The sequence below is a fragment of the Couchioplanes caeruleus genome, from assembly GCF_003751945.1.
GTDB classification, from domain to species: domain Bacteria; phylum Actinomycetota; class Actinomycetes; order Mycobacteriales; family Micromonosporaceae; genus Actinoplanes; species Actinoplanes caeruleus.
The window spans coordinates 389,560-444,852 of record NZ_RJKL01000001.1 but is presented as its reverse complement, the minus strand read 5'-3'; the positions used below and the strand labels follow the sequence as shown (position 1 = coordinate 444,852).

General features: G+C 71.4%; 57 protein-coding genes and 6 pseudogenes (2 of these 63 cut by a window edge). 24 read left to right on the top strand and 39 right to left on the bottom strand.

Going from position 1 to position 55,293, the window contains the following annotated elements:
* From EDD30_RS02235 to EDD30_RS02220, 5 genes are all read right to left on the bottom strand, one after another.
* Positions 1 to 569 carry the start of a methyl-accepting chemotaxis protein gene (locus tag EDD30_RS02235; RefSeq protein WP_071806209.1) on the bottom strand. It extends 1,039 nt beyond the left edge of the window, so 569 of the gene's 1,608 nt are visible here — the first part of the coding sequence; it begins with the start codon at positions 567 to 569; its stop codon lies beyond the left edge, outside the window.
* 64 nt (positions 570 to 633) lie between these two features.
* On the bottom strand, positions 634 to 1,095 hold the full coding sequence (locus tag EDD30_RS38685; protein WP_170047329.1) for a MarR family winged helix-turn-helix transcriptional regulator: 462 nt from the start codon (positions 1,093 to 1,095) through the stop codon (positions 634 to 636).
* A 152-nt stretch (positions 1,096 to 1,247) separates the two neighbouring features.
* Entirely contained in the window at positions 1,248 to 1,808 is a 561-nt protein-coding gene (locus EDD30_RS02230) for a hypothetical protein (RefSeq protein WP_071806207.1), read from the bottom strand.
* A complete protein-coding gene (locus tag EDD30_RS02225; protein WP_071806206.1) occupies positions 1,805 to 3,169 on the bottom strand; it encodes a WXG100 family type VII secretion target in 1,365 nt (454 codons plus the stop codon). Before EDD30_RS02225 ends, EDD30_RS02230 begins: the two co-directional genes overlap by 4 nt.
* Complete coding sequence (locus tag EDD30_RS02220; protein ID WP_071806205.1) at positions 3,166 to 3,555, bottom strand: type VII secretion target; 390 nt, start codon at positions 3,553 to 3,555, stop codon at positions 3,166 to 3,168. Before EDD30_RS02220 ends, EDD30_RS02225 begins: the two co-directional genes overlap by 4 nt.
* A gap of 244 nt (positions 3,556 to 3,799) precedes the next feature.
* On the opposite strand from EDD30_RS02220, the gene EDD30_RS02215 reads away from it, so the two are divergent.
* Positions 3,800 to 4,609: a polysaccharide deacetylase family protein gene (locus tag EDD30_RS02215; RefSeq protein ID WP_071806204.1), complete on the top strand. Its 810-nt coding sequence runs from the start codon at positions 3,800 to 3,802 to the stop codon at positions 4,607 to 4,609.
* Here EDD30_RS02215 and EDD30_RS02210 read toward each other — a convergent pair.
* From EDD30_RS02210 to EDD30_RS02190, 5 genes and pseudogenes are all read right to left on the bottom strand, one after another.
* Positions 4,560 to 5,282 (bottom strand): hypothetical protein, encoded by a 723-nt coding sequence (locus EDD30_RS02210; protein ID WP_071806203.1) that lies wholly within the window; start codon positions 5,280 to 5,282, stop codon positions 4,560 to 4,562. The genes EDD30_RS02215 and EDD30_RS02210 overlap by 50 nt on opposite strands.
* Before the next feature lie 68 nt (positions 5,283 to 5,350).
* Positions 5,351 to 6,016 (bottom strand): hypothetical protein, encoded by a 666-nt coding sequence (locus EDD30_RS02205; RefSeq protein WP_071806202.1) that lies wholly within the window; start codon positions 6,014 to 6,016, stop codon positions 5,351 to 5,353.
* Positions 5,923 to 6,327: pseudogene (locus EDD30_RS41910) on the bottom strand (SRPBCC family protein); the annotation flags it as partial. The gene EDD30_RS02205 and the pseudogene EDD30_RS41910, both read right to left, overlap by 94 nt.
* An 89-nt stretch (positions 6,328 to 6,416) precedes the next feature.
* Positions 6,417 to 6,680 (bottom strand): hypothetical protein, encoded by a 264-nt coding sequence (locus EDD30_RS02195; RefSeq protein WP_071806201.1) that lies wholly within the window; start codon positions 6,678 to 6,680, stop codon positions 6,417 to 6,419.
* An 80-nt stretch (positions 6,681 to 6,760) separates the two neighbouring features.
* On the bottom strand, positions 6,761 to 8,326 hold the full coding sequence (locus tag EDD30_RS02190; RefSeq protein WP_211277823.1) for a M4 family metallopeptidase: 1,566 nt from the start codon (positions 8,324 to 8,326) through the stop codon (positions 6,761 to 6,763).
* Positions 8,327 to 8,508: 182 nt separating this feature from the next.
* Between EDD30_RS02190 and EDD30_RS02185 the strand changes: the two genes are divergently transcribed.
* The gene (locus EDD30_RS02185) at positions 8,509 to 9,510 is read left to right on the top strand and encodes a 3-oxoacyl-ACP synthase III family protein (RefSeq protein ID WP_071806199.1); all 1,002 of its coding nucleotides are present in this window, start codon (positions 8,509 to 8,511) and stop codon (positions 9,508 to 9,510) included.
* 87 nt (positions 9,511 to 9,597) lie between these two features.
* Here EDD30_RS02185 and EDD30_RS02180 read toward each other — a convergent pair whose 3' ends face one another.
* The 14 genes from EDD30_RS02180 to EDD30_RS02115 all read right to left on the bottom strand — a co-directional run bounded on the left by EDD30_RS02180 (position 9,598) and on the right by EDD30_RS02115 (position 21,957).
* Positions 9,598 to 10,839 (bottom strand): EAL and HDOD domain-containing protein, encoded by a 1,242-nt coding sequence (locus EDD30_RS02180; protein WP_244945073.1) that lies wholly within the window; start codon positions 10,837 to 10,839, stop codon positions 9,598 to 9,600.
* Positions 10,836 to 11,714, bottom strand: a complete 879-nt coding sequence (locus EDD30_RS02175; RefSeq protein WP_071806198.1) for a class I SAM-dependent methyltransferase — start codon at positions 11,712 to 11,714, stop codon at positions 10,836 to 10,838. The genes EDD30_RS02180 and EDD30_RS02175 overlap by 4 nt, the downstream gene beginning before the upstream one ends.
* The gene (locus tag EDD30_RS02170) at positions 11,711 to 12,145 is read right to left on the bottom strand and encodes a YybH family protein (protein ID WP_244945072.1); all 435 of its coding nucleotides are present in this window, start codon (positions 12,143 to 12,145) and stop codon (positions 11,711 to 11,713) included. Before EDD30_RS02170 ends, EDD30_RS02175 begins: the two co-directional genes overlap by 4 nt.
* Before the next feature lie 5 nt (positions 12,146 to 12,150).
* Positions 12,151 to 12,837 (bottom strand): formylglycine-generating enzyme family protein, encoded by a 687-nt coding sequence (locus EDD30_RS02165; protein WP_071806197.1) that lies wholly within the window; start codon positions 12,835 to 12,837, stop codon positions 12,151 to 12,153.
* Between the two features lie 461 nt (positions 12,838 to 13,298).
* Positions 13,299 to 15,143: a DNA helicase RecQ gene (gene recQ, locus EDD30_RS02160; RefSeq protein WP_071806196.1), complete on the bottom strand. Its 1,845-nt coding sequence runs from the start codon at positions 15,141 to 15,143 to the stop codon at positions 13,299 to 13,301.
* Between the two features lie 55 nt (positions 15,144 to 15,198).
* Positions 15,199 to 15,798, bottom strand: a complete 600-nt coding sequence (locus EDD30_RS02155) for a mycothiol-dependent nitroreductase Rv2466c family protein (protein ID WP_071806195.1) — start codon at positions 15,796 to 15,798, stop codon at positions 15,199 to 15,201.
* Positions 15,799 to 15,844: 46 nt separating this feature from the next.
* Entirely contained in the window at positions 15,845 to 16,258 is a 414-nt protein-coding gene (locus EDD30_RS41715; protein ID WP_123678028.1) for an STAS domain-containing protein, read from the bottom strand.
* A complete protein-coding gene (locus tag EDD30_RS02145; protein WP_071806193.1) occupies positions 16,203 to 16,850 on the bottom strand; it encodes a GTP cyclohydrolase II in 648 nt (215 codons plus the stop codon). Before EDD30_RS02145 ends, EDD30_RS41715 begins: the two co-directional genes overlap by 56 nt.
* 52 nt (positions 16,851 to 16,902) lie before the next feature.
* Positions 16,903 to 17,592 carry a RibD family protein gene (locus EDD30_RS02140; RefSeq protein ID WP_071806192.1) on the bottom strand — a complete coding sequence of 230 codons (690 nt, stop codon included), beginning with the start codon at positions 17,590 to 17,592 and terminating at the stop codon, positions 16,903 to 16,905.
* A 37-nt stretch (positions 17,593 to 17,629) separates the two neighbouring features.
* Positions 17,630 to 18,685 (bottom strand): lysylphosphatidylglycerol synthase transmembrane domain-containing protein, encoded by a 1,056-nt coding sequence (locus EDD30_RS02135; RefSeq protein WP_071806191.1) that lies wholly within the window; start codon positions 18,683 to 18,685, stop codon positions 17,630 to 17,632.
* A gap of 61 nt (positions 18,686 to 18,746) precedes the next feature.
* Entirely contained in the window at positions 18,747 to 19,544 is a 798-nt protein-coding gene (locus EDD30_RS02130) for a class I SAM-dependent methyltransferase (protein ID WP_123678027.1), read from the bottom strand.
* Positions 19,541 to 20,578: a glycosyltransferase family 4 protein gene (locus EDD30_RS02125; RefSeq protein ID WP_071807974.1), complete on the bottom strand. Its 1,038-nt coding sequence runs from the start codon at positions 20,576 to 20,578 to the stop codon at positions 19,541 to 19,543. Before EDD30_RS02125 ends, EDD30_RS02130 begins: the two co-directional genes overlap by 4 nt.
* Entirely contained in the window at positions 20,575 to 20,973 is a 399-nt protein-coding gene (locus tag EDD30_RS02120; protein ID WP_071807975.1) for a 6-pyruvoyl trahydropterin synthase family protein, read from the bottom strand. The genes EDD30_RS02125 and EDD30_RS02120 overlap by 4 nt, the downstream gene beginning before the upstream one ends.
* Positions 20,974 to 21,957 (bottom strand): zinc-dependent alcohol dehydrogenase, encoded by a 984-nt coding sequence (locus tag EDD30_RS02115; protein WP_071807976.1) that lies wholly within the window; start codon positions 21,955 to 21,957, stop codon positions 20,974 to 20,976.
* Positions 21,958 to 22,070: 113 nt separating this feature from the next.
* Here EDD30_RS02115 and EDD30_RS02110 point away from each other — a divergent pair, with 113 nt between their 5' ends.
* On the top strand, positions 22,071 to 22,862 hold the full coding sequence (locus tag EDD30_RS02110; RefSeq protein WP_071807977.1) for a CDP-alcohol phosphatidyltransferase family protein: 792 nt from the start codon (positions 22,071 to 22,073) through the stop codon (positions 22,860 to 22,862).
* Between the two features lie 3 nt (positions 22,863 to 22,865).
* On the opposite strand, the gene EDD30_RS02105 is transcribed toward EDD30_RS02110, so the two are convergent.
* Complete coding sequence (locus EDD30_RS02105; RefSeq protein ID WP_071807978.1) at positions 22,866 to 23,750, bottom strand: ABC transporter substrate-binding protein; 885 nt, start codon at positions 23,748 to 23,750, stop codon at positions 22,866 to 22,868.
* Between the two features lie 93 nt (positions 23,751 to 23,843).
* Here EDD30_RS02105 and EDD30_RS02100 point away from each other — a divergent pair, with 93 nt between their 5' ends.
* The gene (locus tag EDD30_RS02100; RefSeq protein ID WP_143162882.1) at positions 23,844 to 24,218 is read left to right on the top strand and encodes a hypothetical protein; all 375 of its coding nucleotides are present in this window, start codon (positions 23,844 to 23,846) and stop codon (positions 24,216 to 24,218) included.
* Here EDD30_RS02100 and EDD30_RS38680 read toward each other — a convergent pair.
* Positions 24,184 to 24,552 (bottom strand): hypothetical protein, encoded by a 369-nt coding sequence (locus tag EDD30_RS38680; protein WP_071807980.1) that lies wholly within the window; start codon positions 24,550 to 24,552, stop codon positions 24,184 to 24,186. The genes EDD30_RS02100 and EDD30_RS38680 overlap by 35 nt on opposite strands.
* 273 nt (positions 24,553 to 24,825) lie before the next feature.
* On the bottom strand, positions 24,826 to 25,095 hold the full coding sequence (locus EDD30_RS02090) for a hypothetical protein (RefSeq protein ID WP_071807981.1): 270 nt from the start codon (positions 25,093 to 25,095) through the stop codon (positions 24,826 to 24,828).
* A 186-nt stretch (positions 25,096 to 25,281) separates the two neighbouring features.
* Between EDD30_RS02090 and EDD30_RS02085 the strand changes: the two genes are divergently transcribed.
* The 4 genes from EDD30_RS02085 (at position 25,282) to EDD30_RS02070 (ending at position 29,481) form a co-directional block, all read left to right on the top strand.
* Positions 25,282 to 26,025, top strand: a complete 744-nt coding sequence (locus EDD30_RS02085; RefSeq protein WP_148088109.1) for a hypothetical protein — start codon at positions 25,282 to 25,284, stop codon at positions 26,023 to 26,025.
* Between the two features lie 58 nt (positions 26,026 to 26,083).
* Entirely contained in the window at positions 26,084 to 27,928 is a 1,845-nt protein-coding gene (gene htpG / locus EDD30_RS02080) for a molecular chaperone HtpG (RefSeq protein WP_084556312.1), read from the top strand.
* A 65-nt stretch (positions 27,929 to 27,993) separates the two neighbouring features.
* Positions 27,994 to 29,004, top strand: a complete 1,011-nt coding sequence (locus EDD30_RS02075; protein WP_394328238.1) for an NADP-dependent oxidoreductase — start codon at positions 27,994 to 27,996, stop codon at positions 29,002 to 29,004.
* An 81-nt stretch (positions 29,005 to 29,085) separates the two neighbouring features.
* The gene (locus EDD30_RS02070; protein ID WP_071804921.1) at positions 29,086 to 29,481 is read left to right on the top strand and encodes an HIT family protein; all 396 of its coding nucleotides are present in this window, start codon (positions 29,086 to 29,088) and stop codon (positions 29,479 to 29,481) included.
* On the opposite strand, the gene thrS is transcribed toward EDD30_RS02070, so the two are convergent.
* The 6 genes from thrS to EDD30_RS02045 all read right to left on the bottom strand — a co-directional run bounded on the left by thrS (position 29,478) and on the right by EDD30_RS02045 (position 33,814).
* Complete coding sequence (gene thrS, locus EDD30_RS02065; protein WP_071804919.1) at positions 29,478 to 30,689, bottom strand: threonine--tRNA ligase; 1,212 nt, start codon at positions 30,687 to 30,689, stop codon at positions 29,478 to 29,480. The two genes, EDD30_RS02070 and thrS, sit on opposite strands and share 4 nt — an antisense overlap.
* A 316-nt stretch (positions 30,690 to 31,005) precedes the next feature.
* Complete coding sequence (locus EDD30_RS02060; RefSeq protein WP_071804917.1) at positions 31,006 to 31,845, bottom strand: PfkB family carbohydrate kinase; 840 nt, start codon at positions 31,843 to 31,845, stop codon at positions 31,006 to 31,008.
* Positions 31,846 to 31,850: 5 nt separating this feature from the next.
* A complete protein-coding gene (locus tag EDD30_RS38675; RefSeq protein ID WP_170047228.1) occupies positions 31,851 to 32,006 on the bottom strand; it encodes a hypothetical protein in 156 nt (51 codons plus the stop codon).
* Positions 32,007 to 32,102: 96 nt separating this feature from the next.
* Positions 32,103 to 32,963, bottom strand: coding sequence for an amidohydrolase family protein (locus tag EDD30_RS02055; protein ID WP_071804915.1), 861 nt, complete (start codon positions 32,961 to 32,963; stop codon positions 32,103 to 32,105).
* Positions 32,960 to 33,199, bottom strand: coding sequence for a hypothetical protein (locus EDD30_RS40250; protein ID WP_071804914.1), 240 nt, complete (start codon positions 33,197 to 33,199; stop codon positions 32,960 to 32,962). Before EDD30_RS40250 ends, EDD30_RS02055 begins: the two co-directional genes overlap by 4 nt.
* Before the next feature lie 9 nt (positions 33,200 to 33,208).
* Positions 33,209 to 33,814: a GNAT family N-acetyltransferase gene (locus EDD30_RS02045; protein WP_071804911.1), complete on the bottom strand. Its 606-nt coding sequence runs from the start codon at positions 33,812 to 33,814 to the stop codon at positions 33,209 to 33,211.
* Between the two features lie 143 nt (positions 33,815 to 33,957).
* Between EDD30_RS02045 and EDD30_RS02040 the strand changes: the two are divergent.
* A pseudogene (locus EDD30_RS02040) lies at positions 33,958 to 34,341 on the top strand (GntT/GntP/DsdX family permease); the annotation flags it as partial.
* A 59-nt stretch (positions 34,342 to 34,400) separates the two neighbouring features.
* Here EDD30_RS02040 and EDD30_RS02035 read toward each other — a convergent pair.
* On the bottom strand, positions 34,401 to 35,183 hold the full coding sequence (locus EDD30_RS02035) for an LLM class F420-dependent oxidoreductase (protein WP_071804932.1): 783 nt from the start codon (positions 35,181 to 35,183) through the stop codon (positions 34,401 to 34,403).
* Positions 35,184 to 35,307: 124 nt separating this feature from the next.
* Between EDD30_RS02035 and EDD30_RS02030 the strand changes: the two genes are divergently transcribed.
* The 8 genes and pseudogenes from EDD30_RS02030 to EDD30_RS01995 all read left to right on the top strand — a co-directional run bounded on the left by EDD30_RS02030 (position 35,308) and on the right by EDD30_RS01995 (position 45,284).
* Positions 35,308 to 36,330 (top strand): alpha/beta hydrolase family protein, encoded by a 1,023-nt coding sequence (locus tag EDD30_RS02030; RefSeq protein WP_084556311.1) that lies wholly within the window; start codon positions 35,308 to 35,310, stop codon positions 36,328 to 36,330.
* A 31-nt stretch (positions 36,331 to 36,361) separates the two neighbouring features.
* Complete coding sequence (gene bluB, locus EDD30_RS02025) at positions 36,362 to 37,018, top strand: 5,6-dimethylbenzimidazole synthase (protein WP_071804910.1); 657 nt, start codon at positions 36,362 to 36,364, stop codon at positions 37,016 to 37,018.
* A 10-nt stretch (positions 37,019 to 37,028) separates the two neighbouring features.
* Positions 37,029 to 39,173: a transglycosylase domain-containing protein gene (locus tag EDD30_RS02020; protein WP_071804928.1), complete on the top strand. Its 2,145-nt coding sequence runs from the start codon at positions 37,029 to 37,031 to the stop codon at positions 39,171 to 39,173.
* Between the two features lie 86 nt (positions 39,174 to 39,259).
* The gene (locus tag EDD30_RS02015) at positions 39,260 to 40,300 is read left to right on the top strand and encodes a hypothetical protein (RefSeq protein WP_071804908.1); all 1,041 of its coding nucleotides are present in this window, start codon (positions 39,260 to 39,262) and stop codon (positions 40,298 to 40,300) included.
* Positions 40,301 to 40,320: 20 nt separating this feature from the next.
* On the top strand, positions 40,321 to 42,330 hold the full coding sequence (locus EDD30_RS02010; protein WP_071804905.1) for a neutral/alkaline ceramidase: 2,010 nt from the start codon (positions 40,321 to 40,323) through the stop codon (positions 42,328 to 42,330).
* A gap of 91 nt (positions 42,331 to 42,421) precedes the next feature.
* A complete protein-coding gene (locus EDD30_RS02005; protein WP_071804903.1) occupies positions 42,422 to 44,248 on the top strand; it encodes a LamG domain-containing protein in 1,827 nt (608 codons plus the stop codon).
* A gap of 84 nt (positions 44,249 to 44,332) precedes the next feature.
* Positions 44,333 to 44,467 (top strand): annotated as a pseudogene (locus EDD30_RS02000) (helix-turn-helix domain-containing protein); the annotation flags it as partial.
* Positions 44,468 to 44,882: 415 nt separating this feature from the next.
* Positions 44,883 to 45,284, top strand: a complete 402-nt coding sequence (locus EDD30_RS01995; protein ID WP_143162638.1) for a hypothetical protein — start codon at positions 44,883 to 44,885, stop codon at positions 45,282 to 45,284.
* A 355-nt stretch (positions 45,285 to 45,639) separates the two neighbouring features.
* Here the strand turns inward: EDD30_RS01995 and EDD30_RS01985 are convergent, their stop codons facing one another.
* The gene (locus tag EDD30_RS01985) at positions 45,640 to 46,281 is read right to left on the bottom strand and encodes an MBL fold metallo-hydrolase (protein ID WP_123678024.1); all 642 of its coding nucleotides are present in this window, start codon (positions 46,279 to 46,281) and stop codon (positions 45,640 to 45,642) included.
* Between the two features lie 403 nt (positions 46,282 to 46,684).
* Between EDD30_RS01985 and EDD30_RS01980 the strand changes: the two genes are divergently transcribed.
* From EDD30_RS01980 to EDD30_RS01950, 7 genes and pseudogenes are all read left to right on the top strand, one after another.
* Entirely contained in the window at positions 46,685 to 47,146 is a 462-nt protein-coding gene (locus EDD30_RS01980; RefSeq protein ID WP_123678023.1) for a GNAT family N-acetyltransferase, read from the top strand.
* Between the two features lie 16 nt (positions 47,147 to 47,162).
* Positions 47,163 to 47,975 (top strand): annotated as a pseudogene (locus EDD30_RS41905) (transposase).
* Between the two features lie 29 nt (positions 47,976 to 48,004).
* A complete protein-coding gene (locus EDD30_RS41900; RefSeq protein WP_244945070.1) occupies positions 48,005 to 48,232 on the top strand; it encodes a hypothetical protein in 228 nt (75 codons plus the stop codon).
* A gap of 339 nt (positions 48,233 to 48,571) precedes the next feature.
* Positions 48,572 to 50,128, top strand: coding sequence for a transposase (locus EDD30_RS01965; RefSeq protein WP_123678022.1), 1,557 nt, complete (start codon positions 48,572 to 48,574; stop codon positions 50,126 to 50,128).
* Positions 50,129 to 50,266: 138 nt separating this feature from the next.
* Positions 50,267 to 50,875, top strand: coding sequence for a class I SAM-dependent methyltransferase (locus tag EDD30_RS01960; protein WP_084556345.1), 609 nt, complete (start codon positions 50,267 to 50,269; stop codon positions 50,873 to 50,875).
* Between the two features lie 341 nt (positions 50,876 to 51,216).
* A pseudogene (locus tag EDD30_RS41895) lies at positions 51,217 to 51,567 on the top strand (ATP-dependent DNA ligase); the annotation flags it as partial.
* 344 nt (positions 51,568 to 51,911) lie between these two features.
* Positions 51,912 to 52,349: a chemotaxis protein CheW gene (locus EDD30_RS01950; RefSeq protein ID WP_071805085.1), complete on the top strand. Its 438-nt coding sequence runs from the start codon at positions 51,912 to 51,914 to the stop codon at positions 52,347 to 52,349.
* Here EDD30_RS01950 and EDD30_RS40225 read toward each other — a convergent pair.
* From EDD30_RS40225 to EDD30_RS01930, 4 genes and pseudogenes are all read right to left on the bottom strand, one after another.
* A pseudogene (locus tag EDD30_RS40225) lies at positions 52,346 to 52,531 on the bottom strand (hypothetical protein); the annotation flags it as partial. The gene EDD30_RS01950 and the pseudogene EDD30_RS40225 sit on opposite strands and share 4 nt — an antisense overlap.
* Positions 52,462 to 52,896, bottom strand: a complete 435-nt coding sequence (locus EDD30_RS01940; RefSeq protein WP_280526209.1) for an AMP-binding protein — start codon at positions 52,894 to 52,896, stop codon at positions 52,462 to 52,464. The pseudogene EDD30_RS40225 and the gene EDD30_RS01940, both read right to left, overlap by 70 nt.
* 206 nt (positions 52,897 to 53,102) lie before the next feature.
* The gene (locus tag EDD30_RS01935) at positions 53,103 to 54,026 is read right to left on the bottom strand and encodes an NADP-dependent oxidoreductase (RefSeq protein ID WP_071809713.1); all 924 of its coding nucleotides are present in this window, start codon (positions 54,024 to 54,026) and stop codon (positions 53,103 to 53,105) included.
* Between the two features lie 85 nt (positions 54,027 to 54,111).
* Positions 54,112 to 55,293 carry the 3' portion of an MFS transporter gene (locus EDD30_RS01930; protein WP_244945069.1) on the bottom strand. Its footprint extends 363 nt past the window's final position, so the window shows 1,182 of its 1,545 coding nt (coding positions 364-1,545); the start codon falls outside the window, past its right edge; the stop codon is at positions 54,112 to 54,114.

Here is a 55,293-nt window from a genome sequence, read left to right as displayed (position 1 = left end):
TCGATGTCGTCGACCCAGAGGCCCGACCCGACCACCCAGCCCCAGTGGGGCACGCCCTGGACGTAGGCGATCTTCGGCTGCGGGCTGTCGCTGCCCGGCTTGGCCCACTCGTACTCGACGAAGCCGGCCCGCTGGCTCTTCACGACGTTCACCATCTCGACGAAGAGATGCTTGCCGTTCGGGTCCGCGTCGTCCGTCAGGTCGGTGCCGTCGAGCTCGGGCTTGACGGGGTGCATGACCATCTTCGGGGCCATGTCGTTGACCCAGAAGTAGTTGTCGGAGTCGTAGCGCAGCACCTTCAGCGCGGCCGCGGCCTGCTTCTGCGCCTGCTCACGAGTCAGCTCGCCCGTCGCCTCCCGCGCGATGTAGCCGTCCACCACGCCGATGGCCGTCTCGACCAACTGCTGGGTCTGGCGCTCGCGCTCGGCGTACAGATTCTCCCGGGTCGTGATCATCGACGCGGCCAGCATGACGACGACGCTGATCGCGGCGATCATCGTCAGCGTCGCGAGCCGTGCGGTGACGCCCGGCTTGGTGACGTGCCGCAGCCGGTCGGTAATCGCGTGCATGAAGAAGCTCCTTGTGATGCCGGCGCGCCGGCCGATTCGGGGAAGGGGGGATGGCAAGGGTGCGTCAGACGGTGTCGGCGTCGCTGGAAACGACCCGGGCGAGCAGCGCGGCGAGCTCGCGGCGCTCCTCGGCGGTGAAGAGCGCGTGAACGTCGGCGGTCGCGGCATCCAGGTCGTCGCGGACCTGCGCGACCAGTTGCCGGCCGGCATCGGTGATCTCCGCGAGGACGACCCGCCGGTTGTCGCTATCCCGCCGGCAACGCACGAGCTCCCGCCGACTCAGCAGATCCGCCGCGACCGTCACCGACGACGCCGGCAGCCCACCGCGCCGAGCCCACCGCCCCAGCGGCAGCACCGTGCCGATCCCCGCGTCGCTGAGCTCGGTCAGCACCCACCACGCGTTGGGGGTCAACCCGCGCTCTCGCAGCACCCGGGTCAACGGCGCTTCCATGCGCCGCCCACTCAACGTCAACAGCCGGCCCAGCACCGCGGGGCGGATGTCCGGGCTCGTCGCTTCGGTTCTCACCCCATGCCAGTCGGCCGCGAAACTTCCGCGCTGAACGGTTCCGTCCTGACGACCATGAGAGCCGCAGCACAACCCGCGCACCCCGACAACCCAACGGCAACCATCAGTACGCGAGCCGCACCCGGCCGGTGTCGATCTCCGGTGATCAGGGTCTAGTCATCAGGCCCGACGACATACCCGAACTGCGCGATCGAACCGGCGCGATCGATAGCGTCAAGGTCCTCGGAGGCGAAGCTCGGCATCGGCGGCCGGTCCGCGAGCTTGCGCCACAGACCTACGCGCACGGACAGGTTTTCGAGCTCGATGAAGCCCTTCTCGAAGTGGAACCCGCCATCGCGCTCGAAGAGGAGGATCAGCGGCTCGAAGGGATCGTCCAGATCCGGGGGTAGATCGGCTCCGTGCCTGCCGCGCAACGCCGCCCAGTGAAGGATGAATGGCACCACCTCGGTGATGGCGTTCACTGGCCCGCGGCCCACCGTCCGGAGAACGCTCTCCACGACCTCCGGGTCGGCACGGATCCCTGGGTCGATGCATTGGGCGAGGTCGAAGAACGGATTGCGGGTATCACATCCGTAGGCGTCGACCCACTGTGCAATCCGGCGAAAGTACTCCTTGAGCAGCGCCGCCTTCGACCATGACCGGTGCCCATGGCGCGCGTAGTCGATGGCACTCAGGCGATCGGCCATGGCGAGGACGGATTCGTCGGCTGTCATCGCCCCAATCCTCGCAGAGTGGCGTCGACGATCTCATCCAGGTTCGAGAGGTCGTCGGACATCCGGAGCGCCGAGCCGTCCAGGCCGAACTTCCTCCAATGCTGGAACGGAGCCTCGGGCCGCCAGCGGTTGGGAGCCAGATCGTGCGCTCCGGGATGGTCGCGGCTGAGGATGTTAACGCCATCGGCGTCGAACGCGTCGGGATGTGCCGACCGGTAGGGCAGTCCCGCCTCCATCAGCTTGTTCTCCACATACTCATGGGCGGCGAGATCCCGGAAGCGGCTGATGTCTTCCGCGTCGAGGGTGCCGCGGGTTGCGCCTTCCCAGAGGTCGGCGATGTCGTCGTGCGGGGTGAAGTAGCCACGCTCCACCTGATCGGGGCCCAGCGCGACGTCGTGTTGCTGGACGAAGAGGTTCTGGCGCATGCCCTCGACGATCCGGGGGTCGATGCCGGTGTTGGCCGCGACGGCAGGGGTGTCGGCCGGGCTCTCGCGGATGCGGCGGTAGGCGTCGGCGGCCCGCTCGCTGAAACCTTCGCCGTCGTCGATGAAGTCGCTGCCGTGGGGGAAGTCGGGGCGGAACTCGTGGGGTGGAGAGGTGTTGGCGGTGGGGCGGCGGCGGAGTTTGGTGAGGATCTCGGCGAGGTTGTCGAGCATGGGGTGGAGGCGGCGGAGGCTGTTGAGCAGGGCGCGGATGAAGTGCTGGATCTTGTCGACCCATCTGGTGACGAGGGTGGCGACCTGGGAAATGACCAGCGGGGTGGCGAGGCCGAGGGTCAGGCCCGCTTCGGCGAGCCATTGCGGCAGCCGGGCCGCGAGCGTGCCGATGAATTCCGCGATCAGGTCGCGGACGATGCCTCGGACCAGGGCGACCAGCAGGCCGGCGCCCTCCACCGCGTACGAGATGCCGCGTGCCGCGGTGGCGATGCCCTCCAGCGTGTTCAGGTGCATGGTGGCGTGTTCGCGGTAGGCGTCGCCGGATGCGCCGAACCAGCCGGAGACCTCGGCGCGCAGCCGGTCGGCGTAGTCCTGGCGGGCCTGGTCGGTGAAGGCGGCGACGTTGGTCCAGGTGGTGGCGTGGGCGGCGACCTCGTCGGCGTTGCCGGCGAGCCAGTCGAGGGCGTCCTTGAGGGGTTGGACGTGTTCCATCAGCCAGGCGACGCCCCAGGAGGCGAGGGTGCCGAGGGGGTCGATGGCCAGGGAGAGCATGTCGAGGGAGGCGCCGACGCCGCCGAGGCTGGCGTCGACCCAGCTGTTGCCGCGGATGCCGGCGGTGATGTCGGCGGCGTCGCCGACCAGGCCGAGGCCTGTGGACCAGGTGGTGGAGTCGTGGCTCTGCGCCACGAGCGGGTTGGTGCTCACAACGGCAGGTCGGGCGGCGGGTCGAGCGACGATGGGACGTGCGGCGGCCGGTCGGAGGGTGGCAGGTCGAGGAGTGGCCCGCCCGCCGTGCGCACCCGCCGGCTTGTCGCGTTGTCCGTGGCCGTGTGGTCCGCGGCGGCGGCGCGGAGGTTGTCGGCGGTGTCGCGCAGCGTATCGCCGGCGTCGTCGAGGGCGTCGAGGGCGAGGGCGAAGACAGGGCTCAGCAGATTCGGCAGGAACTGGCAGAGCTGGCCGTACGCCTGCGTGTCCATGGTGACCTCGTGCACGGCCGATCGGGCCCGGCCGACCGCCTCGGCGATGCCGTCCACGCCGGCGGCGTGGTGCTCGACCGCCGCGGCCGGGAACCGGACGTCGTCAGCCGGCATGCCGGTCGTCCGGGGCGGGCGGCCGCGACGGCGGGAACCGCTCGGCGCCGGCTGCCGAGGACTCCAGCCACTCCGGGGCCGCTGCTATGTCCCTCATGGAAGTCCTTCCCCGATTTGCCGCACTCTATGGCGGCCGGCGAGCGGGCAGCAACCCCGTCGATGGAGTGGTGACCGTGCGTCGTGCTCCGAGCGCGGGGAGGCACTTCACCGGGACCTGACACGGTGAGGGCCACCATGTCGGGTCATGTCGATCATGCGTGCGCTCACCGCGGTGACGGCGGCCCTGGTCCTCGCGGGTTGTTCCGCCGGTCATACGCCGGAGGCCAGGGCCGGTGCCGGGCCGTCACCCGCCGCCGCGCCCTCCGCGTCCGGTCCCTCCGCCACGGCCCGTCCCGACCGCCAGCACGACGGCTGGCGGGACTCGGACATTCCCGTGTTCGGGCCCGCTCCCGCGCCCGAGAAGATCACCCTGCCGCCGGGTGGGAGCGCGCCTTATCTGCTGCGGATTCCGACGAAGAACAAGGTGGCGTTCCTGACGATCGACGACGGCTTCCTCAAGCACCCCGAGGCGCCGAAGCTGATCGCCGCGGCGGGCGTACCCGTGACGTTGTTCCTCACCACGGATGCGATCAAGGACGACCCGGACTACTTCCGGCCGATGATCAAGGCTGGGGCCGTCGTCGAGTCCCACACGATCACCCACACCAATCTGCGCGGCCAGTCGTACGCGTTCCAGAAGCGCGAGCTCTGCGGCGCGGCCGACAAGCTCGGCGAGTGGTACGGGCGCCGCCCGACCCTGTTCCGCCCGCCCTTCGGCAACCAGGACGCGACGACCCTGAAGGCGGCGCACGACTGCGGCATGAAGGCGGGCTTCATGTGGAAGCAGACCGTCCACGAGGGCAAGGTCCGCTTCCAGGAGGGGCGCCGGGTCCGGCCGGGCGACATCATCCTCATGCACTTCCGCAAGGCGTTCGTGAAGGACTTCCTGTCCGCGCTGCGGGCCATCAAGAAGGCGGGACTGACGCCGGCCCTCCTCGAGGACTACGTCCCCTGAGCCGCTCGGCCGTCCCGGCCGCCAGTCCGCTGAGCAGCACCAGCCAGCCGACCATGAGGACGACACCGGCGGCCCAGTCCTTCGGGGACATGTGCGGCCCGCCGCCCGCGCCGGCGGGGGCCGCCCGGACCAGGCCGAGACGGTCTTCGACCATCGGTACCGGCTCGTCGTCGGTGGCGAAGCCGGCGACCCGCTGGCGCCCGCCGACCAGCGGGGGACCGGCCACCGGGGTGCCGTCGGGGCGTTCCAAGTACAGGTATTTCGCGCACGTTGCGTCGCGGTCGCCGGCCGGCCCGGTCCCGCTCGCGCCGCATGCCACCTCGCTGTCGACCACCCTGGCGGCGACCGGACGCCCCAGCAGGTGCAGGTAGCCGCTGCGGGTGGCCTCCGATCCGGCGCAGAACGCCGTCGGTCCGACGATCAGTTGCCCGACGAGCACGACCTTCAACCAGCGGACGGGTAGGTCGAGGAACAGCAGGAGGACCGGAGCGGCGAGAATGCCTGCGAAGCCGGTCACGAACACGACCGTGGTGAGGAAACCCCGGCCCTCGCTGCCGCCGGCGAGCGCCAGCGGTGCGAGGAGATCGGTGCAGGCGGCGGTGAACAGCCCCGCCAGTCGCAGCCACCGTAGGGACCACGGCTCCGGCGCACCATCTCCCCTGTCCGATGTCATGACCACGAACCTAGGCACCCCATGTCAGCGAAGTCGCGGGTGCGATGTGAGAGTTCGGTAAGGATCCGCTACCGCCACTTGAAGAAGCGGCGCCGCGGTCGTGGCGCGTCGAGCCGCAGGCTGCGGGCGACCACGTCGACGACGCGGCGGACGCCGGTCTCGTTGCCCGCGGGTGCCTGCCCGGTGACCACCAGCAGGTCGCCCGGCGCGAGCACGGCGTACTGGTGTCGCTGCCACCAGGTCTCGCCGTCGCGGACATAGCCCAGCTCCAACCACATCTCCTCCGCGGACATGTCCGAGGAGAGCAGCTCCTGCCCGGGCCCGATCAGGTGGTCGGGTGGCGGAACGGACCCGCCGCCGGCGCAGCGGGGACCGCGCAGCATGACGAGAGCCCCGTTGTCGCCGTGCAGTTCCGTGCTCCAGACGCCCGCGCCGGGATCCGCGGTGACGACCCGCACCCCCTCCGGCCAGCGGCAGACCATGCCCGCCTGGGAAAGACTCCAGTACGGCTGGTCGTCGGCGGCCGGCTCGGCCACCGCGCGCAGCCCGCCCGCACCCGGCGCCTGCGCGAGCCCGGCACGGCCGCCGTCCACCGTCACGACATTGTTGCTGAGCTGTCCGTCCGCCGTCGATGCCGAGATCAGCGCGTCCGGGTGCGTGCCCTCGCCGCCGACCCTGCCGATCTGTATCGCACCCGTGGCCGTGAGCCGGGTGCCGTAGCCGATGATCTCCATGGCCGCAGGAGAATAGCGGCGTTCCTGCGGGATCGGTCAGTGGGTCGGCTGGTGCGGCAGCGTGGCCGGTGGGAGGCGAGGCCGTCGGCCATCCGCCGCATGACCCGGGGCATGACGCGCTTCATCGGCCAGCCGAGCCCCCAGCGGGCGTGGTACCTGCCGTGCCAGTGGATCGTGGTGCCGCCGTCGGACGTGGAGGCGAGGTCGACGACCGCCCGGTAGTTCCGGATGGTCGGGTTGAAGGCGTCCTCGTAGGACAGCCGCTTCTGCTCGACGAGTCCGGTCAGCCGTTCTCCGGTCACCGTCCGCCCGGTGCGGAACGCGCGGACGGCGCCGACGGGGTCCCGGCCGTCGGGATCGAGGCCGCTGGACCGCCGAGTCGAACACCGCGGCCGCCGTACTAGGAGAGCGGGCGGCGCATGGAGTACGTGACGCCGTGCAGGCGGTGCGGCTCATTGATCACGTGGATCGCGGCGCGGTCGTACGCCTGCCAGCCGGCCGCCCCCGCCCGGTTCAGGTGGCGCAGGTCGTCGAAGCGCTCGTCGGTGCCCCAGCGCAGCACCCCGCCCGGATGGTAGAACGTGGCCGTCCAGTCCATGAACCGGTCGGCGCCGAACGTCCCGGCCGCGCGGTATTCGAGGCGTGCGTACTCCCAGTTGGTCACAGTCAAGATTATCTCTGTGCGGCGCGGGGCCGCGCGTCGTGACGCGCGGCCCCGCGGTGATGCTGTGCTGCTGCGGCGGTTCAGGCCACGCTGACCGCGGACCATGCGGCGGCGGTGGCGTTGTACTCGGTGCTGCCGGCGCCGTAGAGGTCGCGGGCGGCGTTGAGGGTGGCCGTACGGGCCCCGGCGTAGTTGGTGCCCGAGGTCATGTACGTGGTCAGCGCCTTGTAGAAGATCGCGCCGGCCTTGTCGTTGCCGATGCCGGTCACCGTGCTGTTGTTGCAGGTCGGGCTGTTGTACTGGACCCCGTTGATGGTGTGGGCCCCGCTGCCGACCGCGAGCAGGAAGAAGGCGTGGTTGCCGACGCCGGAGGAGTAGTGCACGTTGAGGTTGCCGACGGTGCTGCTCCAGCAGCTCGCGGAGTCGCCGTCCTTGGACGGGTCGTCCATGTAGCGCAGCGGCGTGTGGTCGAGCGCGATCTCCTCGCCGATGAGGTAGTCGGCCACGTCCTCGCTGTTGTTCGAGTGGAACTCGACGAGCGTGCCGAAGACGTCGCTCATCGACTCGTTGATGCCGCCGGACTCGCCACTGTAGACGAGGCCCGCCGTACGGGAGGTGACGCCGTGGGTCATCTCGTGGCCGCCGACGTCGAGCGACGCGAACGGGCCGTAGTTCGTGCCGTCGCCGTCACCGTAGATCATGCAGAAGCAGGTGTCGGACCAGCCGGCGTTGTTGTACCGGTTGCCGTAGTGCACCTTGTTGAAGCTGCCCTTGCCGTCGCCCGCGATGCCCTGGCGGCCGAACTTCTCGAGGTAGTAGTCCCACGTCTCGGCGACACTGTACTGGGCGTCCACGGCGACCGTCTGCCGGTTGTTGAGCTGGCCGGTGCCCCAGACGTTGTCGGCGTCGGTGAACAGGGTGCCCGGGCCGAAGCGGCGGTTGTTCATGTCGACGGTGTAGTTGTTGCCGCGCTCGGGGTCCTTGAGCTGGTACGTCGAGCCGGACTTCGTCGTGTCCAGTTCCACGGCACCGACGTTGTGGCCGGTTCCGGTGCCCTCGACCGTCTGCACCTCGGCCCACTTGTCGACGACCTTGCCGCTGTGCGCGTCGACGAGGACGTGGGTCACGCCGTCGCCACCCTCGGGGTCCGGCACCGTGACGAGCGTGCGCCACACGAGCACCGGCGTCGCGGGAAGCGCGTCGACGGCCAGGGTGGTGGGCGCGCCGGCGATGGCCTTGCCGCCGAGCGCCCTCGCCGCGGCCTTGACCGCCTTGGCGGCGGTGAGCGTCGGGGAGGTGGTCATGGTGATGGGTGCGAGCTGCGTCTTGGTCACGGCGCTCAGCGCGCCGGAGCCGCTCATATGGGCGATCACGTCGCCGCCGATGACCGGCAGCCCCTGGTATGTGCGGTTGAGGTGGACGTGGCTCGCGCCGTTCTTCTCGACCAGCACGCCGCGCTGGGCGAACGTGTCCGAGGCGCCGGCCGCGAAGGCGGCGGCGTTGCTGCCGATGGCGCTTGTGGCGCGGCTGGCGGCGAGGGCGGGGGTGACCGGCTGCGGCTCGGCGGCGGCCTGCGCCGCGACGGGTGCGGCGAGTGCGGCCGAAGCGGCCAGCGTGGTGGCGGTGACGATGGCTCTGGTGCGCACCGATTCTCCTCTCGTGGCCGGCCGGATGCGGCCGACTGGCATAGATCTTTGTGAATACCTCGCGAAATGGGAAGGGCTTTTGGTGACAAACTTGTGACTCAGAGGTGCATATATGGACGTCGCTGACACAATTTCGCCGGTGATGTCTCAACCACGACGCCGCGGGGCCGATGAGGGCGGTCATGCAGTCGACACCGCGCGCCGGCATCCTCGGCACGGGCTCGTACGTGCCCGAGCACGAGATCACCAACGAGGACCTGGAGCGGCGGGTGCCCGGCGCCACCGCGGAGTGGATCTCTCGCAAGACGCTGATCGAGGCGCGCCGCTTCGCCGCGCCGGACGAGGCCACCTCCGACCTGGCCATCCGGGCGGCGGGCGCGGCCCTGCAGGACGCCGGCATCGCCGCGGACCGGGTCGACTACCTCATCGTGTCGACCTCGACCGGTGACTCGCCGCAGCCGCCGACCGCGTCGCTGGTGCAGCATGCACTCGGCGCGCACCGGGCCGCCGCCTTCGACATCAACGTCGTCTGCGCCGGCTTCGTCTTCGGTCTCGCCCTGGCCGAGAGCCTCGTCGCGGTGCGGCCCGATGCGGTCGTCCTGGTCGTCGCCGCCGACGTGTACTCGCGCATCCTCGACTTCGACGACCGCCGCACCGCGATCCTCTTCGGCGACGGCGCGGGCGCGGCTGTCGTCGGCGCGGTGCCGGCGTCGTACGGAATGGTCGACGTGGAGCTGGTGACCCGCGGGGACGCGCACGAGCTGATCCACGTCAAGGCCGGCGGTAGCCGCCTGCCCGCCTCCGCCGAGACGCTCGCCGAGGGTGGCCACTTCTTCCGGATGAACGGCCGCGGCGTCCGCGACTTCGTCATGGCCGGCGTGCCGCCGGTCCTGCACGATCTGCTCAAGCGCGCGGGTGTCACTGCCGAGGAGGTCGACCACTTCGTGCCGCACCAGGCGAACGGCGTGATGCTCCAGGAGCTCGTGGAGGCGGCGGGACTCACGCGGGCGCGTACCCATCTGGTGCTGGACCGCTATGGCAACACCGGGAGCGCCTCGGCGGCGATCGCGCTGGACGCGGCCGCGCGCAGTGGCGCGCTGCGCGACCGGGACCTGGTGCTGATCGCCGGGTTCGGCGGCGGCATGTCGGTGGGGGCGGCCCTGCTGCGCTGGTACGCCGCCTGACCGTCCGTCGGCGGTATCACGAACGGAAAGCCCGTTCCACCTGCCAGGTGGAACGGGCTTCGTGTTCTCCGATGGATGGATGTGCGGTCAGGCGGCGTTCTGGGTGGCCGCGACCGCCATGGTCGACCAGCGCATCGCCGCCATGACCGTGCCGGAGAGGTCGTCGCCGGAGTAGGCGGCGGCCACGGCGCTCAGGTCGCCGCGCTCGTACGCGTCGACCACCCGCAGCACCTGGCCCAGCGAGCCGGTCCCGCGCTCCAGGGCCTTGGTGATGTCCGTGCTCAGTGGAAGCTGGTGCGCGATCGCCGCCGGCGTCATCCCGATCATCTGGGCGACCGCGGTGATCAGCCCGGCCATGAACGCGGCGTCGGGGTCGGCGCCGAACGCCGGGGCCACGTGCTCGCAGAGCCGGGCCCGGGTCAGCGCGTCCGCCATCTGCACCTCGGTCGCCTCGGCGACATCGTCGACGACCATGAGCATCGCCCACTGGCGGATGTGCGCAAGGCCGAGCATGACGACGGCCTGGCGTACGGACGACACCCGGCTGGTGGCGCCGGCGGCGACCGAGTTGCTGGCCCGCAGCACCCGGAGCGTCAGGGCGGGGTCGCGCGCGATGATGGACAGCACCTGCTCGAGATCGGCGTCCGAGGCGGACAGCGCCCCGATCAGCTCCAGGCGGCGCAGCTTCGACGGGGTCAGGCTCGCCGCGGTCAGCACCTGCGGGCGGCTGAGCACGTAGCCCTGGCGCAGCTCGAAGCCGTACCTGTTGCTGAGCGCCAACTGCTCGCCCGTCTCCAGGCCCTCGGCGACGATCTTGATCTTGGGGTACTCGCGGCAGGCCGCGACGATCGCGTCGAGGTGATCCGGCTCGGCCGCCAGCAGGTCCAGCTTGACGAAGTCGGCCAGCGGCAGCAGCCGCTCGTGACCCGAACCCCAGACGAAGTCGTCCAGCGCGATCCGGTAGCCCTTCGCGGCGAGGGCGGTGACCCCGTCGACGACCTCGTCGTCCACGTCGACCGTCTCCAGCACCTCCAGCACCACGTGTTCGGGGCCGAACGGCAGGGTCAGCTCCCCGGTGAGGAACTCCCGGGTCATGTTGATGAAGCAGGTACGGTCGCCGACGACCTCGTCGATCCCGAACTCGGTGAACGTGTTGACGATGACCTGGCTGGTCGCGTACGTGTCGCGGCGCCCGGCCTCGACCGCGTCCATGCTGCCGCGGAACAGCAGCTCATAGGCGACGACGTCGCCGGTCACGTCGAAGATCGGCTGCCGGCCGACGTGCACGAGCTGTGTGCCCGGCAACGGGTACGGCACCAAGGGGTTCACGTCGTCTGTGATCGGCCGGCGTCGTCCCGGCTTGAGGTTTCTGCGAGCAGGGCGTAGAACAGGGGCACTTTCGGTGCGGACTCCGGAAGGCGCCACCAGCCGCGGGGCGTACGGTCCATGTGCGGCCAGCGCGGCCACGGCAGCTCGTCGCTCTCCCGCAGCGACCGGATCCGCAGCCCGGCGCCGCTCAGCGCGGTGACGACCTCGCCCAGCCCGTGCGCCCACTCGTAACTGGTCGTCGCCCGGGTCAGCGCCGGTCCGTCGGTGTAGGTGCGGGTGGCGTCGAGCTCGGCGGCGCCGCGCCCGCCGATCATGTCGCGGCGCAGCTCCAGCCCGGTCTCCCGCGGGTCCGCGGGGACCAGGCCGAGCGAGACCAGGGCGGGATGGAACTCGACGACGTACGCCCGGCCGCCGGGCCGCAGCAGCCCGGCGAGCACCCGGGCCCATTCGTCCAGGTCAGGCAGGTAGCAGAGCGCGCCCTTGCCGGTGTAGACGACATCGAACCGGCGGCCGCCGAGCAGCTCGGCGGCGTCGTAGACGTTGCCGTGCACGTACTCGACCGCGAGGCCGTGGCCGGCGGCGATCCGCCGGGCCTCGGCGACCGCGGCGCCGGACAGGTCCAGCCCGGTGACGCTGCGCGCGCCGCGCCGGGCGAACGCGACGGTCTCGGTGCCGAGGTGGCACTGCAGGTGCAGCACGTCGAGGCCGGAGAGGTCGCCCAGGTCCGCCCACTCGTAGGCGGCGAACCAGTCCTGCGGGTCGCGCCCGGCGACGTCGTAGAACCGGCTCGCCACGTGGATCGGGGTGCGCTCGTCCCAGTTCGCCTCGATGCTCGCCATCCGGGCCCGGGTCGCTTCGTCGAAGAGATCGGTCATGCCCTCGAGCTAAGCGTGTTCTGGTCGTGCACGAGAAGCCAGGTCCCGCCGACGCGCGCGAAGACCAAGGTCAACACATAGCTCATCGCGTACGGCCGGCCGCCCGCGTCCAGGTCGTCGTAGGTGACGGCGTACGTGGCGAGACCGGTGTCACCCGTCTCGACGCGGCGCAACGGCTCCAGCGTCCACGTCCAGTCGGGATCGGCGAACCAGTCCCGGTGGAAGGCGGCCACCTCCTCGCGGCCCGCCAGCATCCGCCCGTTCGGCGCGATGATAGCCACGTCGTCGTGCACGGTGGCGAGAAACGCCTCCAGGTCACGGGCGGCGATGGTGGCCAGGTGATGCTCGACGGCCTCGGCGAACTGCATTCGGTGGTCCCTTCCGCTGATGATGTGCCGGCGCAGCATGCCACCGGCGGAACGCCCCGGCACCACATTTACCTCGGCGGTGCGACGTGACCGTCGAGGGAACGCGCAAGGCGGAACCCCAGGTCGTCGATCCGAAGGCTGGGATGGGTGCGCCGGCGTACCGAGACCCGGCAGCTCCAGGGCTCGTCGAACCACCCGCCGCCGCGCAGGACCCGGTAACCGCCGTAGACCTCGGGGTCGTAGAGGTCCCAGCACCACTCCCAGACGTTGCCCAGCATGTCGTGCAGGCCCCACGGGTTCGGCCGTTTGCCGCCGACCGGGCGGGGTTGTTCGTCCGAGTTGCCGCGGTACCACGCGATCTCGTCGAGGGCCCCGTACCGCGGGCCGGTCGTCCCGGCCCGGCACGCGTGCTCCCACTCGGCCTCGGTCGGTAGCCGGTACCCGTCGGCGGTCGCGTCGCACTCGACGCTCTCGCCGCGGATCCGATACGCCGGGCGCAGACCTTCGTGGTGGGACAGGGTGTTGCAGAAGCGGACCGCGTCCAGCCACGACACGCCCACCACAGGCAGTTGGTCGCCGACTGCCGTGCCCGGCCGGTGACCGGTGCTGCGGGCGTACAGCCGCCGGGTCACCGGGACCGCGGCGAGCCGGTACGGCGTGAGCTCGACCGACCAGCGGGACTGCGTCCTGCGGTCCGACAGGGTCACCCGGCCGGCCGGGATGGTGATCATCTCGATGCGGGGATCGGCGTCCATCGACGAGTGAGTCTACCCACGGCCGGGCACTGCCCCGGGCGAGACGCCGGCCACCCCGCACCCGACCGGGCGTGAGCTCGCGGTGGTCAAATGGAGCGGCGTCGCCGGGCCACGAGGGTCAATGCCAGAAGCGTTCGTCGACCTGGCGGGCCAGGAGCACCGGGCTGTCCCGCCGGACGGACAGACTCACCGCGTCGTACATACCGGCCCCGATGCCCGGCGCGGCGTCCAAGGTTACGAAATCTCCGCTCGGCGGTCTGCGGCAGGATCAGCCGCCACGCGTGGTCGCCGGCCGATGGGTAGGCCGCGGGCCATATCCGCATGACCACGCCGCCGGCAGCCACGACGGCACGTTTCTCCACGGTGTACAGGTTCGTGTAACCCATCGGGACGGCGATGTCGCCGTCCCTGCGAACCTCGACACCGAGCACCGTGCAGGTGAAGCCGTCGAGGGTGGCGGGCTACTCGGGCGCGGCGAGGGCGTCGAGGACCTGCTGGCCGAACTTGGCCAGTTTGGTCTCGCCGACGCCGCCGACCGTGGAGAGCTCGGCGAGCGAGCCCGGACGCAGCGTGGCGATCTGGCGCAGGGTGGCGTCGTGGAAGATGACGTAGGCCGGGACGCCGGCCTCGCGGGCGGCCGCGGCGCGCCAGGCCCGCAGCCGCTCGAAGACGGCGGCGGCGGCCGGGTCGAGGTCGGCCGCCGGGGTGGCCTGCGGCGACGAGGAGCGGCGGGCACGGGGGGCGCGGGTGCGTTCCGGCTCCCGGCGCATCATCACCTGGTGCTCGCCGCGCAGGACGGCGCTGCTGGCGTCGGTGAGGGTCAGGGTGCCGTAGTCGCCCTCGACCGCGAGCAGGCCCTGGGCCAGGAGCTGCCGGACCACCCCGCGCCACTCCTGCTCGCGCAGATCCGTGCCGATGCCGAAGACCGACAGCTCCTGGTGGCGGAACTGGGTGACCTTCTCGGTGGTCTTGCCGAGCAAGATGTCGATCGATTGGCCCGCGCCGAACTTCTGGCCGCGCTCGCGCTGCAGCCGCAGCACCGTCGACAGCAGCTTCTGGGCCGGCACCGTGCCGTCCCAGGACTCCGGCGGGGTGAGGCACGTGTCGCAGTTGCCGCAGGCGGGGTCGGCCGTCTGACCGAAGTAGGCCAGGAGCTGCGCGCGCCGGCACTGGACCGTCTCGCACAGGGCCAGCATCGCGTCGAGGTGGGTGCCGAGGTTGCGGCGGTGCGCGAGGTCGCCGTCCGAGGTCTCGATCATCTTGCGCTGCTGGACGACGTCCTGGAGCCCGTAGGCGAGCCATGCCGTCGAGGGCAACCCGTCGCGCCCGGCCCGGCCGGTCTCCTGGTAGTAGCCCTCGACCGACTTGGGCAGGTCGAGGTGGGCCACGAACCGCACGTCGGGCTTGTCGATGCCCATCCCGAACGCGATGGTGGCGACCATGACCAGGCCGTCCTCGCGCAGGAACCGGCTCTGGTTGGCGGCGCGGGTGCGCGCGTCCAGCCCCGCGTGGTACGGCAGCGCGGCGATGCCGTTCTGGGTGAGGAACTCCGCGGTCTTCTCCACCGAGGCCCGGGAGAGGCAGTAGACGATGCCTGCGTCGCCGGGATGCTCGGTGCGCAGCAGGTCGAGAAGTTGGCGGCGCGGCTCGTTCTTGGCGACGATGCGGTACTGGATGTTGGGGCGGTCGAAGCTGGCCGTGAAGTGCCGGGCGCCGGTGAGGTCGAGCCGGGTCGCGATCTCCTCGCGGGTGGCGCTGGTGGCCGTGGCGGTCAGCGCGATGCGGGGCACCTCGGGCCAGCGCTCGTGCAGCATCGACAGGTTGAGGTAGTCGGGCCGGAAGTCGTGGCCCCACTGGGAGACGCAGTGCGCCTCGTCGATCGCGAAGAGCGAGATCCGCCCCCGGTCGAGCAGGCGCTGGGTGGCCGCGACGCCGAGGCCCTCGGGCGCGACGTAGAGCAGGTCGAGCTCGCCGGCGAGGAAGAGCTGCTCGGTCAGCCGGCGCTCGTCGGGAGCCTGGGTCGAGTTGAGGAAGCCGGCGCGCACGCCGAGGGTGCGCAGCGCGTCGACCTGGTCCTGCATCAGCGCGATCAGCGGGGAGATCACCACCCCGGTGCCGTCGCGCACCAGCGCCGGGATCTGGTAGCACAGCGACTTGCCACCGCCGGTGGGCATCAGCACCAGGGCGTCGCCCCCGCCGATGACGTGCTCGATGATCTCGCGCTGCCCGCCGCGGAACCCGGCGTAGCCGAAGATCCGGTTGAGCACGTCGAGGGCGGGGCCGGCGAGCGGGGGAGCGGAAGTCACCCCGCGAGTTTAGTGACCCCGCCGCGGGCGGGGTCGCACCCTGTGGACGACGGGTTCAGTCGAAGTTCAGCCCGCCCGTACGCGTGCGCTTGAGCTCGAAGAAGTCGGGATAGCCCGCCATCGCCACGGCACCGTCGAAGATGCGGAGCGCCTGCTCGCCGCGCGGAATGCTGCTCAGCACGGGACCGAAGAACGCGACGCCGTCGATGTGGATGGTGGGCGTGCCGACGTCCTCGCCGACCGGGTCCATGCCCTCGTGGTGGCTACGGCGCAGCTCGGCGTCGTACTCGTCGGTCTTGGCCGCCGCCGCGAGCTCCGCGGGCAGACCGACCTCGGCGAGGGACTCCGTGACCACTAGCTCCGGGTCCTTCTCGCCCCGGTTGTGGATCCGGGTGCCGAGCGCCGTGTACAGCGGGCCGAGGATCTCGTCGCCGTGTTTCTGGGCGGCGGCGGTGACGACCCGGACGACGCCCAGCGACTGGTTGATCAGCTCGCGGTATCCCGGCGGGACGTCCCGGTTCTCGTTGAGTACGTAGAGGCTCATCACGTGCCAGCGCAGGTCGATCTCGCGCTGCTTCTCGACCTCGAGGATCCAGCGCGAGGTGATCCAGGCGAACGGGCAGGCGGGATCGAAGTAGAAGTCGACTCTCGTCATGGTCCGACCATAGCCTCGCCCACCGCTCCCGCCGGGCGAACCGCCATCAGCGTGGCGGCGTCCGCCCCGCCGCGTCGGTGCGGTGCGGCAGCGCGACCAGGTCGAGCACGAGCTGCGCCGCGCTGCCCGCCGCCGCATGCAGGTCGAGGCCGCTGCCCTGCTGCCGGTGCTGTTCGGCCACCGTGTGCAGGGCGGACACGCCGGCGCTGGCCAGATGCGACACCCCGGTCAGGTCCACGGCCCGCGGGAGGTTGCCGCCGCGGGTCAGGCGCATCGGCTCCTGGCGCAGCTCGGCGGCGCTGGCGGCGTCGACCGTGCCTGTGACGCGGATCTCGGTCTCGCCGGTCTCCTCACGCCCTCGCGCCCGGGGTTCACCCGGGCCGGGGTGCGGCGGCCGTGGGCCGTCAGAGTCCGGGGATGTCGAGGGTGTGCGCGGTGTGCGTCGCCTTCGTCGCGAGATAGCGCAGGTTGGCCGGAGACAGGTGCACGCCGGTCGGGATCCGCTCCTTGATCTCGATCCCGTAGGCCTGGAGCTGGTCGGCCTTGTCCGGGTTGTTGCTGAGCAACCGGATCTTGTCGGCGCCGAGGGCGAGCAGCATCTGCGCCGCCGCCGTGTAGTCGCGCTCGTCCTCGCCGCGGCCGAGCGCCACGTTCGCCTCGTACGTGTCCAGCCCGGCCTCCTGCAGCGCGTACGCGTCGAGCTTGGCGTACAGGCCGATGCCGCGACCCTCCTGGCGCAGGTAGAGCAGCAGCCCGCCGGTGCCGGCGATGCGCTCCACCGCCTCGCGCAACTGGGGGCCGCAGTCGCAGCGCTGGCTGCCGAAGACGTCGCCGGTCAGGCACTCGCTGTGCGGACGCACCAGCGGGGCGTCGCCGATCGCGTTCTCCCAGTCGCCCAGGCCCAGGGCCAGATGTTCGCGGCCGTCGACGAGGCCGTCGAAGGTCAGCACGCGGGCCGTGGTGGCGTACCCGTCGGCGAAGCGCAGGGGAACGGTGACGCGGGTCCGTACGGTGGCTTCCGGAACGTCCTTCCAGCCCAGCGTGTCGGACATCGGGCCCCCATTTCGGTGGTCGGATTGAGGTTCAAGCACGGCGGTCAACGCATCACTCCTGGAACCGGTCGGAAAGGGCGTAGCGCAGCAGGACCACGTCGCCGATCTGGCGGACCGCGATCAGGTCGGCCCGGCGCTGCGGGCCCCATGGGAACGTGCCGTCGCCGACGAAGCGAGGCGCCTGGGAATCGCCGACGAAGAACGGCGCGACCACCAACTGGAGCTCGTCGGCGAGCCCGGCGGTGAGGAACTGGGTGTGCATGCTGCCGCCGCCCTCGACCATGAGGCGGCGGATGCCGCGGCGGGCCAGGTCGCCGGTGACGCCCGGCAGGTCGATCGGGTCGCCGGCGTCGATCACGGTGGCCCGGTCCTCCAGCCTGCGCCGCGCCGACGGCACCGCCGGGGTGGCGCAGTAGACGAGCTTCTCCGCCTCGCCGAGGGTGAAGAACCTGGCCTGTGGATCGAGGTCGCAGGTGCCGGTGACGGTGACCTTGACCGGGTCGGGCCGCTCGCCGCGGGCCACCCGGGCCCGGCGCCGGGCCTCGTCGCGGACCAGCAGCCGCGGGTTGTCCTGGCGGACCGTGCCCGCGCCGACCAGGATCGCGTCGCAGCCGGAGCGGACCTCGTCGACCCGGTCGAAGTCGGCGTCGTTGGAGAGCAGGAGCCGTTCGTCGCCGGCGCTGTCGACATATCCGTCGATGGACATGCCGCAACTCAGCAGCACGTACGGTCGATCTTCCACCGCCCCAACATAATCGCCATTCAGGGTGACGGCACACTCACGCACTGCTGCCAACCAGCTCCCGCGCGGGCAGCGCGATGGCAGGTCGCATCGCGACGATCTCGACGGCGACGGGGGCCGGCCGCGAGGCGATCGCGGCCGGGCGGGCGCTGACGGCCTTCGTCCGCTTGCGGGCGAGGAGGCGGGCCGCGATGACGACCAGGCCGGGCAGCGCCGCGACGAACGCGAACAGCCCGTAGACCACCGCGATGGTCAGCCCCTGGGTGGCGCTGAGGCCCGCGGCACCGAACGCCCACGCGGTCACGCCCTCCCGGGGTCCCCAGCCGCCGATGTTCACCGGCAGCGTCATGGCGAGCAGGGCGAGCAGCATCAGCGGGGCCAGGCGCAGCACCGAGGCCTCGGAACCGGCCGCCCGGGCCGCGACGACGAACGTCGCCAGGTGCCCGGCCAGCGCGGCGGTGGAGGCCAGCACGATGGCGGGCCACGTGCGCCGGGCGAGCAGGCCGGTGCGGATCTCGCCGACCGCGGTGCGGGCCGCGCGGGCCCACCGGGACGCGCCGCGCCGCAGCCGGCCCATCGCCACGATCAGCAGGACCGCCACGCCTGCGACGGCCGCGGCCGCGACCGCGAGCGTGCGGCCGTGCTCGTGCACCTGCGTCAGGACCGGCGACGGGACGGTCAGCAGCACGGCGAGGCCCACCGTGATGAGCACGATCTGCCCGGCCGTGCGCTCCAGCACCACCGCGCGGACGCCGCGGCCGATGTCACCGGAGTCCCGTCCGTGCTGCACGGCCCGGTCGACGTCGCCGAGCACCCCGCCCGGCAGCGCCGCGTTGACGAACAGCGCCTTGTAGTAGTCGGCGGTCGCGCTCCGCAGCGACAGGCGCAGGCCCAGGCCGCGGGCGACCAGGCACCAGCGCCAGGCGCTGAGCACCGTGGTGGCCACGCCGATCGCGAAGGCGGCGCCCAGCGTGCCCACGTCGATCACCCGCAGGCCGTCGAGGAAGGCGCCCGTGCCCAGGCGCCAGAGCAGCACGGCGAGTATGCCCACCCCGCCGAGCACTCGCACCCAAGCCCAGATCGATCGGTTCATCTGCCGTCCCCTCCGCGATCACCCATCCTGCATTCCATACGTCCGGGTGGCGGCGGGCGGTTCAGTCTTTCTGCGCCAGAAGATCTTGATGCGCGACCGTGACCCGCAGCTCGCCCGCCTCCGCGGCCGCGAGCCGGGCCGCGAGATAGTCCTCGGTGGGCAGGTCGGGGCGCTGCTCGGCGGCCGCGGCGACCCAGCCGCGCAGCCACTCGGCGGCCAGCGCGGCCTGGTCGGGACCCAGCCGCCACGGGCTCGGCCGCGTCGTCACGGCGGCACCGGCCGTGGCGAAGGCCTCCGCCGCGGCGCCGACCGCCTCCGGCCCGAGCAGCCACCGGCCGCCGGTCTCGCGGCGCTGGTGCTCGTTGAACGCGGCGGACACCTCGGCGTCGAGCGGGTGCGGCGGCTCGAGGTGCACCTCGCCGACCACCGAGAGGGTGAACAGCGCGGGGACGCCGGCCTCGACACAGACCCCGGCGAGCGCGCGGACCTCGTCGGCGGTGAACAGGTCGAGCAGCGCCGAACACGTGACCAGGGACACGCCGTCCAGGTCGGCCGGGGTGAGCGCCGTCACGTCGCCCTCGACCGTCTCGACGGTCACCGGGCTGCCGTCGGCCGCCGCCGGGGGCACGTGCGCCGCCGCGTACGCGAGCAGCGCCGGGTCGCGGTCGTGCAGGATCCACCGCTGCGGCCCGGGCAGCCGCGGCGCCAGCCAGCGCGCCATCGAGCCGGTGCCGCACCCGAGGTCGCGCACTACGAGGGCGCCGCCCGCCGGGAGCATATCGATCAGGTCGGTGGCACGGGCGGCCGCGTCGGCGGCCTCGCGCAGCGACAGCCAGCCGGTGCTGAATTCTCCGGTCATGGGTGTAGTACCTCGCTCAGTCGTCGAATCGTGTGGTCCCAGCCGCGCAGCGTGCCGCGGCGTGCCCGGGCGGCGGCGCGCCAGTCCCGGCGCAGGCCCTCGTCGGTGAGCCACCGTCGCAGGGCGCCGGCCAGGGACTGTACGTCGCCGGGCGGCACGAGCCCACCCGGCACGGTGCCGTCGCCCGCCTTGCCCATCGCCTCCGGAACGCCCTCGACCTGCGTCGCGAGCACCGGGATGCCGCGGGCGAGGGCCTCGGTGACCACCATCCCGTAGGTCTCCGCGCGCGACGGCAGCACCAGCAGGTCCGCCTCGGCGTAGCTGGCCGCCAGCGCGGCGCCGCCGCGAGTGCCGGGAAACCGCACTCGGTCGCCGGCGCGCGCCTGCACCCGGGCCGCGAAGTCCCGGTCGTCGTCGAGGGAGCCCACGCAGACGCACGTCCAGTCCAGGTCGTCGAGCGTGTGCAACGCCTCGACCAGCACGTCCTGGGCTTTGCGCGGGGTGACGGAGGCCACACAGAGCAGCCGACCGCCGGCCGGGCTGCCCGCCGTCTCGGGCGCCGGATCGACGCCCGGGGGCGCCACGTGCACGCTGCCCACCGGCAGGGCGTGAAGTTGCTCGACGCGCCGGGCGGCGCCCGCGCTGGTCGCCACCACGGCGTGGGCGGCATGCACCGTGCGGCGCTCCCGGGCCGGGAGGTCCGGCGCGGCGCCGGGCTCGTCGCCGAGCGGAAGGTGCACGAGCACGACCAGGCGCAGCCGAACGGCCTGCTCCTCGACGACCCGCGGTGCCGCGCAGGCCACCAGGCCGTCCATCAGCACCGTCGCGCCGTCGGGCAGGCCGTGCAGCTCACCCGCGAGCCGGGCCTGGTCGTCCTCCGACGGGTACGGCCAGGGCGCCGCGACCGCGATCTCGTGGACCGCGCGGGTCGCGGCGAGCCCGGTCAGGATCCGCCGGTCGTACGTGTTGCCGCCGCTGGGCGCCGCCGGGTCGTCGATGTCGCCCGGCAGCACCGCGTACAGCGGATCCGTCACAGGTCTCGCTCGTAGCTCGCCCACGCGATGTGTGACTCGTGCAGCGTCACGGCGATGCCGGTGAGCCCGCTCGCACCCGCGCCGAGCTCGCCCGCGGCGGCCTTGCCGGCGAGCCGGTCGGCGATCACCTTGGCGAGGAACTCGGTGGAGGTGTTGACACCGGTGAAGTCCGGTTCGTCATCGAGATTGCGGTAGCTCAGGCCGGCGCAGATGGCGTGCAGCTCCTGGCTCGCCAGGCCGATGTCGACCACGATGTTGTCGGCGTCCAGCTCGGGACGCTTGAAGGTCGCGTCCACCACGAACGTGGCGCCGTGCAGCTTCTGGGCGGGTCCGAAGACCTCGCCGGAGAAGCTGTGCGCGATCATGATGTGGTCACGGACGGTGACGCTGAACATTCACTCTCCTGTCGGATAGGTGATCAGGTGGCACAGCGCGGGTAGTTCCCCACCGGCCAGCCGAGGCATGACCGCAGGCAGCTCCGCGAAGTCGGACTCGCCGGTCAGCAGCGTGTCGAAGACCGGGTCGGCGAGCAGGTCCAGGGCGACGGCGAGCCGGTCCGCGTACGTGCGGCGCCCACGCCGGGCCGGGGCGATCCCGCCGACCTGACTGCTCTTGACGACCAGGCGGCGGGAGTGGAAGAACTCGCCGAGCGGGACGCTGACCTCGCGGTCGCCGTACCAGCTCAGCTCGACGACCGTACCCTCGGCGGCCAGCAGCTCGAGCGAGCGGGTGAGGCCGGCGGCCGTGGCGCTGGCGTGCAGGACGAGGTCGCAGTCGCCGGTGGCGTCGGCGGGGAGCGCGAAGTCCACGCCCAGGGCCCGGGCGACCGCGGCGCGCTCCGGGTCGACGTCGACGAGCTGGACCCGGACGCCGGGGAAGCGGGACAGGATCGCGGCGACTCCGGCGCCGACCATTCCGGCGCCGACCACGGCGATCCGGTCGCCGACCAGGGGAGCGGCGTCCCAGAGCCCGTTCAGCGCCGTCTCCACGGTGCCGGCCAGGACGGCCCGGGCGGGCGGTACGGAATCCGGCACGACGGTCACCGCCTCGGCCGGGACGACGTAGCGGGTCTGGTGCGGGTAGAGGCAGAACACCGTGCGGCCGAGCAGCTCCGCCGGGCCGCGCTCGACCACGCCGACGTTGAGGTAGCCGTACTTGACCGGGGCCGGGAAGTCGCCGTCCTGGAACGGCGCGCGCATGGCGGCGTGCTGGCTCTCGGGCACGCCGCCGCGGAAGACGAGCGTCTCCGTGCCCCGGCTCACCCCGGAGTGCAGGGTGCGTACCAGGACCTCGCCGGGTCCGGGGTCGGGCAGGGCCACCGGCCGGATCTCGCCCCTGCCGGGCGTGACCAGCCAGAACGCGCTCGCCGTACCTGTCATCGGGTGAAATCTCCTCGCCGGGGGTGAACCGAACGCGCGGGCCGTGCGTGTTCAGGGGCAACTGCGGCAACCATACGCGGGACCTGATCTTGCATACCCGGAGGCGCGTAACTATGAGTATCGACACGATGACCGCCCGCACCGAGCGGGGACCCCTGACCGGGGCGGTCGTCCAGCTCGTTCTCATGGCGCTGCTGGCGGCGACGACCGGGCTGAGCCTCGCCGGCTGGCTGGCCGGTACGGCCTTCGCCGTGGCGCTGTGCCTGCTGCTGCGCGGCGGGATGCGCCGGGCCGGGATGCGCGCGCTCGGGCCGGCCAACGCGGTCACCCTGGGTCGGGCGACGCTGGTCGGCGCGGTCACCGCCCTGGTGGTGACCTCCTTCGAGCGCCCGGTCGCCCTGCCGGTGCTGGTCACGCTCGTCGGTGTGGCCCTCGCCCTGGACGGCGTGGACGGCCAGGTCGCCCGCCGGACGAACACCACCACCGCGCTGGGCGCCCGCTTCGACATGGAGGTCGACGCGTTCCTGGTCCTGGTGCTGAGCGTCTTCGTCGCCGGCACGTTCGGCTGGTGGACGGTCGCCATCGGCGCCTTCCGCTACGTGTTCGTCGCCGCGTCGTGGATCGCGCCGTGGCTCGACGCCGCCCTGCCGCCGCGGTTCTCCCGCAAGGTCGTCGCCGCGCTGCAGGGCGTCGTCCTGGTGGTCACGACCGCGAACCTGCTGCCGGGCCCCGTCGCGCTGGCCGCGCTGGCGGCCGCCGTGATCTCGCCCACCTGGTCGTTCGGCAAGGACATCGCCTGGCTGTGGCGCACCGAGCAGGCCCGGCGGGCCACGGTGGCACCGGCCCGCATTCCTGTGGCGCGCCGCGCCCGGCCCTCCCGCCGTCCCGCGTCCGTCAGCGCCTGATCCTCAGCAGACCCGGGCGACGGCGCCCTCCGGGGCGGCCGGTACGGCGTCCGGATGCAGGATCGCCGCGATCGCCTCGACCCCGTCGACCACCCGCGGGCCCGGGCGCACGACCAGCGCGTCGCCGTCGATGGCCCACACCCGGGCCTCGGGGAAGTGCGGCACCACCGCCGCGGCCTGGGCCACGGCACCGTCCAGGTGGAAGCCGCAGGGCGTGACCAGCACCACGTCGGGCCGCGCGGCGGCGAGTTCCGCCCAGGTCGTCTCCACCGACTTGCGGCCGGGGCGGGCCGCCACCGGCTCGCCGCCCGCGGCGGCGATCAGGTCCGGCACCCAGTGACCGGCGGTGAAGGGCGGATCCACCCACTCGACGACCGCCACCCGGGGACGAGGCCGCCCCGCCACCGCCGCCGCCACGGCGTCCAGCCGGCCCCGCAGCGAGGCCACGAGCGCGGCGGCCCGCTCCGGCACCCCGGCCCGCTCGCCCACCTCGGTGAACGTCGCGAGCACCTCGTCCAGCGTGTACGGGTCCAGCGACACCACGTCCGCCCGGCAGCCCAGATGGTCCAGGGCGCCGGAGACCTGCCCGGACGGCAGCGCGCACACCCGGCACAGGTCCTGGGTGAGGATCAGGTCCGGGTCGAGACCCGCGAGGGCGCCCGCGTGCAGGGTGTACAGGTCGGCGCCGGCCGCCATCTGCGACTTCACGTACCCGTCGATCTCGGCCGGGGTCATGCCGCGGGTGTCCCGGCCCCCGACCACCACCGTCTTCTCGGTCCGGGCCGACGGCGGCTCGTCGCATTCGAAGGTGACGCCGACCAGATCGGCGCCGAGGCCGAGGGCGTACACGATCTCGGTGGCGGACGGCAGCAGTGAGACGAGGCGCATGAGGGGTCAGTGTGCCGTACGCCTGTCACCCGAAGTGGTTCTTCCCCCGTGTCCCGCACCGGGTTGGCCGTCCGGCCGTGGCAGGGTCGGTCCGTGCCGATGCCCGATCTGGACCTTTACACCCCGCACCGGACGGTCACGGACGCCGCGTTCGAGGGCGTGCCCGTGCCCGGCCTGCGTGCCGAGTTCTTCCACCGTCCCGACGGCGAGCGGGTCGCCTCCGCGGGCCGGTACTCGATGGACGGCCGCGATCTGATGCTGGCGTGGGGCTTCGCCGACGAGGAGCACTGCCGCTGGTCGGCGGTCCGGGACCCGGCCGGCTTCTGGCATGCGGAGACCGAGGGCTGCCCGGTGGTGCGGGTGCTGCGGGCCGGCGCGGCGCCGGACGACCCCGTGTCGGGGCTGGCCGTCCGGGCGCCGACCGGGGAGTGGGTCACCGTCGATCGCGGGCCGGTGCCGGCGCGCTGACCGGGCCGCGCCGGGCCACATGCAGCGAGGCGCCGGTCAGCGTCAGCGCGAGCACGAACAGCGTCAGATGCAGGTACGGATTCGCGATGGGCAGGAAGCCGATGACGGCGACCGGGACCTGGACGGCGCCGATGAGCGCGGCGAACGCCAGCCGGCGGGGCCCCCGCCACAGCAGCACCGTCCACACCGGCGCGGAGACTACCGCGAGGGTCAGGCCGTCGAGCAGGACGTGCATGCCGGCGTTGTGCACGGCGTTGTGGGCGAAGGCCTGGGCGGGCGCGGCGACCCAGAGCGCGGCGAGGACGAATCCGGTGAGGACGGCGGTACGGCGCATGGTTCCTCCGAGCGTTACGGAATCGTTGCACTGAGCACTGACGCTACGGAGGGTGGAGGGCGGCCGTAAAGGCCTGGGCCCATTCACTCGCGCGGGTTCACGCGCGCCACGAGGTCGAACGCGGCGGGCAGGAAGGTGCTCCGACAGCCGAAGTCGTGGCGTCCCTCGCGTATCCACCGGCCGCCTTGGGCTGCGGCAAGGCGCGCTCCAGCGCCTGCACGTCGGCGAGCATGCCATCGGATCATGCCCCGGCCGCGCCAGGTTCCCGTGGCGTCAGCAGCCGGGGCCGGTCGTCCTGCCGTCGGTGATCCGGTAGGCGGAGATGTCGCCCTTCACGAAGGGCGCGAGCTGCGCGACCCGGGTCGGCGCGGCGTGGTGTCGCGCCTCGTAGGCCACGATCGCCTCGTCGACGGTCCGGCAGGAGACCTGCTGCGCCACCTCCGTCGTCGCCCGCGTGACGCTCTTCGTGTTCAACGTAGCGTAAGAGACACCAGCGATACTCACGGTGATAGCGGCGGCCATGGCGACCTCGCTCAACTTCACGATAACTCCTGCATGTACCTCCGCAGCCCGGTGCCGCAGAAGTAGAAGGTGAAGATACCCAGCGTAGTTGTCCCTCTGCAAGGCTCACGCACAGTGAGATACGGCGAATTCGTGGTGGGCAACGACACGGAGGGAAATATTGCTGAACCGGCTCTGAAATCACCTTCATGCCGGTATGACCATTTCATGGTTGAGTTGACGAGGCGGGAAAAGCAGCTCATCGGCTGCATGGCGGTGGTGTGCCTGGTCTCCGGCACGGGAGCCGTCGTGCTCGGCGCCGGCGACGACGGGCGTGGCGGCGGCACGGCGGCCCCGGGGGACCGGACGGTCGCGGCGGGAGCGGCGCAGGAACTCGGGGCAGCGGCCCGGCCGGCTCCCGGCGTGGCGCCGTCCCGCCAGGCGGGCGAGCCGGTCCGGGCGCCCTCGCGGATCCTCACGCTGACCCCACCGCCGGGGACGACCACGGCGAACCCGGCCGCGGCGACCGGCACCACGCCCGCGGCGACGACGGCCGGGCCGCAGCGCACGACCGCCGCTCTCCGGCCACCGGCCTTCTCGCGCCCGGCGCCGCCGGTGCCCACGCCGACGCGGGCGACCACACGGCCGGCGCCGCAGCGGCCCGCGCCGGACGCTACGACCCCGGCGGCGCCGCCCGCGACCACTCCGGCCACGACGCCCGCCACGACCCCGGCGACCACCCCGGCCACCACACCCGCCACCACCCCGGCCACGACGCCCGCGACGACGCCGGCCACGACGCCCGCGACGACGCCGGCCACGACGCCGGCCACCGCCGAGCCGGAGCCGGCCAAGTCCTCGCCGCAGGCCGACGACCACGGGTTCCCGTGGGCGCCCGGCGCCGGTGGCCTGCCCGGTCCCGGCTCGGTGGACTGGCCGCCCGCGGTGCCCACGGGCGACCCTTTCGAGTAGCCGGGCGGCGGGTCATACGATCAGCGTCGGACAACACCCGTATGCACGGAGGGACGACATGAGCACCGAGACGCTGGAGTTCCAGGCCGAGGCCCGCCAGCTCCTGCAGTTGATGGTCCACTCGATCTACTCGAACAAGGACATCTTCCTGCGCGAGCTGATCTCCAACGCCTCCGACGCATTGGACAAGCGGCGCCTCGCCGGCCTGCACGACGAGGCGCTCAGGGCCGACGACCCGCACATTGCGATCGAGGCCGATAAGGACGCCCGCACGCTGACGGTCCGCGACAACGGCATCGGCATGTCGCGCGAGGAGGTCGTGGGGCTGATCGGCACCATCGCCCGCTCGGGCACCGCCGAGATGCTGCGCCAGCTCAAGGAGAACAAGGAGTCCGCCGAGCTCATCGGACAGTTCGGTGTCGGCTTCTACTCGACGTTCATGGTCGCCGACAACGTCTCCCTGGTGACCCGCAAGGCCGGGGAGGACACCGGCACGCGCTGGGAGTCGGCCGGCGAGGGCACGTACACGATCGAGGAGGTGCCGGACGTGCCCGTCGGCACCGCGGTGACCGTTCACCTGCGTCCCAAGGACGAGGAGGACGCGCTCTACGACTACGCCGACGAGTGGAAGATCCGGGAGATCGTCAAGCGGTACTCCGACTTCATCTCCTTCCCGATCCGCCTGGTCAAGAGCGAGGGCGAGCCGGAGACCCTCAACTCCATGAAGGCCCTCTGGGCCCGTCCACGCGCCGAGGTCAAGGACGAGGAGTACGCCGAGTTCTACCGGCACATCAGCCACGACTGGACCGACCCGCTCGAGATCATCAACCTCAAGGCGGAGGGCACCTTCGAGTACGAGGCCCTGCTCTTCATCCCGTCCCGGGCGCCGCACGACCTCTTCCAGCGCGACGGGCGCCGGGGCATCCAGCTCTACGTCAAGCGCGTGTTCATCATGGACGACAGCCGCGAGCTGATCCCCGACTACCTGCGCTTCGTCAAGGGCGTCGTGGACGCCGCCGACCTGTCGCTGAACATCTCCCGCGAGATCCTCCAGCAGGACCGGCACATCCAGATGATCCGGCGCCGGCTCGCCAAGAAGGTCCTGTCCACCATCAAGGACCTGATGACGAAGGAGCCGGAGAAGTACCGCACCTTCTGGCGCGAGTTCGGCCGCGCCGTCAAGGAGGGCCTGCTCGGCGAGGCCGACGACCGCAAGGCCATCCTCGACGTCGCGTCGTTCGCGACGACCGCGGGTGACGAGCCGACAACCCTCGCCGACTACGTCTCGCGGATGAAGGAGGGCCAGGAGGAGATCTACTTCATGACCGGCGAGAGCCGGGCCCAGGTCGAGAACTCCCCGCACATGGAGGCCTTCAAGGCGCAGGGATACGAGGTTCTGCTGCTCATCGACCCGGTGGACGAGATCTGGGTCGACGCGGTGCCCGAGTACGACGGCAAGAAACTGCAGTCCATCGCCCGGGGCACCGTCGACCTGCCCTCGGACGACAAGCCGAGCGAGGAGAAGGCCGGCGAGTACGCGCCGCTGCTGACCTGGCTGGGCGAGACCCTGGAGGAGGTCAAGGAGGTCCGCCTGTCCACCCGCCTCACCACCTCGCCGGCCTGCCTGGTCAGCGACGCCGACGACATCACACCGACCCTGGAGAAGATGTACAAGGCCATGGGTCAGCAGGTGCCGCCCGTCAAGCGCATCCTCGAGCTCAACCCGGAGCACCCGCTGGTCACCGGCCTGCGCGACGCGTACGCCCGGGACGCCGCCGCCGCGGACCTGCCCGAGACGGCCGAGCTGCTGTACGGCACCGCCCTGCTCGCCGAGGGCGGCGACCTGGCCGACCCGGCGCGCTTCGCCAAGCTGCTCGCCGACCGGCTGGCCCGTACCGTCTGATCATGATCTTCGTCGCCCGGGCCCGGTAGCGGGCCCGGGCGGCCGGAGACCCGGTCTAGGGTCGGATCATGAGCGTTCTTTCCACTGAGATCCGCCTCGCCGCCCGTCCCCGGGGCTGGCCGACGGCCGACACGTTCGAGACCGCCCGGGTCGAGGTGCCCGACCCGGGGCCCGGCCAGATTCTCGTGCGTAACCTCCTGATGAGCGTCGACCCGTACATGCGCGGGCGGATGGACGACCGCGAGTCCTACGTGCCGCCGTTCGCGCTCGGCAAGGCGCTCGAGGGCGGCGCGGTGGGCGAGGTGGTCGCCAGCGGGGCCGACGGGTTCACGCCGGGCGACACCGTCCTGCACGGCCTCGGTTGGCGCGAGTACGCGCTGCTCCCGGTCAAGGCCGTGGCGAAGGTCGACCCCTCGGTGGCCCCGCTGGGTGCGTACCTGGGCGTGCTCGGCATGACCGGGCTGACCGCGTACGCCGGCCTGCTGCGCAGCGCCGAGTTCAAGCCCGGCGACACCGTCTTCGTCTCCAGCGCCGCCGGCGCCGTCGGCCAGGTCGTCGGCCAGCTCGCGAAGCACCGGGGCGCGGCCCGGGTGATCGGCAGCGCCGGCTCGGCCGAGAAGGTGGCCTACCTGCGCGACGAGCTGGGCTTCGACGCGGCGTTCGACTACCACGACGCGCCCGTGCACGACCAGCTTCGCCAGGCCGCACCGGACGGCATCGACGTCTACTTCGACAACGTCGGCGGCGACCACCTCGAGGCGGCGATCTCGTCGCTGAACCTGCACGGCCGGATCTGCGTCTGCGGCATGATCAGCGTCTACAACGCCACCGAGCCGACGCCCGCCCCCCGCAACCTTCCCATGATCATCGCCAAGCGCCTCACGATGCGCGGCATGCTGGTCAGCGACCACGGCGACCTGCGCGACGAGTTCGTCCGCGAGGTCGCGCCCCTGCTCGCGAACGGCACCGTCAAGCATCGCGAGACCGTCTTCGAGGGCATCGGGGCGGCCCCGGAGGCCTTCCTCGCCATGCTGCGCGGCGACGGCGTCGGCAAGAACCTCGTGCGGCTCGCCTGATCCCGGTGGTACGCCGGGTGCCGGTGACGTGATGTCATGGACGCACCCGCACCCGGTGTGCCCCACAGGAAGGTTCCCGCAGTGCCGACGATCTTCTCCCAAATCATCAACGGCGAGCTGCCCGGCCGGATCGTCTGGTCGGACGAGCAGGTCGCCGCCTTCCTCACCATCGCGCCCCTGACGCCCGGGCACACCCTGGTCGTCCCGCGCGCCGAGGTGGACGAGTGGACGGACCTCGACCCCGGCCTGCTGGCACACGTGATGACCGTGAGCCACACCGTCGGCGCCGCGCTCAAGCGGGCGTTCGACGCGCCACGGGTCGGTCTCGTGGTCGCCGGGTTCGAGGTGCCGCACGCCCATGTGCACGTCTTCCCCGCCTGGGAGATGGCCGACTTCGACTTCGCCAAGGTGAACTCCGGCATCAGCGGCGAGGAGCTGGACACGCACCACAAGCGCATCCTCGACGCTCTCGGCTAGACACCCGGCGCCCGCGCCGCCACGACCCTCGCCATGAGGCTGATCGCGTCGGCGCCGGAACGGGCGGGCAGCCGTCTGCCGTCGCGCAGGCGCAGCGCCACCTCGCCCCGAGGAGCCTCCCGCGCACCGATCACCGCCACGTACGGAACCTTGCGCCCGGCCGCCGCCCGGATCCGGGCGCCGACGGAGCCGTCGTGGCACACCTCGGCGCGCAGCCCCGCGGCGACCGCGTCCCGGGCGAACGCCGCGGCCGCCGCGTCCTGCGCGGCGGCGACCGGCAGCACGACCACCTGGACCGGCGCGTACCAGGGTGGCAGGGCTCCCGCGTGGACCTCGACGAGGTGCGCGAACAGCCGCTCGAACGAGCCGACCAGGCTGCGGTGCACCATCACCGGCCGGGCCCGGCCGCCGGAGGCGTCGGCATAGGAGAGGCCGAACTGCGCGGGCTGGTGGAAATCAAGCTGCACGGTGGACAGGGTGGACTCCCGGCCCGCCGGATCGGCGACCTGCACGTCGATCTTCGGGCCGTAGAACGCGGCCTCCCCGGCGGCCTCCTCGTAGGGCACGCCGGCCGCCTCCAGGGCCTCGCGCAGCACCCGCCCGGCCTCGTCCCACGCGTCGTCGTCACCGGCGTACTCGCCACCGTCTCCGCGCAGCGACAGCCGGTACGAGCGGACCCGCACCCCCAGCGCGTCGTGCGCCTGTCCCATCAGCCGCAGCGCCGCGGCCACCTCCTCGCCGGCCTGCGGCACGGTGCAGAACACGTGCCCGTCGTTGAGCGAGATGGCCCGCACCCGGGACAGGCCACCCAGGACACCGGACCGCTCGGCACGGTACATCGGGCCGATCTCGGCGATCCGCAGCGGCAGCTCACGGTACGAGCGGTGCCTCGACCGGAAGATCAGCGCGTGATGCGGGCACAGGCTGGGCCGCAGCACCAGCTCGTCGTCGCCGAGGCGTACCGGCGGGAACATGTCGCCCGCGAAGTGCGCCCAGTGGCCGGACAACTCGTAGAGCTCGCGCTTGGCCAGCACCGGCGAATGCACGTGCTGGAACCCGGCGCGGCGTTCCAGATCGCGGACGTACGACTCCACCTCATGGCGGGCGGCGGCGCCGGGCGGTAGCCAGAACGGCAGCCCCGCGCCGATGAGCGGGTCGGAGTCGAAGACGTCGAGCTCGCGTCCGAGCCGGCGGTGGTCGGCTTGCATGGTGTCTCCTTCGGTCGGGCCGGGGAGACGCCACGGAACGCATCTGCCCCGGGCATCTCGCCCGGGGCCAGGTCGTCGCTGGAAGAGGATCAGCGGGAACGCACGCCGGGACATTCCGGCGTCGTGGTCACCATCCTCAGAAACATGCCGCCCATGCTAGGCCGCGGCAGGGCTCGGCCTCCACGCCTTTCTTCGGCTCGATCACCCCGATGGGGGCCACAGGGAGGATTCGACGGCGGTGACGAAGGCTTCGGCGGTGTTCGGCGTGCCTCCACGTCATCGACAGCGGCTGTCTGACCCCACGACGGAACGTCGCTTACGACAGGGCCGCCAGCCACGAGCGGGGGCCGCGGTGCCGGACGCGGATCCCGGCAATCGTGATCGCGTACCGGATGGCCTCGGGCGGGGTTGCGCCGCGCGCGAGCGCGACGGTGAGCGCGCCGTGGAAGGCGTCGCCGGCGCCGGCGGTGTCGACCGCCTCGACCGGCGGCACCTCGATCTCGCCGGTCGCGTCCCCGGACCACCAGCGCACCGGGTCCGGGCCGTGGGTGATCGCTCCGCGGCTCGCGCCGAGTTCGCGCAGGGCCTGCGCGACCGGCCGGTCGCCGGGCGGACGGAAGGCCGCGGAACAGGCCGTCAACGCGGCGCGGGGGAGCAGGTCGGCGAAGACCGGGCGCCAGCTTCCGGCGTCCAGCACCAGCGGGCGACCGCTGTGCGCGGCGGCCCGGGCCAGGGCGGGGTGATGGCCGTCCGCCAGCACGGCGTCCGCGGCACGCAGCGTGCGTTCCAGATCCTCCGGTACACCCACCTCGGCGCCGCGGGCGTTGCGGCTGACGATCGTCCGCTGGCCGGTGCGGTCCAGCACGGTGACCGCCGAGACGGGAGGCGGCGCGGTGGCCCGCGGTGCCGCGTCGAGCAGGTCGACGCCGTGTGCGGCCAGGTCGGCGCGGATCAGGTCGCCGAGCGGGTGGGCGCCGACCGCGCTGACGAGGGTGACCTCGGCGCCGAGCGCGGCCGCGGTGACCGCGGCGTTGGTGGCCGGACCCCCGGCGGCGACCTCCGCCGAGAGGGCCTCGGCCTTCTCGTCCACGCCGGGCACCCGGTCGACGCGCTGCACCAGGTCCACGGTGGCCAGGCCGACGCAGACGAGGCGCACGGCGGTCAGGATGCCAGGTCGGAGAAGAAGACCCCGATGTTGCGGAACACGTTGGCGACCCCTTCGCCGATGCCGCGCGCGATGTCCGCGGCCGGCCCCGGGTTGGTGCCGATGTAGAAGATGACCAGGGCGAGCACGATCCAGCCGACAGCCTTCTTCATCGCCGATTCACCTCCTCGCCGCGGCCGGGTGGCGGTCCCGGGCGCGATCTATGATCGTCGCACAGCGGCGCACGTCGGGCCCGCCGAATCGGGCCGTCACAGGCCGAAAAGCCGGGCCGCGTTGTGCCAGCAGACGGCCCGCAGCCAGTCGTCGCCGAGGGTCAGGCCGGCGAGCGCGTCGAGCTGGTGGGCGTACGGATAGGGAATGTTCGGGAAGTCGCTGCCGAGCAGCACCTTGCCGGCCAGGCCGAGGTCGCGCAGGCGCGGCAGCAGTTCCCGCGGGAACGGGGCCATGTCCTCGAAGAAGCGGGTGAACGCCATGGTGGTGTCCAGACCGGCGCGCTCGTAGCGCTCGGCCAGCTCGAGGAACCCCGCGTACTCGGGGGCACCGAGGTGCGCGGCGATCATGGTGAGGCGCGGATGCCGGGCGAGGACCTCGCCGATCGGGCCGGGCCCGGTGAAGCCGTGCGCGACCGGTCCCGAGCCGGCGTGCACGATCACCGGCGTGCCGGCGTCGGCGAGCAGGCCCCACGCCTCGCGCAGCTCCTCGTCGCGCGGGTCGAAGCCGCCGACCTGCAGGTGCAGCTTGAAGATCGTGGCGCCGCGCTCCAGCGCCACGCGGACGTCGTGCGCCGCCGACGGCTCCGGGAAGAACGTCGCGCTGGGCAGGCATCCCGGGGTGCGCTCCGCGAAGCCCAGCGTCCAGTCGTTGAGGTCGGCGGCCATGCCGGGCCGGTGGGCGTACGCGAGCGCGGAGAAGGCGCGCACGCCGAGCCGGTCCAGCTCGGCCACCCGCTCGGCCTCGGTGCCGCGGTAGCAGATCGGCCACGACCGGCCGATCAGCGGGCCCGCCTCGTCGAAGTGCGCCCAGACGCGGCGCTGCATGCGCTCGGGCAGGAAGTGCGTGTGCACGTCGGCGAGGCCGGGCAGCCCTAGCGTGGCGGCGAAGTCCGTCATGCCGGGATCCCCCGCTCCGCCGCGCCCCGGCCGGCGTGACCGTCGAGCCGGTCGACGCGCAGCTCGCGCTCCAGCTTGGCGATCACCGTACGGAGGTCGTCGAGGCGCACGATCGTGCGCAGGCCGGGCGAGAAGCGGACGAGCCGCAGCACCCGGGCGATGCGGATGATTCGCAGCACCGCGGTGTCGCCGTGCAGGCCGGGGATGAACACGGCGGCGATCACAGTCGGGGACATCCCGCCAGCCTACGGAAACGCGAAGGTCCCTCCGGCGCGGACCGTGCGCCATTCGGAGGCGAGCATGGCGAAGTCGAGCTCGGTGCTCCACTCGCCCTTGAAGAGCTCGTTGTGGACCAGGCGCGCCTCCTGGCGCATCCCCAGCCGGCGAGCCACCGCCGCGGAGGCCTCGTTGCGTTCGTCGATGCGTGCGATGACGCGGTGCAGGCCCAGCTCCTCGAAGGCCAGCCGCAGCAGGGCGGACGCCGTTTCGGTCGCGTAGCCGCGGCCTGCGAAGCGCGGGTCGAGGATGTATCCGATCTCCCCGCCGCGGTGCAGCCGGCTGGACCAGAAGAGCACCACATCACCGACGAGCTGACCCGTCTGGGCCAGCTCGGCGCCGAGCGTCAGGGATTGCCCCTCGTCGGTCAGCGCGGTCCGCGCCCACGGCCCGGCGAGCCGGTCGAGGACGGTCTCCCGGTCCTGCGGCTCGAAGGGAACGTAGCGGCAGAGCTCGGGAATGCTGCGGTAGGCGAGCAACGAGTCCACGTCGCCCTCCGTCAGGGGGCGCAGCAGCAGACGTTCGGTGCGGACGGGGTATGAGGGACGCAATTCGGCGTGGTTCTCGTTCGGCACGCGACCATGGTGCCTTCCCGGGGCGCCGCGTGCCCCATTTCCGCCGGCGGTGTCCCATGATGCGATGGGTGTCGATCCGGGTACGGCTCGCCCATGACAGCGCATGCCGCTCCGGTGCTGGCCGCGGAGGCGATCACCTCCGCCGGCAGGTGCTGGTGGACGCGGGCGCCGGCGACGTGGTGGCGGACGCGGCCCGGGATGCCGACATCTCGGCACTGCTGCTGGGCTTCCTGGTGGTGGTCGGCATCCGGGTCGCCACCGGCTCGGCGACCGTCGCCACCATCACGGCCGCCGGCATCGTCGCGCCGCTGGCCACGACCCTGGACCGGCCCGGGGTGTCCCTGCTCGCGCTGGCGATCGGCTGCGGGTAGCTGTTCTTCTCGCACGTCAACGACGCCGGGTTCTGGCTGGTCAAGGAGTACTTCGGAATGACCGTCGGGCAGACCATCAAGACCTGGTCGGTGATGGAGACGGTCATCTCGGTGGCCGGCTTCGCCAGCGTCCTGCTGCTCGACCTCGTCGTCTAGGGCGGGACAGCACCGGCGTGCCCCGCACCGGGTGGTGCGGGGCACGCCGGTGTCGTGCCTCAGGCGTTCTGTTCGTCGCGCCAGGCCAGCCAGTCCCGCAGCGGGGCGAGGTCCGGCTTCGGGCCGCCGATTCCGAGCGTGAACAGCGACACGCCCTGCTCCCGCAGTCCTGCCGCGGCCTCCGGCTTGCTGTCCGCCTGCACCCCGCTGGAGATCTCGATCTCGCCGGGGTCGCGGCCAGCGTCGGCGCAGTGCTGCCGCAGGACGCCCAGTTTGTGGCGCAACGTCTCGGCGTCGCCGAAGCTGTGCCAGATGTCGGCGTGCTTGGCGACGAGCCGTAGCGTCTTCTTCTCCCCGCCGCCGCCGATGAGTACGGGGATGTCGCGCGTCGGCGGCGGGTTCAGCTTGCCGAGGCGGGTCTCGATGCGGGGCAGGGCCTCGGCGAGGGCGTCCAGGCGGCCGCCGGCGGTGCCGAACTCGTAGCCGTACTCCTGGTAGTCCTTCTCGAACCAGCCCGAGCCGATGCCGAGGATGAGCCGGCCGTCGCTGATGTGGTCGACGGTGCGCGCCATGTCGGCGAGCAGTTCCGGGTTGCGGTAGCTGTTGCACGTCACGAGGGCGCCGATCTGCACTCGCGAGGTCGCCTCGGCCCAGGCGCCGAGCATGGTCCAGCACTCGAAGTGCGGGCCGTCGGGGTCGCCGTAGAGCGGATAGAAGTGGTCCCAGTTGAACAGGACGTCGACGCCGAGCTCCTCCGCCTCGGCGGCCGTACGCCGGATCGTCGGGTAGTCCGCGTGCTGCGGCTGCAGTTGCAGCCCGATTCTCACAGGCCTGTGGGTCATGAGCCGGAGCATATTCCGGCGGGCGCCGGACCGGCCGTGGACGACCACCCGGCTCACCGAATGTGATTTACCGCTCGTCCGCCTTCCCGAGGTCATCACAGCGAGACACCGCACACTTGTCACCATGCGTAGACGGACACTGCTGCTGGGGCTGGCCGGCGCCGCCGGGGCCGGAAGCCTGGCCGCCTGCACGAGCGGGACCACGCCGCCGGGCACTCCGGCGCCGAGCACCTCCGCCCCGGCGGCCTCCCCGGCGACCCCCAGCGCCTCGGCGGCGCCCATCCTCGGCTCGACGGCCGCGTCCTCGCTGACGCCGCGGCCGGTCACGGCCCCGTACGTGCCCGCGCCGGGATCCGCGCCCGCGCAGGCGTTCCCGCTGGGCCGCTGGATCCTGTCGATCAGCCGAGGCGACCGTGCCCTGCCGACCCAGGTCCTCTACCCGGCCGCCGGGACCGCTCCGGCCACCCCGGCCCCGGCCGACGGCGCGCCGCCCGCGCCCGGTCGCTTCCCGCTGGTGCTGTTCAGCCACGGGCTGACGTCGCACCCGGAGGGCTACGCCGCGCTGCTGGCCCGCTGGGCGCAGGCCGGTTTCGTGGTCGCCGCGCCGAAGTATCCGCACACGTCCTACGGCGCCGAGAAGCTCGACCCGACCGACATCGTCAACCAGCCCGCGGACGCCTCGTTCCTGCTCGACACGCTGCTCACCCCGGGTCACGCGGTGACCGCCCTCGTCGACCCCTCCCGGATCGCGGCGGCCGGGCATTCCGCCGGCGGCATCACCACCGTGGGCCTGCTCAGCGCCCGGCGTGACGAGCGTCTCAAGGCCGCCGTCGTGTTCGCCGCCACGGACTTCCAGGGCATGCCGTTCACCGGGCCGAGCGCCGCGATGCTCTTCGTGCACGGCCGCAGGGACACCACCGTCACCCACCGTGCCGGGCACACCGTCTTCGAGGCCGTGCCCTGGTCGCGGGCCATGCTCTCGATCACCGAGGGCGGGCACGTGACCCAGGGCGCCGACTTCGAGGCCTCGACCTCGGCCTCGACGGAGTTCCTGCGCTGGGCGCTGTACGGCGACGCGGCCGCGAAGGCCCGGATACCCGAGGCGGCCGCGAAAGGCCGCGTGGCCACCTTCGAGAATCAGCTCTGACCGTACGGGGCCGAACTCACCGGGAGCCGCTTTGCCGCACGAGCTGTACGACACCATCCACCGCCGCCGCGACGTCCGGGGCGAGTTCACCGGTGCGCCGATCCCGGCCGACGTTCTCGAGCGGATCCTGGCCGCGGCGCACGCCGCGCCCAGCGTCGGGCTGTCGCAGCCGTGGGACTTCGTGCTGGTCCGCGACCGCGACCTGCGCCGCCGGTTCCGCGATCACGTGGAGACCGAGCGCCGGGTGTTCGCCGCCGGCCTCACGGGCGAGGCCGCGGCGCGCTTCGCCCGCATCAAGATCGACGGTGTGATGGAATCCACTCTTTCGGTGGTGGTGACCTACGACGCGCGGCGCGGCGGCCCGGCCGTGCTGGGCCGGCACGCCATCGCCGACGCCGGGCTCTACTCCGTCTGCCTGGCCATCCAGAACCTCTGGCTGGCCGCGACGGCGGAGGGACTGGGCGTGGGCTGGGTCTCCTTCTACCGCGAGGACTACCTGCGCGGCCTGGTGGGCATACCCGAGGAGGTGCGCCCGGTGGCGTGGCTGTGCCTGGGGCCGGTCACCCATCTTGAGCACGTACCCGACCTGGAACGGCACGGGTGGCGGCAGCGGCGGCCTCTCGATACCGTCCTGCATTCTGACAAATGGGGTAACCCTCGAGAGGCGGTGCTGGATCTCCGTGGCTAACGTGGGCCGGGTGAGTTTCTGGACCCGAAAACGCGATCGCTCCATCTTTGCCAACACCGGATCCCTGGTGATCTGCGGCCTGCTCGCCGGGGTCGTGGTGGCGGCGGCCTCCTTCCCGGCCGTCGCGATGTCGGGGCTGGCGGCGAAGGCGGGCTCGAAGGGCTTCGCGGAGCTGCCCACTGAGCTGGCGCAGCAGTCGGCTCCGCAGGTCACGCGGATCTTCGCGTCCGACGGCAAGACGCAGATCGCGGTCATGTACGACGAGTTCCGCAGCGACGTGCCGCTGAAGGACATCTCGAAGAACATGCAGAACGCGATCATCGCGGCGGAGGACCACCAGTACTACGAGCACAACGGCGTCGACCTCAAGGGTGTGGCGCGCGCGTTCGTCAACAACCGCAGCGGCGGCTCCCAGCAGGGTGCCTCGACGCTGACCATGCAGTACGTGCGGATGACTCTGGCCTACTCGGCGAAGACGCCGCAGCAGGCCATCGACGCCACCAAGGACAGCGCCGAGCGCAAGCTGTCCGAGATGAAGTACGCCCTACAGGTCGACAAGGAGCTGGGCAAGGAGAAGATCCTCGAGCGCTACCTCAACATGGCGCCGTTCGGCAACGGCGCCTACGGCATCTACGCCGGTAGCCAGGTCTACTTCAAGAAGAAGCCGAAGGACCTCACCGTGGCCGAGGCCGCGCTGCTGGCGGGCATGGTGAAGGCGCCGACCTCGTTCGACCCGACGACGCCGAAGGGCCACCCGCAGGCGCTCGCCCGGCGTGACTACATCATCAAGAACATGCAGGACCTCAAGATGATCACCCCGGAGGAGGCCACCAAGGCCAAGGCGGTGAAGCTGGGCCGGACGACCAACCGCCCGGGCAACGGCTGCGTGTCGGTGGCGAAGAACAACTGGGGCTTCTTCTGCGACTACTTCTACCGCTGGTGGCTGAGCCAGGAGGCGTTCGGCGCGACCACCTACGACCGTGAGCGCCAGCTCAAGAGCGGCGGCTACCGGGTGGTGACGTCGCTCGACCTCAAGGCGCAGGCGGCGGCGCGCGAGCGGATCACCGAGCGGATCGGCGACAAGAACCGCAACGCCCTGCTGCTGGCCGGCGTGGAGCCCGGCACCGGCCGCGTCCGCACGCTGGCGGCCAACCGCAAGTACAAGCTCGACAATCCGGCGGACCCCGAGAACAAGATCAGCTCCAACCCGGAGCTGGCGGCCCAGGGCATCCGGGGCACCTACCCGAACACCACGAACCCGATCATCACCGGTGGCGGAGACATCGTCGGCTACCAGTCCGGGTCGACGTTCAAGATGCTGGCCATGGTGGCGGCGCTGGAGAACGGCTTCGGGCTGGACCACTCGATCACCGAGGGGAACCGCTACAAATCGGGCTACATCATCGATCCGAGCTCGGACGCGGCCTGCCCGGGCACGCACTTCTACTGCCCGGAGAACGCGTCCAAGAGCTTGAAGGGCACCTTCAACATGTGGAGCGGCTTCGCCCGGTCGGTGAACACCTACTTCGTGCCGCTGCAGGAGCAGGTCGGCGCGGAGAAGGTCGTCGACGTGGCCAAGCGCTTCGGCATCCAGTTCCGCGCGAAGTCCGACGCCGACATGGCCAACAACCCGGAGGCGGCGCACCAGTGGGGCGCCTTCACCCTGGGTGTCTCCGCGTCGACCCCGCTGGACGTCGCGAACGCGTACGCGACGCTGGCCGGTGACGGCATGTACTGCAAGCCGACGCCGGTGCAGCGGATCACCTCGGCGAACGGCACGAAGCTCGACGCGGGCCAGCCGGAGTGCAAGCGGGCGACGAGCAAGGAGGTGGCCCGCAAGGCGCTCGACGCGGCCCGCTGCCCGGTCGGCGACCGGGCCCAGCTCGGCAACTGCGGCGGCTCGACCGAGCCCGCCGCCCGGCCCACGGTGGGTCACCCGGTCTTCGGCAAGACGGGTACGACCGACAGCTTCCGTACCGCGTCGCTGGTGGTCGGCACGACGTCGCTGGTCATCGCCGGATACCTGGTGAACCCGGACTGGGCGGGGCACAACGACTTCATGGACCACAACATCGTCAATCCGGCGGTCTACCGCGCCCTGGCCGACTTCATGGAGGGCAAGCCCCAGGAGGAGTTCAAGACGCCGGACCAGTAACGCCGCGCCTCGATCCTGCCCTGGACACGAGGCCCCGCCACCCATAGATTGACTGCAATCTATCCCAGGCGGACGGGGGAGGACGCATGGTCGTCCGGGGCAGGATGGCGGCCGCGCTCGGCGCGGTGCTCGTCGGAGCCGGACTGGCCGTGCCGGCCCCGGCGCAGGCGGCGGTCAGCCGGGCCCAGCTCGCGCTGCGGTGGGCCCCCATCCACTACCAGGATGTCGACACGACGGGCAGCCACGCCCTCGGCGGCAGGTCGGACTACCTCACCAGGGTGGACTTCGACGGCGACCTGAACGGGCGCAACAACTGGGACAACGCCGGCCGGTCCGGCGTGTCGTTCGCCGCGCACGCGTACTACTCCGTCGTCGAGACGGCGAGTCACTGGTACATCACGTACCTCTTCTTCCACCCGCGCGACTGGATCGACCACCCGTTCTTCGAGAGCGAGCACGAGAACGACGGCGAGGGGCTCACCCTCGCGATCGAGCGCGACGGCAGCGACTACGGCGTGCTGCGCGCGGCGGTCACCGTGGCGCACGGCAACTTCTTCTCGTACACGCCGGCGGGCAGCACCTGGACGAGCGGCCGCGAGACGGTCGACGGCGCCCTGCGGATGCAGTCGTCGCCGCACGACGCGTTCCCGCACCCCGTGACGGCGCAGGAGCGGGGCGGGCACGGGCTCAAGGCGTACCCGCAGTACTCGATCAACGGCGACGGCGTCGTCTACTACCCCTCGACCACCGCGGAGACGCCCGCCCACGCCGACGACCGCGACGTACGGTACGCCCTGATCGACATCTTCGCCCCGGGCGGCCTCTGGGCGCAGCGGGGCAACGACAGCCTCTTCGCCCACCTCGGCACGTTCGCCGGGGACACCTCCGGCGGCTGCGGCGTGGGGACGTTCTCCTGCGGTACCAACTCGGCCAACGCCCCCTGGGGCTGGGACGACGGCAACGACCTGCCCGCCCGCGGTGAGATCGCCACCGATCCGGCCGCGCTGGCGGCGCAGTACTTCACGGTGCCGGGCGCGCTGGCCCGGTCGTACACGCACAACCCCTATGCGGCAGCCGCGACCCAGCTCGAGGAGGCGGCGAAGACCGCACCACGCGTCGTCGACTGACACGACACCTGGAGGAGCCCTTGTCCCCTCGCCGCCTTCTCGGCGCCCTCACCGTGCTCCTGCTCCTGCTCCTGCCCGTACCCACCGCGGCCCAGGCCGTCGCTTCCGGTTACCGCGTCGGCGTCGGCATCGGCGACATCACCGGGGAGGCGGCCGAGGTCGGCATGCTCGGGTACGCCGATCCCGGCCAGACGACCGCCGGCCTCGCCTCGCGCCAGTGGGCCCGCGCCTTCGTGGTGGCCGACGGCGCCGGGCGCCACGTCGCCTTCGTCAGCGCCGAGATCGACTTCGTCACCCAGGCCGTGCAGATGGAGGTCCTCAAGCGCCTGCGGGCGAAGTACAGCGCCACCTACTCCGACCAGAACCTGGTGCTGACCGCGACGCACACCCATGCCGGCCCCGGCGGGTTCTCCGAGTATCTGATGTGGAACCTGACCACCCTCGGCTTCGAGGCGCCGATCTTCGAGGCCATCGTCTCCGGGATCGTGCGCGCGGTCGACGCCGCGCACGCCGGTCTCGCGCCCGGCGCCGTCAAGATCGCCGAGGGTGCGCTCGCCGGCGCGAACGTCAACCGGTCCCTCGCGCCCTTCAACGCCAACCCGGCCGCCGACCGGGCGAAGTTCCCCGGCGCCGTGGACACCCGGATGACGGTGCTCCGCTTCGAGCGGGGCGGCCGAGCGGTGGGCATGCTCAGCTTCTTCGCCACCCACGGCACCTCGATGACCAAGCACAACCACCTGATCAGCGCCGACAACAAGGGCTACGCGTCGCACCTCGTCGAGGACGGCGCGGGGGCGGACTGGGCGCGCCGAGGCTCGTTCGTGGCCGCGTTCGCGCAGACCAGCGCGGGCGACATGTCGCCGAACCTGCGCAACGGCGGCGCCCAGGGCCCGACCGACGACGAGTTCGAGAACACCCGGATCATCGGCAGGCTCCAGGCCGACCGGGCCCGGCAGCTCTTCGACGGCGCCACCGAGGAGCTCACCGGCGCGATCGACGCCCGCGGCCGCTACGTCGACTTCTCGAACGTCCAGGTCGCGGAGCGGTACACGCCCGACGGCCGCGCGCACCGGACGTGCCCCGGCGCGCTCGGGCAGAACTTCACCGCCGGCGCGGAGGACGGCCCCGGCCCGCCGATCGTGGAGGAGGGCGACCTCAGCACCAACCCGTTGCTGCTGGTCGCGGGCATCGTGTTGAATCCCACCCCGGCCGAGGTGCGGCTCTGCCAGGCGCCCAAGGACGTGTTCCTCGGCAGCGGCAGCCAGAAGCCGCCGTGGACGCCGCAGGTCATGCCGCTGCAGATCCTGCGCATCGGCCAGTTCGCCATCGCCACCGCGCCCGGCGAGTTCACCATCGTGGCCGGGGAGCGGGTGCGCGCGGCCGTCGCCGCCGAGCTCGGCGGCGACGTGACCCACCACCTCCTGGCCGGGTACGCGAACGCCTACGCCGGCTACGTCACCACCCCGGAGGAGTACGACCTGCAGCACTACGAGGGCGCCGCGACGCACTTCGGCCGCTACACCGCTCCCGCGTACGCCCAGGAGCTCGCGAAGCTTGCCGCGGCGCTGCGCGACGGGCAGCCGACGCCGAGTGCGGTCCAGCCGCCCGCGCTGCCGCAGAACAGGTTCAGCATCCGGCCCGGCGTGGTGCTCGACACGCCGCCGCTGGGCAGGTCCTTCGGCAGCGTCGTGACCCAGCCGCTGGCCTCGTACGCCCGCGGGGCGACCGTCCGGGCCGACTTCGTCACCGGCCACCCCAACAACAACCTCCGGCTCGAGGGCACCTTCCTCGAGGTGCAGCGCCAGAACGGCACCGCGTGGACCACGGTGTCCACCGACGCCGAGTGGCAAACCACCTACCGCTGGAAGCGGGAGTATCTGGGCGTCTCCACGGCGCAGATCGGCTGGACGGTGCCTGCCGACGCGGTGCCGGGGACGTACCGGATCGTGCACCACGGCGACGCCAAGAGCATCACAGGAACGATCAAACCGTTCTCCGGTGTCACCCGCACCTTTACGATCACCCCATAGTGGCGCGAAATGCCCGTTTGTCCAATAATGTGACCCATTCGCCTGATCGGCGCTCGCATCCTCCGGGGTGCGAGCGCCGTTGACTGCTGGTGTGCTGAATAACCGAAGCCTGACATCCGCCAGGCGCAAGCTGGTCACCCTCGGCGTGGCCACCGTCCTGGTCGCCGTGGGCGGCGCGGCCCTGGCCGAGGTGGTCTCCGGTACCCCCGCCGCGACCCCGTCCTTCAACGGGCCGGTCTACGCCGTCGCCCACCGCGGCGACGTCGTCTACGTCGGAGGCTCCTTCACCGGCGCGATCGTCGGCGGCAAGACGATCGCCCGGCCACGGCTCGCCGCCTTCGACTCCCGTACCGGAACGCTGCTCGGCTGGAACCCCGGCGCCGACGGCACCGTACGCGCCCTGGCCATCGACGGTGCCACCGTCTACGCCGCCGGCGACTTCGACCGGGTCGCCGGCATGTCCCGCGACGCGGTCGCCGGCATCGACGCCACCACCGGCGCCCTCGGCACGCTCAAGCACACCGTGCTGGGCCAGCCGAACGCGCTCGCCGTGGCCGACGGCCGGCTCTACGTCGGCGGCCGGATCACCTCGGTCGACGGCTCCCCGCGTGCGAACCTCGCGGCGTTCAGCACGGCCACCGGCGCCCTCGACGCCTGGGCACCGACCACCGACGACACGGTCAACGCGCTCGCGACCGCGGGCGGCCGGGTCTATCTCGGCGGCAGCTTCCACAAGACCAACAACGTACGGTCCACGCTGCGGCTCACCGCGGTCGACGGCGTCACCGGCGTGCTGGACAAGAGCTTCGTGCCGAAGCCGGTGTCGCAGGTCTTCGCCCTCACCACGGATGCCGGCGGCGTCTACGCGGCGCTCGGCGGCCAGGGTGGCCGGGCCATCGCCTACACCTTCGCCGGCGCGGCCCGCTGGACCCGCGTCTTCGACGGCGACGCCCAGGCCATCGCCACCCTCAACGGCACCACCTACGTCGGCGGCCACTTCGACCGGGCGTGCACGACCACCAACAACGGCGCCCAGGGCCTCTGCACGGACGGCTCGGTGCCCCGCGTGAAGCTCGCCGCGATCGACGGCGCGGGCAACCTGACCGAGTGGGGCCCGCAGGCCAACGGCGTGGTCGGTGTCCGTACGCTCGCCGCGAACCCCGCCACCGGGCTGCTCAGCGTCGGCGGCGACTTCACCACCGTCGGCGGGGTCACGCAGAAGCGGTACGCCTCCTTCGGCGGCCCCACCTCCCGCCAGAGCGTCCCACCCGCGCCGCCGTCGCCGTACGTGGCGTCGTACAACTTCGACTCGACCGTGCCGGACGGCACCTACGACGACGGTTCCGGCAACGGTCATCTGCTCCGGACCCTGGCGGTCAACGGCGGCGAGCTCACGACCGTGGCACACGGCAACGGCCAGGCCATCGTCTTCCCGCCCAAGTGCACGGGTACCACCTGCCCGCGGGTGGTCCTGCAGGCCACCGACGCGCCGGACCTCAACCCGGGCAGCAAGAACCTGCGGTACGGCGCCCACGTACTGCTGTCGCCGGCGGAGACCTCGACGGGCGAGAACATCCTCCAGAAGGGCTACTCCACCGCGGGCGGTCAGTACAAGCTCCAGATCGACGGCGTATCCGGCAAGCCGAGCTGCGTGATGAGCGACAAGGACGCGACGGCCATCTACGTCGCCAAGAGCGGCAAGTCGATGGCGGACGGCTCCTGGCACACCATCGAGTGCCGGCGCGCCGGCACCACGCTGACCATCCTCGTGGACGACAAGGCGGAGGGCAGCGCGACGCTGCCGGCCGGACTCTCGGTGGTCACCACCCAGCCGCTCAGCCTGGGCGGCAAGGGCACGGGCGTCAACAACGACCAGTTCCACGGCAGCCTCGACGACGCGTGGGTCAGCATCGGCTGACCCACCGCAACGACGACGGCCGGGACCTCGTGTCCCGGCCGTCGTCGTTGCGGTCGCCCTGCCAGACGGCGGGGCTGGTGCCCCATCCTCAAGAACGGGCGCGCCCGCGCCATCCGGTTCAGCACCCTGACCGCACTCTGCGACGCGCTCGACTGCCAACCCAGCGACCTGATCACCGTCCGACACCGGCCACCGGCGTCCACTACGAAAGACCAATGACGTCTGGGCGACGGGTCTCAACATCCACCCGATCGAGGTGGGTCCCGAACCAGCGACCAAAACGCAGGTCACCGCACCCGAGCCACCTCCAAGGACCTGCGGGGACGTCAGGGCTGTCGCCAGCGCCATGGACAAGTTCGTAAGCACGTTGTGAGCATCTCGATCCGTCAGTAACGCCACGAGCCGATGGCGCCGGTCAGCCGGCGGGTCAGGTTCGCGGTCGACGACCCTCGTGCGGCACGAGATCGGCGCGGCCATCGCGGTGCGAGCGGAGGAGATCATCAGGTACGAAGCGCGCGGCACGGTCTGGACCCGCTGACCGCGCGTCCAGTAGCGGTCCAATAGCGGTCCAGTCGGGATTCAGCGCGGCCTTCGAAGCTGTGGGCAACCGCAAACCTTCGGCAAGGAGGCACACATGATCACTCAGAGGAACGGGCTACGAAGCGTGCTGGTGGCTCTGGTCTTGGCCCTGGCGTTCTTCGGGATCTCGACCATCACCGCCGGTGCGGCGTCGGCCGCCGAGCGTCCGGTCCTGGCCGGGCTATCGGCGGCCGACGCGGCCAAGGCCCGGCCGATGACCGTCCAGCGCAGCAGCCCCATCAAGGCCGGTGTCGGCACCGAAGCACTCCCCGGCTTTTGCAGCTTCGAGGGCGTCACCGGCGCGACGCAGTGGCTCTCCTGTTCCGTCGTCATTCCCGCGACCGTCTTCGTCTACTGCACCAACGGCCTGATCTTCTACGGCTACCTTCCGGCGCCCGGCATCTACTCGCTCAGCGCCACACCCTGCGTCGCCTACGACTACGACCTGATCGGCTAGCAGCACAGCGCGGGGCGGGCGGTCACGCTGCCGCCCGTCCCGTCCGGGGATTACACTCGGCATCGACGCACTCACGCCCACCACTGCCGCGAGCGTCGCCGCCGATCCCGCCCTCGCCGCGCCGTCCATGCGGCGTGTCACGGCCACCACCGGCCCGGACATCGCCGCCCGTCTCGTCCCCGACGGCCGCCGGATGGCCGGCCGTTCGTCTCCAGCGAGGGCGAAACGGGCCCTTCGAGCGGCGCCACCCACGCCGAAGTGCCACCATCCATCGGCCAACCCGTGACGGTGCGTTACAGCCGCCATGGCACCGGGTCCCCTCGGACAGTATCCGCTTCTGCCGAGTTCAGTACGTCTAGCCGGCGAGTCGAACACGCTCGCCGGGCAGCGGACGTCGGATGTCGGCGTCCATGCGCTCGGCCTCGGTCCGCAGTACGCCGTCGAGTACCTGGAGGCCCCAGTCGTTAAGGAGACCGTCGTGGATGGCGTAGGCACGTCGGGGCGCCATCCGGCGTAGATAGTCGATCATGTCTGGGATGGTCATCCATGGTGCCTGGCCGGGTATGAGCAGTGTCGGCGCGTCCGTCATGGTCAGTGCGTCACCCGGGTGGAAGACCTCGTCGTCGACCAGGAAGCCGACGTTGTCCACAGGTGGGACGTCCGGGTGGCTGCGGTGGTGCTTCTCGCCGACCGCCCGTAACTGGAAGCCGGCCACCTGCACCACGTCGCCGTCGCGGACCACGCGAACCTGGTCGCCTAGATCGGTCAGGTGCCGCACGACGCCGGGACAGGTGTAGACGACGAGCGTGGGGTTGCCCGCCGCGGCGGCCCGGAGCCGCTCGGGCTCGAAGTGATCGAAGTGCTCATGGGTGATGAGCACTGTGTCCACGTCTGTCAACGCCTCAGGTTCGGGTGTCATCGCGCCAGGGTCGATGACGATCGCGCGTCCCTCCTTCTCCAGGCGGACACAGGCGTGGCCGTACTTGATCAGATCCATCGCTCCCTTGTAGCACCCCATGCGCCGGAGCTGACCTGTGAGATCCGCTGCAGTGTCCGTATCTGCCGCGGACAACGCGCGGTTGGTACCCGCTCCATCCGCGCCCTGATCACTGCGTGTCACGCCAGTCGAGGTTGAGTAAGGCGACGACCGCGTCCCTGTCGACGCCAGGCCGCAACGGAGGTCAAACGCCAAGCTAAGCCTGTTATTTGACCGGTGGGGCGGGGTGGTGCCCTGCTTGTGGTGAGCCGGTCGCTGGTGCGGTGCGCCTGCTCGATGATCAGCACCAGCATGAAAATGGCCGCTGTGCGGACGCGTCCGTCAGAGCAGGCCGGTCACGCCGCCCCGGTGCTACCGGAGGCGCCGGCTGACCGCGCTCGACAAAGTTGATCTAATCGCGGCCATGTTCAATGTCATGGATGTGGAGTTGCACCCCGCAGAAGCCGCGGACTACGACGAGATCATCGCCGTCATCGACGACTGGTGGGGACGCGAGGTCACCGGCTTGCTCCCGCGCCTCTTCCTCGACCATTTCCACCGCACCAGCCTCGTCGCGCGCGACCCCGATGGTGCGCTCACGGGATTCCTCATCGGCGTACTCTCGCCCTCGCAACCCGGCCGGGCCTACATCCACTTCGTCGGCGTTGCGCCCGCCGCTCGCGGCTCGGGGCTCGGTCGGCGCCTCTACGAGGAGTTCTTCGCACTCGCGCGAGCGGCCGGGAACATCGGAGTCGGGGCAATCACCTCACCGTTCAACGCCGGGTCGATCGCTTTCCACCAGAGCATGGGTTTCACGGTGACGGGACCGATCGGAGGTTATGACGGACCCGGCAAGGACATGATGGTCTTCGACCGGGCACTCTGACCGCTGCACACTGGCCGTGTATCGCCGTCTTGCTGCACGGCCAGATGGCTGGCCCGACTCCCGTCGTATCGACGGTCGTCAGTCAGTCGTGACTGGTCATGCCTCCGATCTCGTTGCTCTGTCCGGGTTCCGTCGCGATCTTTACCGGTGCCTGACTGCCCGAGCGGACGCGTTGTTCGAGCTGACCGATGCGGTGCTCTGTGTGGATGGGCCGGTCAAGGCGTTGGTGGATCTGATGCTGACAGCCGAACACCGGCGCGGTCACGGGGCGATGTACGACGGCCTCAACCGCGGGCGCATCGACGTCGACCGGCCACGACGCTGACCGGCCTGCCCCTGCCGCGGTTCCCGGACGGGCGGATCGTGCTCGCGGTGGACGTGAGCCCGTGGCTGCGCTCGGACGCGGCATGCAGCCCAGACCGGCTGTTCTGCCACGTGTACGGCCGGGCCAAGAGTGCAGCTCAGTTCATCCCGGGCTGGCCGTACTCGTTCGTCGCCGCCCTCGAACCCGGCCGCACCTCATGGACGGCGGTCCTGGGACACGGTCCGGCTCGGTCCTGCCGACGACACGACCGCTGTCACCGCAACGCAGCTGCGCACCGTCGTGCAACGCCTGACCGCCGCCGGGCAACACACCTCGTCCGACCCGGACATGCTGATCGTCTGCGACGCCGGCTACGACGTGACCCGCCTCGCTTACGTGCTGCGTGACCTGCCCGTCGAGGTCTGCGGGCGGATCCGCGCCGACCGGGTGCTGCGCCTACCCGCCCAACCCGCGTTGCGGGAACCAGCGGACGCCCACCCAAGCACGGCACCGAGTTCGACCTGAAGAATCCCGCCACCTGGCCCACCCCGGCGGTGACCACCCTGACCGCGACCACCAGCTACGGCAACGCGGAAGCCCACGCGTGGGATCGGCTGCATCCCCGGCTGACTCACCGCGCCGCCTGGCTGGACCACGACGGCGCCCTCCCGGTCATCGAGGGCACCCTGATCCGCCTGCAGGCTGAGCACCTGCCCGGCGACGCGACGCCCCACCGATGTGGCTGTGGTCGTCGAGTACTGGCCTCACCGAAGCCGACGTGACCCGGCTCTGGCAGACATACCTGCGACGATTCAATCTGGAGCACACGTTCCGGCTGTTCAAGCAGACCCTCGGCCGGACCAGACCGAGGCTGCGCGACCCCGCCGCGGCAGACCGCTGGACCTGGCTCGTCATTGCCGCCTACACCCAGCTACGCCTCGCCCGCCCACTCACGGCCGATCTCCGCCGCCCCTGGGAACGGCCCCTTCCCACGGGGCAGCTCACCCCCGCGAGGGTCCGTCGAGGGTTTCGGAACCTCCGCCCGACATCGGCGAGGCTGTCGCACAACGTTCGATCTTGGGCTGTCAAGGCGTGTCGGAGCAGGGCCTTCATGGCCATAGATGGTCGACTATGGGGTGAGGTTCAACTTCATCTCTTGCGATCGTGAGCGCGTTCTCTCGCTCCCGCCCGATGTCCGGCAGTGGTTACCACCGCAGCACCTGTGCGGGAAGGTGCTCGCGGCGGTGCAGAAACTGGATTTGTCGGCGTTCCTGGCCGGATACCGTGCCGATGGACAGGGCCACGCAGCGTATCCACCGGATGTGGTGCTGTCGTTGGTGTTGTACTGCTACAGCAAGGGCATCCGTTCGTCACGGCGGATTGAGGCTGCCTGCCTCGACGATGTGGGCTGCCGGATCATCGCGGCCAACCAGCAAATCGACCATGCCACGATCGCGCGGTTTCTGCGTCGGCATCGCCACCGCCTGGAGTCGCTGTTTCTTCAGGTGCTGGCGTTGTGCGGCCGGCGAGGAATGGTGGACCTGTCCGCGGTCGCGGTGGACGGCTCGCCGATGCACGCCAACGCTGCCCGCTCGTCGAACCGCACGCTGCAGCAGTTGGAAGCCGTTGTCGCTGACGGCGAGGCGCGTATCGCCCGATCAATGACGGGCCTGGCGCCGGATACGACGACGGCGTCGGCCCAGCCCGCAGGCTTGCGGCGAGTAGGTCGCAACGAACTGTCGTGGGGACCATTGGCACGCCTCGGTGACCGGATCGCACGGGCCCGCACAGCTCGGGACAACTTGTATGAGCGGGCGTTGCCGTCGTCGGGCGAGATCCAGCTCAAGGTCGAGGCCGCCGAACGCATGGTGGCCCGAGCCGAGCAACGGCTGGCCGCGGTCACCGCCGCTCACACGACAACGCTGCAGGCCTACGCCCGTCGGACACGGCAGGACCAGGCCGTAGGACGCCAACGCGCCAACGGGCGCCCACCGGTGGCGTTGCACGCCAAAGCCTCAGTGCTACGCCAGCGGGAACGGCTCGCCAGGGCACAAGCAGGGCTGCAGAACATCCGCAATCCCCACCCGACGCCTTCGCCGAGGACCCGCGCCTCGCTCACCGATCCCCAGTCACGGCTCATGCTCGGTAAACGCGGCGGCTACGTGCAGGGCTACAACGTGCAGATCGCCTCCACCCGCAACCAACTGCTGCTCACCATCGAATTGCAGGACAACCCCTCGGACATGACCGCCTTGGTCCCGGTCGTGAAACGAACCCAGCACAACTGCGCCGCCGCAGGCATAGACGGCCAGGTGGCAGCATGGTTAGCCGACAGCGGGTACGCCAGCGCCGCCAACTTCGCAGCACTAAACGATCTTCCGCTGTTTGTATCGGTCACCCAGGAATACCGCCAGACACACAGCCCGCACCCACCGCAGCCCGCCAGCGTCCCTGCCGGTCAGCGCGACATGGCCGCCCGCCTGGCCACCCCCGCCGGCCGCGAGTTCTACGCCCGCCGCAGCGCCCTGGTCGAGCCCGGCTTCGCGCAACTCTTCCAACGCTTCGGACGCCATCTGCACTACCGCGGCGCGACCAGCGTCGACGCCGAGATCAAGCTGCTCGGCGCCGTGCACAACCTGAACAAGCTCTTCCGCCACGACGCGAAACGTCCGTCTTGACAGTCCAAGATCGAACGTTGTGCGACAGCCTCGCCCCACACCGGCCGAAGCACCGAAACCCTCCCGGCCAGGTCCAGGGCGGCCACCCGGCTCTTGTTGGTCAACTTGCCGCCGCTGGCCGTGTTTGGTGAGTAAGGCATGATCAGGTATGTGGTAGCGCGAACCGAGGAACACTGGGCTGCTTACAACGACGACCAACACGACAGACAGCCTCGGCCCCTGTGCGAGGAACTTGTTGCGCTCGCTGGCCACGGTGAGGGTCGTCCAGCACTCGATATCGGGTGCGGAGCGGGCGTAGAAACGTCAACTCTGCTGCGCGCCGGTTGGCGGGTTCATGCCATCGACTCAGCTCCCGGCACGCCCGAACGCGTGTGGCGAACGGTCGGCGACCGCGACGGCCTCACCATTGAAGTGAACGATCTTTCCACCCTTGGTGAGCTTCCCGCTGTGGATCTGGTCTACGCCGGTTACTCCCTGCCCTATCTTGCACCCCGAGACTTCCCCCGTATCTGGGCGATGATCCGCAAGAGCCTCCGTCCCGGTGCATGGTTAGCAGTGAACCTCTTCGGCGAGCGCGACTCCTGGGCATCGAACCCCAGCGAGACCTTCCTCACAGAGGCTGCGGCACGTTCGCTCTTTGACGGGCTCCATATCGTTCGATTCGTTGAGGAAGATGCCCCCGGAGAGTCGTACAGCGGCTTGAAACACTGGCATGTCTTCGATGTGATCGCTCGCCTGCAACCCTGACTGTTCGCGATGTCCCCGGGGTCCTTCAGGTCGAACTCGCCGCCGTGCTTCGGTGGACGGCCGCCGTACGGGTGGTACTCGTACGCCGGGGCCGGTAGCCGCAGGACCCGGTCGGCGCGGATACGCCGGACTTCGGCCGCCTTCAGCGGCGTTTCGGCGTGCACGCGCCGGCCGCCGCCCTGGCAGCGCGCCGTGCCGCTGACGGTGTACCTGTTCGACCTGCTGCGCCTCGACGACCAGGACCTGACCGGCCTGCCGTACCAGCAGCGACGCGAGCTGCTTGAGGGCCTGGGCCTGCACGGCGGCGGGTCGAGGCGCCGCCGTGCTTCGTCGACAACGCCGCCGCCGTGTACGCCGCCGCGCAGGAGCACCACCTCGAGGGAGTGGTGTGCAAGCGGCTCGACGCGCCCTACCGGCCCGGACAACGCTCCCGCGACTGGATCAAGACGGTCATCAGGTCGGAGTCGGAGATGGTGATCTGCGGATGGGTTCCCCGGTCAGGGTCGGCTGCGGGGCACCATCGGCGCGCTCCTGGTCGGCGCCTACGACCAGGACGGATGCCTGCACCTGGGTCGACCCGCAGATCGTCACCCGGGTCAGTTACCGCTCGTGGCAGGGCACGCACCTGCGGCATCCCGTTTCGCGGGCTTCTGGAAGATCGAGACGCCTCGACCGCGCGGCTTCCGGACTGAGCAGGGGTGCCGGAGCCTCTCGATGAGGTCAGGGCACGACCGACGGCCTGAACCCGCGGGGATCGCTCATCTCAAGAAGTACCTGGCGAGCTGACTGGCAATCGCGGAGGGCACGGTGGCCGCCTCCGAGCGGTAGCCAACGGCGCGAACCGGTCCAGTCGGCGCGGGCCTGCATGACGCACGCCCACCGATCGTCGTCGGCGAGGTGGCCGAGCCGGCGTCCGGCCGGTGTGCGCGTCGATCATCACGCCGGATTCCTTGGTTCGGGTACTCGATCTTCCGATAATCCTGGCGATCCGTCGCGGCATGTTCCCCCCGGCGGTCATCACCCCCGGGAGTCGCACATGTCCAATCGCCAGTTCGTCACCTTCGAGGTCGCCGGCCAGTTCTTCGGCGTGGACGTGGACGCTGTGCAGGAGGTGCTGTCGTACGGCGAGTACACGCCGGTGCCGCTGGCACCAAACGCGATCGGTGGACTGTTCAATCTGCGCGGGCAGGTGATCGCCGCGGTGGACCTGCGTGTGCAGTTCGGGTTTCCGCGCCGGGACATGTCCGGCCTGGTGATGAACGTGATCGTGCGGTACGCCGGCGAGCCGGTGAGCCTACTGGTGGACCGCATCGGGCAGGTCGCCGACCTGGACGTGGAGTTGTTCGAAGAGCCGCCGGCAACACTGACCGGCCCCTCACGGGCGCTGGTCACCGGCGCGTACAAGACCGAAGGTCCGCTGCTGCTGGTGCTGGACGTCGCCGAGTGCTTGAACACCGCCCGCGTCACGGCCTAAGAGGACGCCTGATTAACGTATTTTGTGGTGTTATGTAGTGGGGAGTCTCTCCAGGTTGGGGTGGTTTCGTCGGTGATTCGGCGAGCGAGGTTGTCGATCATGATAAGGGTGATCATGGCTTCGGAGTTGCTGGGCCGGGTTTCGTAGTCGCGCACCAGGCGGCGGTGGTGCATGAGCCAGCCGCGGCCAGCTCCGGTCGTAGCCCGGCCAGGGGCACCCCGACGAGTACGAGTCCGAGCCGGCCGTCGGCGATGGTCCGCCGCAGGTGCGCGACGTACGCCGCGTCCGCGCGCCGGACCGGCATCGGCAGGATCGTGACGGCGGCACCGGACAGCCAGACACCCTGAATCGCGGTGACCAGCCCGACGCCGGTGTCGGAGAGCAGGCCGACCCGACTGCCTGGGCCGACGCCATGACCGCGCAGCAGGGTCATCAGCCGTCGAGCCCGGTCGTGGACGGCGGCCCAGGTGACCGACCGAACGACGGCGTCGCCACCCAGTACCGTCAGGGTGCCCCGGCCGCCGCGGCGCTGGGCGACAAGGTCCACCACCGTGGCTGGATGGGTACTGGCTGTCGAGGTCACGTCGTCGTCCTTCCGTCTTCTCCAGGCCCGGGTCGGGCAACGGCCGCGCGAGCGCCAACCGCGGTCGGCGCGGCCGCTGCGCACCGAGGATGGCCGGCAGGCCTTGCGCCGTGCTTGCGCGGCCGGACAACACCGGCACCGGCACGCCGCAACCCCGCCGGCGCGCTGGCTCAGGGGACGACGATGATCTTTCCGCGGGTGTGGCCCTCGCGGTTCAGCCGCTGAGCATCGGCAGCCTGCTGGAGCGGGAAGGTGGCGGCTACTTCCACCTGCAACTCTCCGCGCTCCGCGAGCTCGGTGAGAGCTCCCAGGTCGCCCGCGTCGGGTCGCACGAAGACATACTGGCCACCGAGCCCGAGCACGGCACCGTCCACGGCCGAGGCCAGGCGGCCGCCCGTGGCGAGCAGCCCGGGCGAGACCTTCAGGGCCTCTCCGCCGACGAGGTCGAGCACGGCGTCCACACCCTGCGGCGCGAGGGCGCGGACCCGGTCGGCGAGGCCCTCGCCGTACGCGACCGGTTCGGCGCCGAGGCCGCGCAGGTAGGCGTGGTTCCGTTCGCCCGCGGTGCCGATGACCCGGGCGCCGAGCGATCTGGCGATCTGTACGGCCAGGGAGCCGACGCCGCCGGCCGCCGCGTGCACCAGCACGGTGTCGCCGTCGCGGACCTGCAGGGACCGGGTCAGTGACTGGAACGCGGTGAGGCCGGCCAGTGGGAGGCCGGCGGCCTCCTCGAAGCTGAGGTTCGCGGGCTTGCGGGCGAGTGTGCGGATCGGGGCGGCAACGTACTCGGCGAAGGTGCCGCGTGAGACGAAGTCCTCGCGGACGTAGCCGATCACTTCGTCGCCCGGGGCGAACTCGGTGACGCCGACACCGGCTTCCTCGACCACGCCCGCGACGTCCCAGCCGGGGATGACGGGGAAGACGGCGTCCATGAAGCCGTCCAGGTATCCCGCCTGGATCTTCCAGTCGACCGGGTTGACGGAGGCGGCCTTCACGCGGACCAGGACGGCGTCCGGGCCCAGCTTCGGGTTCGACACTTCGCGGTATTCCAGGACTTCCGGGCCGCCATAGGTGCGGTAGGTGATGGCCTTCATGGTGGTTCTCCTTGGTGTAGTGGTGTGTTTGTCTGGTGTGCAGATCACGGTGCGGTCGGGCGGGCGGGGCGCAGCGGCCCGCACGTCATGCGCGGGCGGCGACCGGCGCTTCCAGGTCGGCCGGGGTGCCCGGTTGGCCCGGCTCCACGTCCGCCGTGAGGTCGGCGCCCGCGCCGTCGCCCGCGACCTCGCCTGCCTGCGGAGCCGGCGCGGTGCGCAGACCGACCAGGCAGATCACCCCGACCAGGCCGAAGGCAACCCCGGCGATAGCGAAGCTGATCGTGAACTGCCGCTCGGCGGGCAGTGCGGGCACGCCGGCCGGCAGGTTCGCGATGGTGTTCGCGGCGAGCAACGAGGTGACCACGGCGCTGCCGATCGAGCTGCCCGCCGTACGGGAGATCGAGTTGATGCCGTTGGCGATGCCACTCTGATGCAGCGGCACGCTCGCCATGATCAGCGCGGGCATCGCGGCGTACCCGAGGCTGATGCCGGCGCCGATCGCCATGCCGGCGCCGATGACCGAAGCCGGGGTGTCGTGCGCCACGGTCAGGGAGGCGAAGCCGCCCGCGCCGGCCGCCGCGCCGAGAGCCAGGGTCGACCGGGTGCCGATCCGGCGGACGAGCGCGCCGGCGAACTGCGCGGCGAACAACGACACGATCGTCGCCGGCAACAGGTACTGCACCGATGCGCGCAGCACCGAGGCGCCGAATCCGTAACCGGCGAGCGAGGACGGTATCTGCACGAGGTAGGACACGCCGATGAACTGGGTGAACATGCCGAAGCCCACGAACAGCCCGGCCAGGTTGGTGAACAGCACCGGGCGGTAGACGAACATCCGCAGGTCGACGAGGGGCTCGCGCACCCGGCGCTCGACCAGTACCCACACGGCGGCCATCAGCGCCGAGCCAGCGAAGCAGCCGAGGGTCCGCGCGCTCGTCCAACCCCACGCCTGTCCCTGGGAGATCGGAAGCAGGAGCAGGAGCAGGGTGGCGGCGAGCGTCACCGCCCCGAGGACGTCCACGCGGCCGCCGGTGCGCGAGCCCGTGGCGGGAACCAGGCAGACCACCGCGGCGAGGGCGAGGACCGCGAGCGCCGTGGCGAGCCAGAACACCCGGTGGTAATCCGCCTCGGGGCCGCGGGTGAGCAGGCCGGTGAAGACCAGGGCAAGGCCGCTGCCGAAGGCCAGGGTGCCGCTGATCAGCGCCATGGCGCCGGGCAGCCGCTCCGGACGCACCTCCTCGCGCAGCACGGACAGGGCGAGCGGGAA

What these genes read in the sequence shown, in the direction of transcription:
- EDD30_RS38680 (WP_071807980.1), bottom strand. Translation starts at nt 24,552, where the DNA reads ATGCGCCGTACCGCCGTCCTCACCGGATTCGTCCTCGCCGCGCTCTGG.
- EDD30_RS01935 (WP_071809713.1), bottom strand. Translation starts at nt 54,026, where the DNA reads ATGAAGGCCATCACCTACCGCACCTATGGCGGCCCGGAAGTCCTGGAA.
- EDD30_RS01965 (WP_123678022.1), top strand. Translation starts at nt 48,572, where the DNA reads ATGGTCGACTATGGGGTGAGGTTCAACTTCATCTCTTGCGATCGTGAG.
- EDD30_RS02145 (WP_071806193.1), bottom strand. Translation starts at nt 16,850, where the DNA reads ATGTCCGACACGCTGGGCTGGAAGGACGTTCCGGAAGCCACCGTACGG.
- htpG (WP_084556312.1), top strand. Translation starts at nt 26,084, where the DNA reads ATGAGCACCGAGACGCTGGAGTTCCAGGCCGAGGCCCGCCAGCTCCTG.
- EDD30_RS02030 (WP_084556311.1), top strand. Translation starts at nt 35,308, where the DNA reads ATGCGTAGACGGACACTGCTGCTGGGGCTGGCCGGCGCCGCCGGGGCC.
- EDD30_RS02105 (WP_071807978.1), bottom strand. Translation starts at nt 23,750, where the DNA reads ATGCGCCTCGTCTCACTGCTGCCGTCCGCCACCGAGATCGTGTACGCC.
- EDD30_RS02230 (WP_071806207.1), bottom strand. Translation starts at nt 1,808, where the DNA reads ATGACAGCCGACGAATCCGTCCTCGCCATGGCCGATCGCCTGAGTGCC.
- EDD30_RS02175 (WP_071806198.1), bottom strand. Translation starts at nt 11,714, where the DNA reads ATGACCGATCTCTTCGACGAAGCGACCCGGGCCCGGATGGCGAGCATC.
- EDD30_RS02155 (WP_071806195.1), bottom strand. Translation starts at nt 15,798, where the DNA reads ATGACGAGAGTCGACTTCTACTTCGATCCCGCCTGCCCGTTCGCCTGG.
- EDD30_RS02110 (WP_071807977.1), top strand. Translation starts at nt 22,071, where the DNA reads ATGAGTATCGACACGATGACCGCCCGCACCGAGCGGGGACCCCTGACC.
- EDD30_RS02055 (WP_071804915.1), bottom strand. Translation starts at nt 32,963, where the DNA reads ATGACGGACTTCGCCGCCACGCTAGGGCTGCCCGGCCTCGCCGACGTG.
- EDD30_RS02085 (WP_148088109.1), top strand. Translation starts at nt 25,282, where the DNA reads ATGGTTGAGTTGACGAGGCGGGAAAAGCAGCTCATCGGCTGCATGGCG.
- EDD30_RS02205 (WP_071806202.1), bottom strand. Translation starts at nt 6,016, where the DNA reads ATGGAGATCATCGGCTACGGCACCCGGCTCACGGCCACGGGTGCGATA.
- EDD30_RS02130 (WP_123678027.1), bottom strand. Translation starts at nt 19,544, where the DNA reads ATGACCGGAGAATTCAGCACCGGCTGGCTGTCGCTGCGCGAGGCCGCC.
- EDD30_RS02210 (WP_071806203.1), bottom strand. Translation starts at nt 5,282, where the DNA reads ATGACATCGGACAGGGGAGATGGTGCGCCGGAGCCGTGGTCCCTACGG.
- EDD30_RS02115 (WP_071807976.1), bottom strand. Translation starts at nt 21,957, where the DNA reads ATGACAGGTACGGCGAGCGCGTTCTGGCTGGTCACGCCCGGCAGGGGC.
- EDD30_RS40250 (WP_071804914.1), bottom strand. Translation starts at nt 33,199, where the DNA reads ATGTCCCCGACTGTGATCGCCGCCGTGTTCATCCCCGGCCTGCACGGC.
- EDD30_RS01995 (WP_143162638.1), top strand. Translation starts at nt 44,883, where the DNA reads ATGATCACTCAGAGGAACGGGCTACGAAGCGTGCTGGTGGCTCTGGTC.
- EDD30_RS02120 (WP_071807975.1), bottom strand. Translation starts at nt 20,973, where the DNA reads ATGTTCAGCGTCACCGTCCGTGACCACATCATGATCGCGCACAGCTTC.
- thrS (WP_071804919.1), bottom strand. Translation starts at nt 30,689, where the DNA reads ATGCAAGCCGACCACCGCCGGCTCGGACGCGAGCTCGACGTCTTCGAC.
- EDD30_RS02185 (WP_071806199.1), top strand. Translation starts at nt 8,509, where the DNA reads ATGCAGTCGACACCGCGCGCCGGCATCCTCGGCACGGGCTCGTACGTG.
- EDD30_RS02165 (WP_071806197.1), bottom strand. Translation starts at nt 12,837, where the DNA reads ATGGACGCCGATCCCCGCATCGAGATGATCACCATCCCGGCCGGCCGG.
- EDD30_RS01960 (WP_084556345.1), top strand. Translation starts at nt 50,267, where the DNA reads ATGATCAGGTATGTGGTAGCGCGAACCGAGGAACACTGGGCTGCTTAC.
- EDD30_RS01980 (WP_123678023.1), top strand. Translation starts at nt 46,685, where the DNA reads ATGTTCAATGTCATGGATGTGGAGTTGCACCCCGCAGAAGCCGCGGAC.
- EDD30_RS01950 (WP_071805085.1), top strand. Translation starts at nt 51,912, where the DNA reads ATGTCCAATCGCCAGTTCGTCACCTTCGAGGTCGCCGGCCAGTTCTTC.
- EDD30_RS01985 (WP_123678024.1), bottom strand. Translation starts at nt 46,281, where the DNA reads ATGGATCTGATCAAGTACGGCCACGCCTGTGTCCGCCTGGAGAAGGAG.
- EDD30_RS02215 (WP_071806204.1), top strand. Translation starts at nt 3,800, where the DNA reads ATGTCGATCATGCGTGCGCTCACCGCGGTGACGGCGGCCCTGGTCCTC.
- EDD30_RS02015 (WP_071804908.1), top strand. Translation starts at nt 39,260, where the DNA reads ATGGTCGTCCGGGGCAGGATGGCGGCCGCGCTCGGCGCGGTGCTCGTC.
- EDD30_RS02135 (WP_071806191.1), bottom strand. Translation starts at nt 18,685, where the DNA reads ATGAACCGATCGATCTGGGCTTGGGTGCGAGTGCTCGGCGGGGTGGGC.
- EDD30_RS38675 (WP_170047228.1), bottom strand. Translation starts at nt 32,006, where the DNA reads ATGAAGAAGGCTGTCGGCTGGATCGTGCTCGCCCTGGTCATCTTCTAC.
- EDD30_RS02220 (WP_071806205.1), bottom strand. Translation starts at nt 3,555, where the DNA reads ATGCCGGCTGACGACGTCCGGTTCCCGGCCGCGGCGGTCGAGCACCAC.
- EDD30_RS02035 (WP_071804932.1), bottom strand. Translation starts at nt 35,183, where the DNA reads ATGACCCACAGGCCTGTGAGAATCGGGCTGCAACTGCAGCCGCAGCAC.